The 56,626-nt window shown below is 71.0% G+C and carries 45 protein-coding genes, 1 tRNA gene and 2 rRNA genes (2 of these 48 only partly in view); 28 read left to right on the plus strand and 20 right to left on the minus strand.

The window, feature by feature from the left end; all coding sequences use genetic code 11:
- From ACQPXS_RS33015 to ACQPXS_RS33030, 4 genes are all read left to right on the plus strand, one after another.
- Positions 1 to 1,822 (plus strand): 23S ribosomal RNA (locus ACQPXS_RS33015) (it extends 1,294 nt beyond the left edge of the window).
- 85 nt (positions 1,823 to 1,907) lie between these two features.
- Positions 1,908 to 2,024 (plus strand): 5S ribosomal RNA (gene rrf / locus ACQPXS_RS33020).
- A 116-nt stretch (positions 2,025 to 2,140) separates the two neighbouring features.
- The gene (locus ACQPXS_RS33025) at positions 2,141 to 2,803 is read left to right on the plus strand and encodes a DegT/DnrJ/EryC1/StrS family aminotransferase (protein ID WP_356305285.1); all 663 of its coding nucleotides are present in this window, start codon (positions 2,141 to 2,143) and stop codon (positions 2,801 to 2,803) included.
- Between the two features lie 84 nt (positions 2,804 to 2,887).
- Positions 2,888 to 2,963: transfer RNA gene (locus ACQPXS_RS33030), tRNA-Thr, on the plus strand.
- A 53-nt stretch (positions 2,964 to 3,016) separates the two neighbouring features.
- Here ACQPXS_RS33030 and ACQPXS_RS33035 read toward each other — a convergent pair.
- A complete protein-coding gene (locus ACQPXS_RS33035) occupies positions 3,017 to 5,776 on the minus strand; it encodes a SpoIIE family protein phosphatase (protein ID WP_433453002.1) in 2,760 nt (919 codons plus the stop codon).
- 409 nt (positions 5,777 to 6,185) lie between these two features.
- On the opposite strand from ACQPXS_RS33035, the gene ACQPXS_RS33040 reads away from it, so the two are divergent.
- From ACQPXS_RS33040 to ACQPXS_RS33080, 9 genes are all read left to right on the plus strand, one after another.
- Positions 6,186 to 11,645, plus strand: coding sequence for a HAMP domain-containing protein (locus tag ACQPXS_RS33040; RefSeq protein WP_433453004.1), 5,460 nt, complete (start codon positions 6,186 to 6,188; stop codon positions 11,643 to 11,645).
- Between the two features lie 299 nt (positions 11,646 to 11,944).
- On the plus strand, positions 11,945 to 12,625 hold the full coding sequence (locus ACQPXS_RS33045) for a response regulator (protein ID WP_069778400.1): 681 nt from the start codon (positions 11,945 to 11,947) through the stop codon (positions 12,623 to 12,625).
- Positions 12,626 to 12,749: 124 nt separating this feature from the next.
- Positions 12,750 to 15,494, plus strand: a complete 2,745-nt coding sequence (locus ACQPXS_RS33050; RefSeq protein ID WP_433453005.1) for a DNA translocase FtsK — start codon at positions 12,750 to 12,752, stop codon at positions 15,492 to 15,494.
- Between the two features lie 279 nt (positions 15,495 to 15,773).
- Positions 15,774 to 16,616: a helix-turn-helix domain-containing protein gene (locus ACQPXS_RS33055; protein WP_433453007.1), complete on the plus strand. Its 843-nt coding sequence runs from the start codon at positions 15,774 to 15,776 to the stop codon at positions 16,614 to 16,616.
- 95 nt (positions 16,617 to 16,711) lie between these two features.
- The gene (rimO, locus tag ACQPXS_RS33060; protein WP_351805791.1) at positions 16,712 to 18,184 is read left to right on the plus strand and encodes a 30S ribosomal protein S12 methylthiotransferase RimO; all 1,473 of its coding nucleotides are present in this window, start codon (positions 16,712 to 16,714) and stop codon (positions 18,182 to 18,184) included.
- Positions 18,181 to 18,939: a CDP-diacylglycerol--glycerol-3-phosphate 3-phosphatidyltransferase gene (gene pgsA / locus ACQPXS_RS33065; RefSeq protein WP_351805793.1), complete on the plus strand. Its 759-nt coding sequence runs from the start codon at positions 18,181 to 18,183 to the stop codon at positions 18,937 to 18,939. The genes rimO and pgsA overlap by 4 nt, the downstream gene beginning before the upstream one ends.
- A complete protein-coding gene (locus ACQPXS_RS33070; RefSeq protein WP_433453008.1) occupies positions 18,936 to 19,481 on the plus strand; it encodes a CinA family protein in 546 nt (181 codons plus the stop codon). The genes pgsA and ACQPXS_RS33070 overlap by 4 nt, the downstream gene beginning before the upstream one ends.
- 103 nt (positions 19,482 to 19,584) lie before the next feature.
- Positions 19,585 to 19,959: a helix-turn-helix domain-containing protein gene (locus ACQPXS_RS33075; protein ID WP_053666341.1), complete on the plus strand. Its 375-nt coding sequence runs from the start codon at positions 19,585 to 19,587 to the stop codon at positions 19,957 to 19,959.
- A gap of 193 nt (positions 19,960 to 20,152) precedes the next feature.
- On the plus strand, positions 20,153 to 20,623 hold the full coding sequence (locus ACQPXS_RS33080; RefSeq protein WP_356304912.1) for a Dps family protein: 471 nt from the start codon (positions 20,153 to 20,155) through the stop codon (positions 20,621 to 20,623).
- Positions 20,624 to 21,009: 386 nt separating this feature from the next.
- On the opposite strand, the gene ACQPXS_RS33085 is transcribed toward ACQPXS_RS33080, so the two are convergent.
- From ACQPXS_RS33085 to ACQPXS_RS33095, 3 genes are all read right to left on the minus strand, one after another.
- A complete protein-coding gene (locus ACQPXS_RS33085; RefSeq protein WP_433453009.1) occupies positions 21,010 to 21,774 on the minus strand; it encodes an SDR family NAD(P)-dependent oxidoreductase in 765 nt (254 codons plus the stop codon).
- A 93-nt stretch (positions 21,775 to 21,867) separates the two neighbouring features.
- Positions 21,868 to 22,713: an Fpg/Nei family DNA glycosylase gene (locus tag ACQPXS_RS33090; RefSeq protein ID WP_433453011.1), complete on the minus strand. Its 846-nt coding sequence runs from the start codon at positions 22,711 to 22,713 to the stop codon at positions 21,868 to 21,870.
- 81 nt (positions 22,714 to 22,794) lie between these two features.
- Complete coding sequence (locus ACQPXS_RS33095) at positions 22,795 to 27,786, minus strand: ATP-dependent helicase (protein WP_433453013.1); 4,992 nt, start codon at positions 27,784 to 27,786, stop codon at positions 22,795 to 22,797.
- A 203-nt stretch (positions 27,787 to 27,989) separates the two neighbouring features.
- Between ACQPXS_RS33095 and ACQPXS_RS33100 the strand changes: the two genes are divergently transcribed.
- The 3 genes from ACQPXS_RS33100 to ACQPXS_RS33110 are packed head-to-tail and all read left to right on the plus strand — an operon-like array spanning position 27,990 to position 30,108.
- Entirely contained in the window at positions 27,990 to 28,916 is a 927-nt protein-coding gene (locus ACQPXS_RS33100; RefSeq protein WP_433453015.1) for an AraC family transcriptional regulator, read from the plus strand.
- A gap of 23 nt (positions 28,917 to 28,939) precedes the next feature.
- The gene (locus tag ACQPXS_RS33105) at positions 28,940 to 29,803 is read left to right on the plus strand and encodes an AzlC family ABC transporter permease (protein ID WP_433453017.1); all 864 of its coding nucleotides are present in this window, start codon (positions 28,940 to 28,942) and stop codon (positions 29,801 to 29,803) included.
- A complete protein-coding gene (locus tag ACQPXS_RS33110; protein WP_390680827.1) occupies positions 29,800 to 30,108 on the plus strand; it encodes an AzlD domain-containing protein in 309 nt (102 codons plus the stop codon). The genes ACQPXS_RS33105 and ACQPXS_RS33110 overlap by 4 nt, the downstream gene beginning before the upstream one ends.
- Before the next feature lie 93 nt (positions 30,109 to 30,201).
- Here ACQPXS_RS33110 and ACQPXS_RS33115 read toward each other — a convergent pair whose 3' ends face one another.
- A complete protein-coding gene (locus ACQPXS_RS33115) occupies positions 30,202 to 31,146 on the minus strand; it encodes a hypothetical protein (RefSeq protein WP_433453019.1) in 945 nt (314 codons plus the stop codon).
- A gap of 80 nt (positions 31,147 to 31,226) precedes the next feature.
- On the opposite strand from ACQPXS_RS33115, the gene ACQPXS_RS33120 reads away from it, so the two are divergent.
- Both ACQPXS_RS33120 and ACQPXS_RS33125 read left to right on the plus strand, forming a co-directional pair.
- Positions 31,227 to 31,421 carry a DUF3046 domain-containing protein gene (locus ACQPXS_RS33120; RefSeq protein WP_351805807.1) on the plus strand — a complete coding sequence of 65 codons (195 nt, stop codon included), beginning with the start codon at positions 31,227 to 31,229 and terminating at the stop codon, positions 31,419 to 31,421.
- Between the two features lie 116 nt (positions 31,422 to 31,537).
- Positions 31,538 to 32,785, plus strand: coding sequence for an AI-2E family transporter (locus tag ACQPXS_RS33125; RefSeq protein WP_433453021.1), 1,248 nt, complete (start codon positions 31,538 to 31,540; stop codon positions 32,783 to 32,785).
- Between the two features lie 143 nt (positions 32,786 to 32,928).
- Here the strand turns inward: ACQPXS_RS33125 and ACQPXS_RS33130 are convergent, their stop codons facing one another.
- On the minus strand, positions 32,929 to 33,675 hold the full coding sequence (locus tag ACQPXS_RS33130) for a hypothetical protein (protein WP_433453023.1): 747 nt from the start codon (positions 33,673 to 33,675) through the stop codon (positions 32,929 to 32,931).
- Positions 33,676 to 33,987: 312 nt separating this feature from the next.
- Between ACQPXS_RS33130 and recA the strand changes: the two genes are divergently transcribed.
- The 3 genes from recA to ACQPXS_RS33145 all read left to right on the plus strand — a co-directional run bounded on the left by recA (position 33,988) and on the right by ACQPXS_RS33145 (position 38,709).
- Positions 33,988 to 35,112: a recombinase RecA gene (gene recA, locus ACQPXS_RS33135; RefSeq protein ID WP_351805813.1), complete on the plus strand. Its 1,125-nt coding sequence runs from the start codon at positions 33,988 to 33,990 to the stop codon at positions 35,110 to 35,112.
- A gap of 3 nt (positions 35,113 to 35,115) precedes the next feature.
- The gene (recX, locus tag ACQPXS_RS33140; protein ID WP_433453024.1) at positions 35,116 to 35,967 is read left to right on the plus strand and encodes a recombination regulator RecX; all 852 of its coding nucleotides are present in this window, start codon (positions 35,116 to 35,118) and stop codon (positions 35,965 to 35,967) included.
- Positions 35,968 to 36,180: 213 nt separating this feature from the next.
- Entirely contained in the window at positions 36,181 to 38,709 is a 2,529-nt protein-coding gene (locus tag ACQPXS_RS33145) for an ABC transporter permease (protein ID WP_433453026.1), read from the plus strand.
- Positions 38,710 to 38,721: 12 nt separating this feature from the next.
- Here the strand turns inward: ACQPXS_RS33145 and ACQPXS_RS33150 are convergent, their stop codons facing one another.
- The 8 genes from ACQPXS_RS33150 to ACQPXS_RS33185 form a co-directional block, all read right to left on the minus strand.
- Positions 38,722 to 39,153 carry a rhodanese-like domain-containing protein gene (locus tag ACQPXS_RS33150; RefSeq protein ID WP_433456050.1) on the minus strand — a complete coding sequence of 144 codons (432 nt, stop codon included), beginning with the start codon at positions 39,151 to 39,153 and terminating at the stop codon, positions 38,722 to 38,724.
- 86 nt (positions 39,154 to 39,239) lie between these two features.
- Positions 39,240 to 39,773: a cysteine dioxygenase gene (locus tag ACQPXS_RS33155; protein ID WP_433453028.1), complete on the minus strand. Its 534-nt coding sequence runs from the start codon at positions 39,771 to 39,773 to the stop codon at positions 39,240 to 39,242.
- A gap of 77 nt (positions 39,774 to 39,850) precedes the next feature.
- The gene (locus tag ACQPXS_RS33160) at positions 39,851 to 39,937 is read right to left on the minus strand and encodes a putative leader peptide (RefSeq protein WP_313960178.1); all 87 of its coding nucleotides are present in this window, start codon (positions 39,935 to 39,937) and stop codon (positions 39,851 to 39,853) included.
- Positions 39,938 to 40,013: 76 nt separating this feature from the next.
- The gene (locus tag ACQPXS_RS33165) at positions 40,014 to 41,630 is read right to left on the minus strand and encodes an FAD-dependent monooxygenase (protein ID WP_433453029.1); all 1,617 of its coding nucleotides are present in this window, start codon (positions 41,628 to 41,630) and stop codon (positions 40,014 to 40,016) included.
- A gap of 177 nt (positions 41,631 to 41,807) precedes the next feature.
- Positions 41,808 to 42,698, minus strand: coding sequence for an amino acid ABC transporter permease (locus ACQPXS_RS33170; protein WP_365333680.1), 891 nt, complete (start codon positions 42,696 to 42,698; stop codon positions 41,808 to 41,810).
- A complete protein-coding gene (locus ACQPXS_RS33175; RefSeq protein WP_351805825.1) occupies positions 42,695 to 43,360 on the minus strand; it encodes an amino acid ABC transporter permease in 666 nt (221 codons plus the stop codon). The genes ACQPXS_RS33170 and ACQPXS_RS33175 overlap by 4 nt, the downstream gene beginning before the upstream one ends.
- A 75-nt stretch (positions 43,361 to 43,435) precedes the next feature.
- Positions 43,436 to 44,272 (minus strand): glutamate ABC transporter substrate-binding protein, encoded by an 837-nt coding sequence (locus ACQPXS_RS33180; RefSeq protein ID WP_365333682.1) that lies wholly within the window; start codon positions 44,270 to 44,272, stop codon positions 43,436 to 43,438.
- A 75-nt stretch (positions 44,273 to 44,347) separates the two neighbouring features.
- Positions 44,348 to 45,124, minus strand: coding sequence for an amino acid ABC transporter ATP-binding protein (locus tag ACQPXS_RS33185; RefSeq protein WP_433453032.1), 777 nt, complete (start codon positions 45,122 to 45,124; stop codon positions 44,348 to 44,350).
- Between the two features lie 289 nt (positions 45,125 to 45,413).
- Here ACQPXS_RS33185 and ACQPXS_RS33190 point away from each other — a divergent pair, with 289 nt between their 5' ends.
- Both ACQPXS_RS33190 and ACQPXS_RS33195 read left to right on the plus strand, forming a co-directional pair.
- Complete coding sequence (locus tag ACQPXS_RS33190; RefSeq protein ID WP_351805831.1) at positions 45,414 to 46,100, plus strand: response regulator transcription factor; 687 nt, start codon at positions 45,414 to 45,416, stop codon at positions 46,098 to 46,100.
- Positions 46,101 to 46,109: 9 nt separating this feature from the next.
- Positions 46,110 to 47,513 carry a sensor histidine kinase gene (locus ACQPXS_RS33195; RefSeq protein ID WP_390680831.1) on the plus strand — a complete coding sequence of 468 codons (1,404 nt, stop codon included), beginning with the start codon at positions 46,110 to 46,112 and terminating at the stop codon, positions 47,511 to 47,513.
- Between the two features lie 87 nt (positions 47,514 to 47,600).
- On the opposite strand, the gene ACQPXS_RS33200 is transcribed toward ACQPXS_RS33195, so the two are convergent.
- Positions 47,601 to 48,599 carry a TAXI family TRAP transporter solute-binding subunit gene (locus tag ACQPXS_RS33200; protein ID WP_356304946.1) on the minus strand — a complete coding sequence of 333 codons (999 nt, stop codon included), beginning with the start codon at positions 48,597 to 48,599 and terminating at the stop codon, positions 47,601 to 47,603.
- A gap of 152 nt (positions 48,600 to 48,751) precedes the next feature.
- On the opposite strand from ACQPXS_RS33200, the gene ACQPXS_RS33205 reads away from it, so the two are divergent.
- Positions 48,752 to 49,180 carry a MazG nucleotide pyrophosphohydrolase domain-containing protein gene (locus tag ACQPXS_RS33205; protein WP_351805836.1) on the plus strand — a complete coding sequence of 143 codons (429 nt, stop codon included), beginning with the start codon at positions 48,752 to 48,754 and terminating at the stop codon, positions 49,178 to 49,180.
- Here the strand turns inward: ACQPXS_RS33205 and ACQPXS_RS33210 are convergent.
- The 3 genes from ACQPXS_RS33210 to ACQPXS_RS33220 form a co-directional block, all read right to left on the minus strand.
- Positions 49,177 to 50,631, minus strand: a complete 1,455-nt coding sequence (locus ACQPXS_RS33210) for a hypothetical protein (protein ID WP_433453034.1) — start codon at positions 50,629 to 50,631, stop codon at positions 49,177 to 49,179. The genes ACQPXS_RS33205 and ACQPXS_RS33210 overlap by 4 nt on opposite strands.
- A gap of 210 nt (positions 50,632 to 50,841) precedes the next feature.
- Entirely contained in the window at positions 50,842 to 51,285 is a 444-nt protein-coding gene (locus tag ACQPXS_RS33215) for a MarR family winged helix-turn-helix transcriptional regulator (RefSeq protein WP_356304950.1), read from the minus strand.
- A 68-nt stretch (positions 51,286 to 51,353) separates the two neighbouring features.
- Positions 51,354 to 51,713, minus strand: coding sequence for a DUF6204 family protein (locus ACQPXS_RS33220; protein WP_433453035.1), 360 nt, complete (start codon positions 51,711 to 51,713; stop codon positions 51,354 to 51,356).
- A gap of 241 nt (positions 51,714 to 51,954) precedes the next feature.
- On the opposite strand from ACQPXS_RS33220, the gene ACQPXS_RS33225 reads away from it, so the two are divergent.
- Positions 51,955 to 52,704 carry a PP2C family protein-serine/threonine phosphatase gene (locus ACQPXS_RS33225; RefSeq protein WP_433453036.1) on the plus strand — a complete coding sequence of 250 codons (750 nt, stop codon included), beginning with the start codon at positions 51,955 to 51,957 and terminating at the stop codon, positions 52,702 to 52,704.
- Positions 52,705 to 52,722: 18 nt separating this feature from the next.
- Here the strand turns inward: ACQPXS_RS33225 and ACQPXS_RS33230 are convergent, their stop codons facing one another.
- The gene (locus tag ACQPXS_RS33230) at positions 52,723 to 53,382 is read right to left on the minus strand and encodes a protein-L-isoaspartate O-methyltransferase family protein (protein WP_433453038.1); all 660 of its coding nucleotides are present in this window, start codon (positions 53,380 to 53,382) and stop codon (positions 52,723 to 52,725) included.
- A gap of 46 nt (positions 53,383 to 53,428) precedes the next feature.
- On the opposite strand from ACQPXS_RS33230, the gene ACQPXS_RS33235 reads away from it, so the two are divergent.
- A complete protein-coding gene (locus ACQPXS_RS33235) occupies positions 53,429 to 53,707 on the plus strand; it encodes a hypothetical protein (RefSeq protein ID WP_433453040.1) in 279 nt (92 codons plus the stop codon).
- Positions 53,708 to 53,753: 46 nt separating this feature from the next.
- On the opposite strand, the gene ACQPXS_RS33240 is transcribed toward ACQPXS_RS33235, so the two are convergent.
- A complete protein-coding gene (locus ACQPXS_RS33240; RefSeq protein WP_433453042.1) occupies positions 53,754 to 54,179 on the minus strand; it encodes an SRPBCC family protein in 426 nt (141 codons plus the stop codon).
- 113 nt (positions 54,180 to 54,292) lie between these two features.
- On the opposite strand from ACQPXS_RS33240, the gene miaB reads away from it, so the two are divergent.
- Together miaB and ACQPXS_RS33250 are read left to right on the plus strand one after the other, a co-directional pair.
- Complete coding sequence (gene miaB / locus ACQPXS_RS33245; RefSeq protein WP_433453043.1) at positions 54,293 to 55,822, plus strand: tRNA (N6-isopentenyl adenosine(37)-C2)-methylthiotransferase MiaB; 1,530 nt, start codon at positions 54,293 to 54,295, stop codon at positions 55,820 to 55,822.
- Positions 55,823 to 55,961: 139 nt separating this feature from the next.
- Positions 55,962 to 56,626, plus strand: partial view of a class III extradiol dioxygenase subunit B-like domain-containing protein gene (locus ACQPXS_RS33250; RefSeq protein WP_433453045.1) — the 5' portion only. 49 nt of this gene lie beyond the right edge of the window; the window shows 665 of its 714 coding nt (coding positions 1-665); the start codon lies at positions 55,962 to 55,964; its stop codon lies off the right edge, out of view.

The raw sequence follows: 56,626 nt of genomic DNA on the forward strand, positions 1-56,626 counted from the left end.
GGGTAGGGGAGCGTCGTCTGCCGGGTGAAGCGGCACTGGAAGGTAGTCGTGGACGGTTGACGAGTGAGAATGCAGGCATGAGTAGCGATTCACACGTGAGAAACGTGTGCGCCGATTGACTAAGGGTTCCTGGGTCAAGCTGATCTGCCCAGGGTAAGTCGGGACCTAAGGCGAGGCCGACAGGCGTAGTCGATGGATAACCGGTTGATATTCCGGTACCCGCTGTGAAGCGTCAAACATCGAATCCAGTGATGCTAAGGCCGTGAAGCCGCCCCGGAGCCTTCGGGCAAAGGGGAGTGGTGGAGCCGCCGGACCAAGCTGGTAGTAGGTGAGTGATGGGGTGACGCAGGAAGGTAGTCCATCCCGGGCGGTGGTTGTCCCGGGGTAAGGGTGTAGGACGCAGGGTAGGCAAATCCGCCCTGCATTAAGTCTGAGACCTGATGCCGAGCCGATTGTGGTGAAGTGGATGATCCTATGCTGTCGAGAAAAGCCTCTAGCGAGTTTCATGGCGGCCCGTACCCTAAACCGACTCAGGTGGTCAGGTAGAGAATACCGAGGCGTTCGGGTGAACTATGGTTAAGGAACTCGGCAAAATGCCCCCGTAACTTCGGGAGAAGGGGGGCCACACCTGGTGATCCAATTTACTTGGTGAGCTGGGGGTGGCCGCAGAGACCAGCGAGAAGCGACTGTTTACTAAAAACACAGGTCCGTGCGAAGCCGTAAGGCGATGTATACGGACTGACGCCTGCCCGGTGCTGGAACGTTAAGGGGACCGGTTAGCTCCATTTCGGTGGGGCGAAGCTGAGAACTTAAGCGCCAGTAAACGGCGGTGGTAACTATAACCATCCTAAGGTAGCGAAATTCCTTGTCGGGTAAGTTCCGACCTGCACGAATGGCGTAACGACTTCTCGACTGTCTCAACCATAGGCCCGGTGAAATTGCACTACGAGTAAAGATGCTCGTTTCGCGCAGCAGGACGGAAAGACCCCGGGACCTTTACTACAGTTTGATATTGGTGTTCGGTTCGGCTTGTGTAGGATAGCTGGGAGACTGTGAAGCACGCACGCCAGTGTGTGTGGAGTCGTCGTTGAAATACCAGTCTGGTCGTGCTGGATGTCTAACCTGGGTCCGTGATCCGGATCAGGGACAGTGTCTGATGGGTAGTTTAACTGGGGCGGTTGCCTCCTAAAGGGTAACGGAGGCGCCCAAAGGTTCCCTCAGCCTGGTTGGCAATCAGGTGTTGAGTGTAAGTGCACAAGGGAGCTTGACTGTGAGACCGACGGGTCGAGCAGGGACGAAAGTCGGGACTAGTGATCCGGCGGTGGCTTGTGGAAGCGCCGTCGCTCAACGGATAAAAGGTACCCCGGGGATAACAGGCTGATCTTCCCCAAGAGTCCATATCGACGGGATGGTTTGGCACCTCGATGTCGGCTCGTCGCATCCTGGGGCTGGAGTCGGTCCCAAGGGTTGGGCTGTTCGCCCATTAAAGCGGTACGCGAGCTGGGTTTAGAACGTCGTGAGACAGTTCGGTCCCTATCCGCTGTGCGCGTAGGAGTCTTGAGAAGGGCTGTCCCTAGTACGAGAGGACCGGGACGGACGAACCTCTGGTGTGCCAGTTGTTCTGCCAAGGGCATGGCTGGTTGGCTACGTTCGGGAGGGATAACCGCTGAAAGCATCTAAGCGGGAAGCCTGCTTCGAGATGAGGACTCCCACCCACTTGATGGGGTAAGGCTCCCAGTAGACGACTGGGTTGATAGGCCGGATCTGGAAGCCAGGTAACTGGTGGAGGTGACCGGTACTAATAGGCCGAGGGCTTGTCCTCAGTTGCTCGCGTCCACTGTGTTGGTTCTGAAACCACGAACAGCCCCGCTGGAAGATGCGGTGCGGCGTTCACAGTTTCATAGTGTTTCGGTGGTCATAGCGTGAGGGAAACGCCCGGTTACATTCCGAACCCGGAAGCTAAGCCTCACAGCGCCGATGGTACTGCAGGGGGGACCCTGTGGGAGAGTAGGACGCCGCCGAACAATTCTTATAAAGAGGTCGGATCCTGAACTTCGGTTCGGGGTCCGACCTTTTTACGTTTCGCTTAACGTGTCGTTCACCCAGCGCGCCCAGCATCCAGCACATGGGAACTGCTGCAATGCTCAGGGCCGCCGGCGTCGGAGTCGGTGACGAGGTCGTCGTACCTGCCTTCGGGAACGTCGAGGTCGCCGAGGCCGTGACCCTGGCCGGTGCGCTGCCGGTGTTCGCCGACATAGACCCGGTCACCTACTGCCTCGACCCCGGCGCTGTCGAGGCAGCCGTAACCCCGCGCACGGCCGCGGTCGTTGTCGTACACCGCTTCGGACGGCGGGCCGATGTGCGGCGGTTGCACGCGCTCGGGCAGCGGCACGAGGTGCTGGTGCTGGAGCAGGGCGAGTCCGAGGCGCCGTACGACGAGATAGCGCAGCGCAGGGAGCGCGCCGCCTACCTCGACGCCAAGCTCAGGGGCGTACGGACGCCGGACGGCGGGGACGGGCACACCTACCAGCAGTACGTCGTGCGGGTGCCGGGGAACGGCCGGCCGGACCGGGACGCCTTCGCGATGGCCTTGCGGGCCAAGGGGGTTGAGTGCCGGGTGCCGGTCAAGACGCCCGTGCACCGGCTGCCGGAGTTCCGTCGGTGCGTGTCCCTGCCGGAGACCGAGCTGGCCGCCGACGAGACGCTGACGCTGCCCGTGGACGCCGCGCTCACCAAGCGGGAGATGCAGCGGATCGTGTCGGCGTGCAACGCGCTCGGGGGACTGCTGCAGCCCGCCTACTGAGTGGGTTCCGAACGAATTTGGGAACTCGGGCCTGCTCGGGGTACAGTTTCTTCGTCGCCGCGAGGGAAACCTCGAAAACGACAAGCCCCTATAGCTCAGTCGGCAGAGCGTCTCCATGGTAAGGAGAAGGTCAACGGTTCGATTCCGTTTGGGGGCTCCAGCAGAAAAGGCCTCACCCTTTCGGGTGGGGCCTTTTTCGTGCCTGATGCCGGCTCAGGCCTCCTTGTGGATTCCCGGGACACGCATCGCCAGGATCGCCATGTCGTCCGAGGGCGCGTCCGACGCGAAGCGTTCCACCGCGCGCATGATGCGTGCGGCGACCGCGCCCGCCGTCAGACCCGTGCACGTGGTGAGGACGTCGGCCAGGCCGTCGTCGCCCAGCATGCGCGCGCCCTCACGGCGTTCCGTGACACCGTCCGTGACGCACAGGAGCACATCGCCGGGGTCGAGGGTGACGGTCTCCTCGTGCAGCTCCAGGTCCTCGATCACGCCCAGCAGCGGCTGCGGTTCGGCGGCCGGCGTCACCGTGCCGTCCTGGCGCAGGCGCAGCGGGAGCGGATGGCCGGCGCAGACCACCTTCAGCTCGGCGCTGCCGTCCTCCTGCGGGCGCATCTCGCCGTAGAGCAGGGTCAGGAAGCGGCTGCGGTCGCCCTCGTCGAGGATCGCGGAGTTCAGGCGCTGCAGGACCGCCGGTCCGGACAGGCCCTCACGGGCCAGCAGCCGCAGGGCGTGCCGGGCCAGGCCGGTGACCGCCGCCGCGTTCGGGCCCGTACCGCACACGTCTCCGATGGCGAAGCCGTAGGCGCCGTCACCGATCGGGAAGAGGTCGTAGAAGTCGCCGCCGACCTCGTTGCCCTCGCCCGCCGCGCGGTAGATGACCTCCACCTCGACGCCGTCGATCTGCGGCAGGCCCGGAGGCAGCAGACTGCGCTGGAGTGACTGGCTGATGGCCGTGCGCTCCGAGTACAGGCGGGCGTTGTCCAGGGCGAGCGCGGCCCGGCGGGAGAGGTCCTCGGCCAGTTCCAGGATTTCCTGGCGGAAGTGTTCGTCGGTGGGCTTGCCGAGGGTCAGCATGCCGATGACGCGGTTGCGGGCCACGAGCGGCAGGACGACCGTCTCCCCGCCGACCGCGGCGGCCGTGGCGAGGGTCGGGCCGATGCCCGAGGAGATCTGGCGCGTGGGGCCGCCGGACAGGCCGAGGCTGCGCATGGAGGTGCGCAGGGCTGCCTGGTGGGCCACCTCGCCGGGGGTGGTCCAGACGCGGGCGCCGGGGGTCGGTACCGGGTCCGGCGGCGGGACCTTCGACAGCAACGACTTGATGCCGTCGATGAGTTCCTCGTCCTCGTGCAGGACGTACGACAGATACGGCTCGGAGGCCTGGTCGGCGATCGTGTAGACGGCGCACCAGGTGGCCAGCGTCGGGACCGTCATCTGGGCCATCAGGGCCAGTGTCTGGTCGCGGTCCAGGGTGCCGGCCAGCAGGTCGGAGGCTTCGACCAGGAAGCTCAGGGAGCCCCGGCGCAGCCGCTCCAGCTCGCCCAGGCGGGCCGACTCGACGGCCAGGGCGATGCGGTCGGCGGCGAACTGCAGGCGCAGTGCCTCCTCGTTGGAGTACCGGCCCGGGGCCTCGGCCGCGACGCCGAGGGAGCCGGTGAGGCGGCCTTCGACCTTCAGCGGGACGGTGACGACCGAGCGCATGCCGGTGCCGGACAGCAGCGGTACGGCGCCGGGTACGGCGGTGAGGTCGTCGTGGACGGCCGGCATGCGCGCGGAGCCGTAGCGGCCGGGGCCGGCCTCGACGGGCACGCGCGCGAAGCGCTGGCGGGCGGAGGGCAGGCCCGTGGAGGCGCGGACCTCCAGTTCGGTCTCGTCGTCGGTGGCCAGCAGCAGGAACGCGGAGTCGCCGTCGAGCATGTCGCGGGCGCGCTCCACCGTGCGCTGCAGGAGGCCGTCGAGGTCGTCCGGGGCGGGGGAGCCGATGAAGACCTCGAAGGGGTCGGTGCTCTGGCCGTCGGAGGACGGGGCCTGGTCGCCGGCCGGGACGCGCGGCGGGCTCTGCAGCACGGCACGCTCGTCGTCGCGGACCAGGAGGCAGACGGTGGAGGGTTCGCCGCCGGTGTCGCGGACCCTGAGGTGGGAGGCGTAGACCGAGGCCACCCGGCCGTCGGCGCCGCGGATGCCGTAGCTGCCCTCCCAGCGGGAGAGCTGCAGGGCCTCGGCCACGCCGGTGCTGGTGCCCGGGGTGTGCGGCCAGGCCGCCAGTTCGGTGAGGGGCCTGCCGATCACCTCGTCGGACGAATAGCCGAACAGGTCTTCGGCGTCCTCGTTCCAGGAGGTGATCGAGCCCTTGCGGTCCACCTGGAGGACCGCGACACGGACCCGGCCGTCGGCCAGCGGCAGCAGTTCGGCGGGCAGGGACGGGCCGGCGGTGCGGGTGCCGACCGGGCGTTCGGGGAGGTTGAGCTGGAACCAGACGTTCTTGTGGGTGGGCGAGTAGTCCACGCCCCAGCGGGTGGCCAGGGCCGCGCACAGCTGCAGGCCGCGGCCGCCCTCGCGGTCGGGGCTGCCCATGGAGGCGGGGGAGTTCTGGAGGGGAACCTCGCGCTCGGGGTAGCGGTCCGAGACCTCGATGCGCACACCGTCCTCGGCGCGCAGGCACAGGACGTCCGCGTGCGTGCCCGCGTGGACGACCGCGTTGGTCACCAGCTCGCTGGTGAGGACCACGGCGTCGTCGACGATGTCGGCGAAGCCCCAGCCCTGGAGGGTGTCGCGGACGAAGGACCGGGCAGTCGCTACCGATCGCCCCACGGGCTCGAAGGTGGCGGCCGCGCGCGCGGTGATCACAGAACTCCTCGACCGGTTGTCTACGTGCAGGGCTGCGTGGCCGGCGGGCTCGCGCCGCTGCTGCGGCATCAGGTCGCCCGTCGGCTGTGGCTCCGGGGGCTGTTCCCCGGGGATGACTCCGGTGGTCATGGTCTGCGGCCGCCCCTCCGATGCCCGCTCGTTCTCGTGCCACCGCCCAAGCCGGTCGGACCGGTGCGGCTGGACAGCCGCATGCAAGGTTACTTACCTTCGCCGTCCGAGCGGATGCCGGTCGCCGGTGTTTACCCCCCATGGTGTGCGGACGATGTGCGAAGCTGCCGAACTGTTATGGCCTGGTTCGGCCGGGGTGAAACACTGGGCAAGCTTCTGATGAAGGTCGGGTCAGCCTGCGTGTGTTCCGTGTACGGCGGGCAGCAGCCTCTGGTGTGGCCGGATCTCGTCTGGCAGAAATACGCAGCAGTAACCGGTACGCGGAAGTAACCGGTATGCCGATGACCGGCACGCCGGGCCGAAGCGGCCGAGCACAGCAGTAACGGTCTACCCCTCCGGGAGGGACACAGTGGAGTCTGGCGCGGCGACGCGTGGCACGAAGACGCGCGCGAAAGGCGGACCGTCCCTGGGCAAGCGCGGCGAGACCACCGCCGTTGACACGGCTGCCCTGAACCGGCTGCTGGCGGCTCTCGTCTCGATGCGTGACGGGAACTTCCGCAAGCGGCTCACCGTCTCCGGGGACGGGGTGATGTCGGAGATCGCGGCCGTCTTCAACGAGGTGGCCGACCGGAACCTGCATCTGACCGGTGAGCTGTCCCGGGTACGGCGCATGGTGGGCCGTGAGGGCAAACTCACGGAGCGGCTGGAGACGGGGGCATGCGAGGGCTCCTGGGCGTCCGCGATCGACGCCTCCAACGCGCTGGTCGACGATCTCGTGTGGCCGGTGTCGGAGGTCGGCCGGGTCCTCACGGCGGTCGCCGAGGGTGATCTGTCGCCGCGGATGGAGCTGCGGACGCAGGCACTGGACGGCGGCACCGGGCACCCGCTGCGGGGTGAGTTCCTGAAGGTCGGCCGTACCGTCAACAACCTGGTCGACCAGCTGTCCACGTTCACGGACGAGGTCACGCGCGTGGCCAGCGAGGTCGGCACCGAGGGCAAGCTCGGCGGTCAGGCCAGGGTGCGCGGTATGTCCGGTTCGTGGAAGGACCTGACCGAGTCCGTCAACACCATGGCGCGGCAGCTGACCGCGCAGGTGCGGGACATCGCCCTGGTGACGACGGCGGTGGCGCGGGGTGATCTGTCACGCAAGGTGACCGTGCAGGTCGCCGGCGAGATGCTGGAGCTGAAGAACACCGTCAACACGATGGTGGAGCAGCTGTCCTCCTTCTCCGTCGAGGTGACCCGGGTCGCCCGTGAGGTGGGCACCGAGGGCATCCTGGGCGGTCAGGCGCAGGTGCCGGGTGTGGCCGGCGTGTGGAAGGAGCTGACCGACTCCGTCAACACGATGGCGGGTAACCTGACCGCGCAGGTGCGAGGCATCTCGCAGGTCACGACCGCCGTCGCCAATGGTGATCTGTCGCAGAAGGTGACGGTTCCGGCGCGCGGCGAGGTCGCGCAGCTCGCCGAGACGATCAACCAGATGACCGAGACGCTGCGGATCTTCGCGGACGAGGTCACGCGCGTGGCGAACGAGGTCGGCGCGGAGGGCCGGCTCGGCGGACAGGCGAACGTGCCGGGCGCCGCCGGTACGTGGAAGGACCTGACGGACTCCGTCAACACGGTCTTCCGGAACCTGACCACGCAGGTGCGGGACATCGCCACGGTGACGACGGCCGTGGCCAACGGCGACCTGTCGCAGAAGGTCACGGTCGACGTGGCCGGCGAGATGCTGGAGCTGAAGAACACCGTCAACGGGATGGTGGACCAGCTGTCGGCCTTCGGTGCCGAGGTGACGCGGGTCGCGCGGGAGATCGGTGTCGAGGGCGAGCTGGGCGGCCAGGCGCAGGTGCCGGGCGCGGCCGGTGCCTGGAAGGACCTGACCGACTCCGTCAACACCGCGTTCCGCAACCTCACCGGTCAGGTGCGCAACATCGCCCAGGTGACCACGGCGGTGGCCAACGGCGACCTCTCCCAGAAGGTCACCGTGGACGTCTCCGGCGAGATGCTGAAGCTGAAGAACACCGTGAACACGATGGTGGACCAGCTGTCGAGCTTCGCCGACCAGGTCACGCGGATGGCCCGGGACGTGGGTACGGAGGGCCGGCTGGGCGGCCAGGCCCGGGTGGACGGCGTGTCGGGCACGTGGAAGGAGTTGACGGACTCCGTCAACTTCATGGCCGGCAACCTGACCTCGCAGGTGCGGCAGATCGCCCAGGTGACGACGGCCGTGGCGCGCGGTGACCTGTCGCAGAAGATCGACGTTGACGCGCGCGGCGAGATCCTCGAGCTGAAGAACACGATCAACACGATGGTCGATCAGCTGTCCGCCTTCGCCGACCAGGTGACCCGGGTGGCCCGTGACGTGGGTACCGAGGGCCGCCTCGGCGGTCAGGCGCAGGTGCCCGGAGTGGCCGGTGTCTGGCGGGACCTGACCGACTCCGTGAACGGCATGGCCGGCAACCTGACGGCCCAGGTGCGCAACATCGCGCAGGTCGCGACGGCCGTGGCGCGGGGTGACCTCTCCCAGAAGATCACCGTGGACGCGCGCGGGGAGATCCTGGAGCTGAAGAACACCCTGAACACGATGGTGGACCAGCTGTCGTCGTTCGCCCAGGAGGTCACGCGTGTGGCCCGTGAGGTGGGTACGGAGGGCATCCTCGGCGGTCAGGCCGAGGTGCAGGGTGTCTCCGGCACCTGGAAGGACCTCACGCAGTCCGTGAACTTCATGGCGAACAACCTGACGATCCAGGTGCGCAACATCGCCGAGGTCACGACCGCGGTCGCCAAGGGTGACCTGTCGAAGAAGATCACTGTTGACGCGAAGGGCGAGATCCTCGAGCTCGTCACGACGGTCAACACCATGGTTGATCAGCTGTCCAGTTTCGCCGAGCAGGTGACCCGGGTGGCCCGTGAGGTGGGCACCGAGGGCATCCTGGGCGGCCAGGCGCACGTTCCGGGTGTCACGGGTATCTGGAAGGACCTGAGCAACAACGTCAACCTGATGGCCAACAACCTGACCATGCAGGTGCGGAACATCTCCCAGGTCGCCTCGGCCGTCGCCAACGGCGACCTGACGCGTCAGGTGACCATCGAGGCGCGCGGCGAGGTCGCGCAGCTCGCCGACACCATCAACATCATGGTGAAGACGCTGAGTTCGTTCGCCGACCAGGTCACCAAGGTGGCCCGTGAGGTGGGCACGGACGGCATCCTGGGCGGCCAGGCGCACGTGCCGGGTGTGGCCGGCACCTGGAAGGACCTCACCGAGTCCGTGAACCAGATGGCGTCCAACCTGACCGGTCAGGTGCGCAACATCGCCATGGTCACCACGGCGATCGCCAAGGGTGACCTGACCAAGAAGATCGACATTGACGCGCGCGGCGAGATCCTCGAGCTGAAGACGACGATCAACACCATGGTCGATCAGCTGTCCAGCTTCGCCGAGGAGGTCACGCGCGTGGCCCGCGAGGTGGGCACCGAAGGACAGCTCGGCGGCCAGGCACGCGTGCGTGACGTCGACGGCACCTGGCGGGACCTGACCGAGTCGGTGAACGAGATGGCCGGGAACCTGACCCGGCAGGTGCGTGCCATCGCGCGCGTGGCGACCGCGGTGACCCGCGGCGACCTGAACCTGAAGATCGACGTCGACGCGTCCGGCGAGATCCAGGAACTGCAGGACTACATCAACAAGATGATCGCCAACCTGCGCGACACCACGATCGCCAACAAGGAGCAGGACTGGCTCAAGGGCAACCTGGCCCGTATCTCCGGCCTCATGCAGGGCCGCCGGGACCTGGAGGACGTGGCCTCGCTGATCATGAGCGAGCTGACGCCGGTCGTATCCGCGCAGCACGGCGCCTTCTTCCTGACGATGCCGCTGATGGAGGGCAAGGACGTCGGCGACGGCGAGGACAACTACGAGCTGCGGATGCTGGGTTCGTACGGCTACTCGATGGGTTCCATGCCGACGTCGTTCCGGCCCGGTGAGGCGCTCGTCGGCACGGCCGCCCAGGAGAAGCGCGCGATCCTGGTGGAGAACGCGCCCAGCGGGTATCTGAAGATCTCCTCCGGCCTCGGCGAGGCCCCGCCGGCGCAGGTGATCGTGCTGCCGGTGCTGTTCGAGGGGAATGTGCTCGGTGTGATCGAGCTCGCCTCCTTCACGCCGTTCACGCAGATCCAGAAGGACTTCCTCAACCAGATCGCCGAGATGATCGCGACGAGCGTCAACACCATCTCGGTCAACACCAAGACCGAGCAGCTGCTGAAGCAGTCGCAGGAACTGACCGAGCAACTGAGGGAGCGCTCGGCCGAGTTGGAGAACCGGCAGAAGGCGCTGCAGGCCTCCAACGCCGAACTGGAGGAGAAGGCCGAGCTGCTGGCCCGGCAGAACCGCGACATCGAGGTGAAGAACACCGAGATCGAGGAGGCCCGGCAGGTCCTGGAGGAGCGCGCCGAGCAGCTCGCGGTGTCGATGCGCTACAAGAGCGAGTTCCTCGCCAACATGTCGCACGAGCTGCGTACGCCGCTCAACTCGTTGCTGATTCTGGCCAAGTTGCTCGCCGACAACGCCGAGGGCAACCTCTCGCCCAAGCAGGTGGAGTTCGCCGAGACCATCCACGGCGCCGGCTCCGACCTGCTTCAGCTGATCAACGACATCCTCGACCTGTCGAAGGTCGAGGCGGGCAAGATGGACGTCTCGCCGACGCGTATCGCGCTCGTGCAGCTCGTGGACTACGTGGAGGCCACCTTCCGTCCGCTGACCGCGGAGAAGGGCCTGGATCTGTCCGTACGGGTCTCCCCGGAGCTGCCCGCGACCCTGCACACCGACGAACAGCGGCTGCTGCAGGTGCTGCGCAACCTGCTGTCGAACGCGGTGAAGTTCACCGACTCCGGATCGGTGGAGCTGGTGATCAGGCCGGCCGGCGCCGATGTGCCGGTGGGCATCCGGGAGCAGCTGCTGGAGACCGGCTCGCTGGCCGATCCGGACGGGCCGCTGATCGCGTTCTCGGTGACGGACACCGGCATCGGCATCGCGGCCAGCAAGATGCGGGTGATCTTCGAGGCGTTCAAGCAGGCGGACGGCACGACCAGCCGCAAGTACGGCGGCACCGGCCTCGGTCTGTCGATCTCCCGGGAGATCGCGCAGCTGCTCGGCGGTGAGATCCACGCGCAGAGCGAACCGGGCCGCGGCTCGACGTTCACGCTGTACCTGCCGCTGCACCCGAGCGAGCTGCCGCCGCAGGGCTACCAGCAGTCCGTGCCCCCGCTGGGGGCGGGCGAGCTGCTGGCCTCGGAGGCCGAGCGGTCCTCGGAGCTGTCCGCCGTGGAGATCGAGACCCCGGCCGAGGTGAAGTCCTACCGCGAGACGCAGAACGGTCCCGCGGCGCTCTTCCGGCGCCGGCGCCGGAGTCTGCCGCAGGGCGAGCAGCGGCCCGAGCCGTGGACGGCGGTGCCGGAGCAGGAGGGCGTGCCGCAGTCCGCGCGCGGGGTGCGGTTCGGCGGCGAGAAGGTGCTGATCGTCGACGACGACATCCGCAACGTGTTCGCCCTGACCAGCGTCCTGGAGCAGCACGGTCTGTCGGTGCTGTACGCCGAGAACGGCCGCGAGGGCATCGAGGTGCTGGAGCAGCACGACGACGTGGCGGTCGTGCTGATGGACATCATGATGCCGGAGATGGACGGGTACGCGACGACCACGGCGATCCGCAGGATGCCGCAGTTCGCCGGGCTGCCGATCATCGCGCTGACCGCGAAGGCGATGAAGGGCGACCGGGAGAAGGCGATCGAGTCCGGTGCCTCCGACTACGTGACCAAGCCGGTCGACCCGGATCATCTGCTGGCCGTGATGCAGCAGTGGATGGGTGGAAAGTGACGAGATCGGCGCTCCGGGATGTGAACACCCGGGGAACCCTTGGCGTGGGTCGGGAGTTGTCCCCTTGAGGTGGGGGCGAAGGTACGGCTTAAGGTGGCCTGCGAACGTATGGGAATGCCGGATTCCGGGAACCATCCCGGCCCCCGCCGCGTTTCCGGTACGTGCACAGTGACATCGCGGTGACAGGGTGTGGCGACAGGCGGGGTGCGGCTACGATGACCGGCACAAGGACGGGCGGCGAAAGGGAGTCGTCCCCTGGGGCGGCGCCCGGTGTACCGCCGGGGCGAGGAGGGCGGGCCATGGTGCAGAAGGCCAAGATCCTCCTGGTCGATGACCGGCCGGAGAATCTGCTGGCGCTGGAGGCGATCCTCTCTGCGCTCGATCAGACGCTGGTGCGGGCATCGTCCGGGGAGGAAGCGCTCAAGGCACTGCTCACGGACGATTTCGCGGTCATTCTGCTGGATGTCCAGATGCCGGGCATGGACGGATTCGAGACCGCCGCGCACATCAAGCGGCGCGAGCGGACCCGGGACATCCCGATCATCTTCCTCACGGCGATCAACCACGGCCCGCACCACACCTTCCGGGGCTACGCGGCGGGCGCGGTCGACTACATCTCCAAGCCCTTCGACCCGTGGGTGCTGCGCGCGAAGGTCTCGGTGTTCGTCGAGCTGTACATGAAGAACTGCCAGCTGCGGGAGCAGGCGGCGCTGCTGCGGCTGCAGTTGGAGGGCGGCGGCAAGGGCGCGGTCGGCGGCAAGGAGTCCGCCGGGCTGCTCGCCGAGCTGTCCGCGCGGCTCGCGGCCGTCGAGGAGCAGGCCGAGGCCCTGTCCAAGCAGCTGGACGACGATTCGGCGGACGCGGCCGCGGTGGCCACGGCGGCCCATCTGGAGCGCAAACTCACCGGGTTGCGGCGCGCGCTCGACGCCCTGGAGCCGGGTGCCGGCCCGGGCGGCTCTTCGGTGCCGGCGCAGAACTGACGTCCGCCCGGGCGCTGGTTGCCGATGAGCGTGCGTCAGTTCCGGTCACCCGCAAGGGCGACACGAACGGGTGAAGCTGTGGGCACACGTGTCCGCTGTCGTCTCCCCCGGTAACCTCACACCCATGGCCTCACGTCCCTCCGCAGCCAAGAAGCAGCCCGCCAGGAAGGCGGCCGCTCCGGCGAAGGCTCCGGCGAAGAAGGCCGCAGCGAAGAAGGCCCCGGCCAAGAAGGCGCCCGCCAAGAAGGCCCCGGCCAGAAAGGCCGCGCCGCCGAAGCCGGCGCCCAGCCCCACCGGGGGCGTGTACCGGCTCGTGCGCGCCCTCTGGCTGGGCCTCGCGCACGCCGTCGGCGCCGTCTTCCGCGGCATAGGGAAGGGCGCGAGGAACCTCGATCCGGCCCACCGCAAGGATGGCATCGCGCTGCTGCTGTTCGGCATCGCGCTGATCGTCGCCGCCGGCACCTGGGCCGACCTGAAGGGCCCCGTCGGCGATCTGGTGGAAATCCTCGTCACCGGCGCCTTCGGCCGGCTCGACCTGCTGGTGCCGATACTGCTCGCGGTGATCGCCGTACGGTTCATCCGGCACCCGGAGCAGCCCGAGGCCAACGGGCGGATCGTGATCGGCCTGTCCGCACTCGTCATCGGCGTGCTCGGGCAGGTCCACATCGCCTGCGGTTCGCCCGCCCGCAGCGACGGCATGCAGGCCATAAGGGACGCCGGCGGACTCATCGGCTGGGCGACGGCCACCCCGCTGACGTACTCCATGAGCGACGCGCTCGCCGTACCGCTGCTGGTGCTGCTGACGATCTTCGGGCTGCTCGTGGTGACCGCCACCCCGGTCAACGCCGTACCGCAGCGGCTGCGCGCGCTCGGCGTACGCCTGGGCGTGCTGCACGACCACGAGGCGGAGGACTTCACCGAGGACGACGAGCGCTACGACGACCAATGGCGCGAGGCGCTGCCCGGGCGCTCCCGTAAGCGCTCGTCCGCCCCCCAGGCGTACGACCCCGACAGCGCCGAGGAGGAGGCCCTCTCGCAGCGCCGTGGCCGCCCCCGGCGCTCCGCGGTGCCCCAGCCGGACCCACAGCGCCGGATGGACGCCGTGGACGTCGCCGCGGCCGCCGCCGCGGCGCTCGACGGCGCGGTGCTGCACGGCATGCCGCCCTCCCCGCTGGTCGCGGACCTCACCCAGGGCGTCAGCGTGGGCGACCGCGAGGAGACCACGCCGGTGCCCACTCCGGCCCCGGCCCCCGCGCCCGCCCCGACGCCGGTCCCGGCCGCGCGCCCCAAGCAGGAGAAGCTCGAGCTCGGGACCGTCCCCGACCTCACCAAGAAGGCCCCCGAGGAGCCGCGCGACCTGCCGCCGCGCGCGGAGCAGCTCCAGCTCTCCGGGGACGTCACCTACGCGCTGCCGGCGCTGGACCTGCTCACGCGCGGCGGCCCCGGCAAGGCGCGCAGCGCAGCGAACGACGCGGTCGTCGCCTCGCTCACCCAGGTCTTCACCGAGTTCAAGGTCGACGCGGCCGTCACCGGCTTCACCCGCGGCCCGACGGTCACCCGCTACGAGGTCGAGCTCGGTCCCGCCGTGAAGGTCGAGCGGATCACCGCGCTGACCAAGAACATCGCGTACGCCGTCGCCAGCCCGGACGTGCGGATCATCAGCCCGATCCCCGGCAAGTCCGCGGTCGGCATCGAGATCCCGAACACCGACCGGGAGATGGTCAACCTCGGCGACGTGCTGCGCCTCGCGGAGTCCGCCGAGGACGACGATCCGATGCTCGTCGCCTTCGGCAAGGACGTCGAGGGCGGCTACGTGATGCACTCGCTGGCGAAGATGCCGCACATGCTGGTCGCCGGTGCGACCGGTTCGGGCAAGTCGTCCTGCATCAACTGCCTGATCACCTCGGTCATGATGCGGGCGACCCCCGAGGACGTCCGGATGATCCTGGTCGACCCCAAGCGCGTCGAGCTGACCGCCTACGAGGGCATCCCACACCTGATCACGCCGATCATCACCAACCCCAAGCGGGCCGCCGAGGCGCTGCAGTGGGTCGTGCGCGAGATGGACCTGCGCTACGACGACCTGGCGGCGTACGGCTACCGGCACATCGACGACTTCAACCAGGCCGTCCGCGACGGCAAGGTCAAGCCGCCCGAGGGCAGCGAGCGCGAGCTGCAGCCGTACCCGTACCTGCTGGTGATCGTGGACGAGCTGGCCGACCTGATGATGGTCGCCCCGCGCGACGTCGAGGACGCGATCGTGCGCATCACCCAGCTCGCGCGCGCGGCCGGCATCCATCTGGTGCTCGCCACCCAGCGCCCGTCGGTCGACGTGGTCACCGGTCTCATCAAGGCCAACGTGCCCTCCCGGCTCGCCTTCGCCACCTCCTCGCTCGCCGACTCCCGGGTCATCCTCGACCAGCCCGGCGCCGAGAAGCTGATCGGCAAGGGCGACGGCCTGTTCCTGCCGATGGGCGCGAACAAGCCGACCCGTATGCAGGGCGCGTTCGTCACCGAGGCCGAGGTCGCGGCCGTCGTACAGCACTGCAAGGACCAGATGGCGCCCGTCTTCCGGGAGGACGTCACGGTCGGCACCAAGCAGAAGAAGGAGATCGACGAGGACATCGGCGACGACCTGGACCTGCTGTGCCAGGCGGCCGAGCTGGTCGTCTCGACCCAGTTCGGGTCGACCTCCATGCTCCAGCGCAAGCTGCGCGTCGGCTTCGCCAAGGCCGGGCGGCTCATGGACCTCATGGAGTCCCGCAACATCGTGGGGCCGAGCGAGGGATCCAAGGCGCGTGACGTTCTTGTGAAGCCTGAGGAGCTGGACGGCGTGCTCGCCATGATTCGCGGGGAGTCTGAGGAGTAGGGCGAAAGGCCGTCCGGCGGACGCCGGTCACGCCGGGTGGCGGGCGCCGTCGTGATCCACCCGTTAGAGAGCGGCGAGCAACCGTTTCCCTTCGTCGTACGTCCAGTTGAGCGAAAGGACAGATGGGCGTCCCACCATGGGGTACCCACCTGTCGAATCATAGGAATGTCCGGCCATTCCTATGGTGGACAAGTAAGACCGCCCGGTTGCCCCACCCTTTCGTACCCCCCCTAGACTGAGCTTCCAGCACAGGTGGCTACACGCTCGAAAGGCGCCCCCGTGTCCATCGGCAACTCCCCTGAAGACGAGCGTCCGTTCCAAGACGAGTCCCAGGAAGCCCGTGTCTCCGTGGGCCGCGCCCTGCAGCAGGCGCGGATTGCGGCCGGGCTCACCGTGGGCGACGTCAGCACCGCCACTCGTGTCCGTATCGCCATCATCCACGCCATCGAGGCGGACGACTTCGGCCCCTGTGGCGGCGATGTGTACGCCCGCGGACACCTCCGTACGCTGGCGAAGGCCGTCCACCTCGATCCCGCACACCTGATCGCCCAGTACGACGCCGAGCACGGCGGCCGTCCCGCGCCCACCCCGGCAGCACCCCTGTTCGAGGCCGAACGGATCCGGCCGGAGCGGCGCGGGCCGAACTGGACCGCCGCCATGGTCGCCGCGATCGTCGTGGTGATCGGCTTCGTCGGCTTCACCGCGGTCAAGGGCGGCGACTCGGGCAACGACGCGAAGTCCCAGGTCGCCGGCGGCGGCACGCCAGCGCCGAGCAAGTCCGCCTCGCCGAGGCCGAAGAAGGACAAGCCCGCCACGCCGACCCCCGAGCCCTCCGACAGCGCCATCGCCGCCGCGCCCCAGGACAAGGTGACCGTCCAGGTCAGCGCGCCCAACGGACGCAGCTGGATCTCGGCCAAGGACCACAACGGCCGGATGCTCTTCGACGGGCTGCTGAAGAAGGGCGAGTCCAAGACCTTCCAGGACAGCTCCAAGATCAACCTGATCCTCGGCGACGCCGGCGCCATCGAGCTGTACGTCAACGGCAAGAAGATCGACGACAACTTCCAGCCCGGCCAGGTGGAGCGCCTCACCTACACGAAGGGCGACCCGGTGGCGGGCTGAGCGGCCCTTGGGGGAGAGCGTGTGTGACGGGGTTGGCCAGGATCGGCCAACCCCGTCGACGTGGGCTGTCAGTGAGACGAAGTACTCTTGAGCCCATGCCTGAACGCCGTACCGTCGCACTCGTCACTCTCGGCTGCGCCCGTAACGAGGTGGACTCGGAGGAGCTCGCAGGCCGTTTGGAGGCGGACGGCTGGCAGCTCGTCGAGGACGCCGCGGACGCCGACGTCGCCGTGGTCAACACGTGCGGCTTCGTCGAGGCCGCGAAGAAGGACTCCGTCGACGCCCTCCTGGAGGCCAACGACCTCAAGGACCATGGGAGAACCCAGGCCGTCGTGGCGGTGGGCTGCATGGCCGAGCGGTACGGCAAGGAACTCGCCGAAGCGCTGCCCGAGGCCGACGGCGTGCTCGGCTTCGACGACTACGTGAACATCTCCGACCGCCTGCAGACCATCCTGTCCGGCGGCGTCCACGCCTCCCACACCCCGCGCGACCGCCGCAAGCTGCTCCCGATCAGCCCGGCCGAGCGGCAGGAATCGGCCTCGTCCGTCGCCCTGCCCGGGCACGGCCCCGCCGACCTGCCGGAGGGCGTGGCGCCCGCCTCCGGCCCCCGCGCGCCCCTGCGCCGCCGCCTCGACGGCTCCCCGGTCGCCTCGGTGAAGCTGGCCTCCGGCTGCGACCGGCGCTGCTCCTTCTGCGCCATCCCGTCCTTCCGCGGCTCCTTCATCTCCCGCCGCCCCAGCGACGTGCTGAACGAGACCCGGTGGCTGGCCGAACAGGGCGTGAAGGAGATCATGCTGGTCTCCGAGAACAACACCTCCTACGGCAAGGACCTGGGCGACATCCGCCTGCTGGAGTCCCTGCTGCCGGAGCTGGCCGAGGTCGACGGCATCGAGCGGGTGCGGGTGAGCTATCTGCAGCCGGCCGAGATGCGACCCGGCCTGATCGACGTGCTGACCTCTACCCCGAAGGTCGCCCCGTACTTCGACCTGTCCTTCCAGCACTCCGCGCCCGGCGTGCTGCGCGCCATGCGCCGCTTCGGTGACACCGACCGCTTCCTGGAACTGCTCGACACGATCCGCTCCAAGGCGCCCGAGGCCGGTGTGCGCTCCAACTTCATCGTCGGCTTCCCCGGCGAGAGCGAGGCGGACCTGGCCGAGCTGGAGCGCTTCCTGAACGGCGCCCGCCTGGACGCGATCGGCGTCTTCGGCTACTCCGACGAGGAGGGCACGGAGGCGGCGACGTACGACGACAAGCTCGACGCGGACGTCGTGGCCGAGCGCCTGGCCCGGGTGTCCCGGCTGGCCGAGGAACTCGTCTCGCAGCGCGCCGAGGAGCGCGTCGGCGCGACCGTGCACGTCCTGGTCGAGTCCGTCGACGAGGAAGAGGGTGTGTACGGCCGTGCCGCGCACCAGGCGCCCGAGACCGACGGGCAGGTTCTGCTCACGAGCGGCGCCGGCCTCGGCGTCGGACGTATGGTCGAGGCGAAGGTGGTCGGTACGGAAGGTGTCGACCTGGTGGCCGAGCCGCTGACCGGCTCGCTCGCGTGCAGTGAGGAGGCGGGCAGATGACCGGAGTCCCGGCATCCGCCGCGGGCGGCTCCTCCGGCGCGCACGGCGCCCGGGGTTCCGCCGCCGCTGCCGACGGCGCTCGGTCCGAGGTCTCCGGTTCTGCTCCAGGTCCCGACAACGGCGGCCGGCCCGCGCGCGGCGGGAAGATCGCGGCCGCGGCCGTCAACCAGGCGAGCGTCTGGAACGTGGCCAATCTCCTGACCATGCTCCGGCTGCTCCTGGTGCCCGGCTTCGTGGCACTGATGCTGGCGAACGGCGGCTACGACCCGGCCTGGCGCTCGCTGGCCTGGGCGGCCTTCGCGATCGCCATGATCACCGACCTGTTCGACGGGCATCTGGCGCGCACCTACAACCTGGTCACCGACTTCGGGAAGATCGCCGACCCCATCGCCGACAAGGCGATCATGGGGGCGGCGCTGATCTGTCTGTCGGCCCTGGGCGATCTGCCGTGGTGGGTGACGGCCGTCATCCTCGGCCGGGAACTCGGCATCACGCTGCTGCGTTTTCTGGTCATTCGCTACGGCGTGATCCCGGCCAGCCGCGGCGGCAAGCTCAAGACCCTCACCCAGGGGGTGGCGGTCGGGATGTATGTGCTGGCGCTGACGGGATGGCTGGCCACGCTGAGGTTCTGGGTGATGGCCGCGGCGGTCGTCCTCACCGTCGTCACCGGACTCGACTATGTGAGACAAGCCATCGTGCTGCGCAGGCAGGGAATCGCCGAGCGCGCGGCGGCGTTGGAGGAGAAGGAAGCGTGAGCTCGTCGGCCACCGAACTGGTGCGACTACTGACCGTGAGGGGCGAGACCCTCGCCGTCGCCGAGTCGCTCACCGGTGGCCTGGTGGCGGCGGAGATCACCTCGGTCCCCGGAGCGTCCAAGGTGTTCCGGGGTTCGGTCACCGCCTACGCCACCGAGCTGAAGCATGAGCTGCTGGGTGTCGACGCCACCCTGCTGGCGCAGCGGGGAGCGGTGGATCCGCAGGTGGCGAGCCAGATGGCAGCCGGAGTACGGAAGGTTTTGGGCGCCGACTGGGGCATCGCGACCACCGGAGTCGCAGGCCCAGAACCGCAGGACGGCCGACCCGTCGGGACGGTCTTCGTGGCCGTCGACGGGCCGCTCACGGACCGCCCCGGTTCCGCCGGTGGCGGAAAAGTGGAAGCCCTGCGGTTGAACGGCAGCCGTGCGGAAATTCGTATGGAGAGTGTACGGAGCGTACTCGCAGTGCTCCTCGAGCAGCTTGCGGGCGAACAGATCGGTAATGAGCGGGCACAGGATACGGAACGGAACGGGGGGTTTTGATGTTTGCAGCCCTGAGTGAACACGACATCGCTCCCCGCACGGCCGCAGCGCGAGGCGGTACGGTGGGGCGAGAAGGCTACGCGGTCCGAGGAGGGAGCCACCGATGATTCTGCTCCGTCGCCTGCTGGGTGACGTGCTGCGTCGGCAGCGCCAACGCCAGGGCCGTACTCTGCGCGAAGTCTCCTCGTCCGCCCGAGTCTCACTCGGCTATCTCTCCGAGGTGGAGCGGGGGCAGAAGGAGGCTTCCTCCGAGCTGCTCGCCGCCATCTGCGACGCGCTGGACGTACGGATGTCGGAACTCATGCGAGAAGTGAGCGACGAGCTGGCGCTGGCCGAACTGGCCCAGTCCGCCGCGGCCACCGAGCCCGTGCCCACGCCGGTCCGTCCGATGCTGGGTTCCGTCTCGGTGACCGGTGTGCCACCGGAACGGGTGACCATCAAGGCGCCCGCGGAGGCGGTGGACGTGGTCGCCGCGTGACGTACGCCCGCGCGGCTTAGCGAACGTGTGAAGCCCCGGCCGGGCTTCCCGGGACGAACCCGGGAAGCGTGGCCGGGGCTTTCTTTTTGTCGGCCACAGGTGCGATGTGCGTCACTTTGTGCCCGTTTGCCGGGCTCGGTCGGTGCGGTCATGGTGGAGGGACGTGACGGCGCCGAAGCACCGGAGGAAGCGGATGTACGTCGTGAAGAGCCCGCTGGCCGAGGGGGACCTGAAGACCGTGGCCGAGGCGCTGCAGGGTGCCCTCGTGGACCTGGTGGACCTCTCCCTTGTTGCCAAGCAGATCCACTGGAACGTCGTCGGGCCCCGCTTCCGCTCCATCCACCTCCAGCTCGACGAGGTCGTGGCCTCCGCGCGCACCCACTCCGACACGGTCGCCGAGCGGGCCTCGGCCCTGGGCGTACCGCCGGACGGGCGTGCCGCCACGGTGGCCTCCGGCAGCGGCATCGGCACCACTCCGGCGGGCTGGATCAAGGACGGGGACGCCGTCGGGGCGATGGTGGACGCGCTCGGCGCGGTGATCGCCGCGATGCGGGTGCGGGTGGCGGCGACGGGGGAGCCGGATCCGGTGTCCCAGGACATCTTCATCGGCATCACGGCGGATCTGGAGAAGCATCACTGGATGTTCCAGGCGGAGCACGCGTAGGTGCGGTGGCCGGGGCGGGTGCCTGTGCCCGGTGGTTGCCCTGTGCTGGGCGCACCGTCCGGCGCCGGACGGGCTGGTCCTTGTGCACCGATGAGCCCGATGTGCGCCTCCCGCGTCGCGCGGGCCGCGCACTAGCGTCCCGCAGGAGGTGGTGACGGCCATGGTGGGGCGGATAGCGCGCTGGACGGTCGGGCTGGGGCTCACAGCCGTGTGGTGGTGGGCCGTGCTGCGGATCACCCTGGGGCAGGGCGCGGGCGTGCTGGAAGCCGCCGTCGCGGCCGGCGGCTGGGGGCTGAGCGTGCTGCCCGTGCACTGCGTCCCCAAGGGGCAGGCCGCGGGTGCGGTGCCGAAGGGGCGCTGGGTGGCCGCCTGGCGGGTGGGGGACGTTACCAGGGCATCGCCACGCCCCCGTTCGGGCGAAGTATCTGACCCGTCGTGAACGCCGAGGCGTCCGAGGCCAGGTACAGCACCGCGTGGGCGACGTCGTCCGGCTCACCGACCCGGCCCAGCGGCGCCATCCGGGTCATCACGCCCTCGGTGTGCGCCTGCGCCTCGCGGTCGTGGCGGGCGGTCATGGGGGTGCGGATCCAGCCCGGCGCGATCGCGTTGACCCGGATGCCGTGCCGGCCGACCTCGGTGGCCAGCGTCCTGGTCAGCTGGACCACGGCCGCCTTCGCCGCGCCGTAGCAGAGCAGCCCGGGCCCGCCGGTGTCGACCGCGCCGGAGGCCATGGTGACGATGCTGCCCCGTGTGTCACGGGCCAGCATCGAGCGGGCCGCCTCCTGGCAGGCGTACAGCACGCCTTTGAAGTTGACGTTCAGCACCCGGTCGAGATCCTCGTCGCGGGTCTCCAGCACGGCGCTGCTGTGCATGATCCCGGCGATCGCCGCCATCACGTCCAGACGCCCGCAGGACTGGACGGCCTCGGCGACCCGGGCCCGGTCGGTGACGTCCAGGACATGGGTGCGGGCCGTGCCGCCGCGCTTCTCGATCAGCTCCGCCGTGCCCCGCAGGCCGTCCGCGTCCCGGTCGGCGCAGTGCACCATGGCACCCGCCTCGGCGAGCAGCACGGCGGAGGCCCGGCCGATACCGCCGGCGGCTCCGGTGACGAAGGCGGTGCGTCCGGTGAGGTCGTACGCCGTGAGGGGCATGCACCGACGGTACGAGCGTTTCTGACGGTCCGTCAATTACCGTGCGGAATCGGCCCGTGTGCGTGCAACGGACCAGGGGTGCGGGGTGGAGCGTCAGGTGGTGCGGCGGGGCCGGAGGTCTTGTCGGTGCCGGGGTGAGCCGGGGGCCGGGGCGGGGCCCGCCTGGCAGGTGGGGCACCAGTAGGTGGGGCGTTCCCGGGAGCCGTCGCCCTGGTCGGCCACGCGGACCTGGGTGTGGCAGCGCAGGCAGGGGCGGGATGCGCGGCCGTAGACGAACAGGTCGTGCCGGTGCAGGCCCGTGGTCTGGCGGACCGGGCGGTCGCGGTTCGCCTCCAGGAGTCTCTTGGCGAGCGTGGGCAGCTTCTCTGCGCGGTCCGCGGGCAGCGCGCCGATCGGCAGCCACGGCGTGACGCCCAGCAGGAAGCACAGCTCGCTCTTGTAGATGTTGCCGATGCCGGCGAGGTTGCGCTGGTCGAGCAGGGCCTCGCCGAGCGGGCGGGCGGGGTCGGCGAGGAGGTTGGCGAGGGCGCGCTCGGGGTCCCAGTCCGGGCCGAGCAGGTCGGGGCCCAGGTGGCCGACGACCCGCTCCTCCTCGCCCGTGCGCAGCAGCTCCAGGACCTGGAGCCGGTAGCCCACGGCCGTACGGTCGGCGGTGCCGAGGATCGCCCGGATCTGGTGTGCCGGACCGCCCCGCCAGCGCTCGCCGGTGCCGAACACCTTCCAGGCGCCCTCCATCCGCAGGTGCGTGTGGAGAGTCAGGCCGCCCTCGAACCGGGTGAGCAGGTGTTTGCCGCGCGGGACCGTGCCGAGCACCGTACGACCCGTGAGGTCGACCGTCGCGTACTTCGGCACCCGGAAGTCGCTGCGGGTCAGCGCCTTGCCCGCGAGGGCCTCGTGCAGCCGCCTCGCGGCCTGCCAGACCGTGTCACCTTCGGGCATGCGTCAAGGGTGCCACGGCCGGGTGAGGCCGGCGTTCGCTGGCGGGGCGTTCGCCGGCGCCGGCAGGGTGCTCGTGGGCGGTCATGCTCTCAGGCGCAGGCCGCGCGGTGTGGCCACGAAGCCCGCTGCCTCGAGCAGGGTGCCTATCGGCGAGGTCAGTGCCTGGGCGCCGTTGATCCGCTCGACCGTGACCGTGCCGAGGGAGCCCGCGCGGGCCGCCGCGGCCAGGGCCTCGGCGGCCGTACGGAGCCGGGGGTCGTCCGGGGCCGGAGTGTCCGGGCCGGCGGGCCAGGCCAGCAGGGTCTTGCCGCCGCGCTCCATGTACAGCGTGAGCTCGCCCTCCACCAGGACGACCAGCGAGCCCGCCTTGCGGCCCGGCTTGTGCCCGGCACCGGTCGGCGGCTCGGGCCAGGACAGGGCCGCGCCGTACGCATTGGCGGGATCGGCCGCGGCGAGGACCGCGGCACGCGCGTCGGGTGCGGCCGTGCCCGTACGGCCGCTGCCGTACCCCCGGTACGCCGGTGAGCCGTGGGAGCCGGCTCCGCCTCCTCGGGGGCCGCCGTAGCCGGGGGAGGTGAAGGGGTCGGCGAGGTCGCGGGGCGAGACGTAGTCGCCGGGGGCGGGCGGGGGGTCCGCCGGAGGCCAGCTGAAGTCGCCGTCGAGGCCGGGGTGGGCGAAACCGGCGTCCGACCCGTCGAAGGCGCCGGTGAAGGGCTGTTCGTGCGGTGCGCCGTCGCTTCCGCCGAAGTCGTTCGGGAACGCCGGTGCGGCAAAGCCGTTCGAGGGAGTCGGGAAGCCGTTGCCGGGGGCGGCGGCGGTCAGGCCGTCGCCGCGTTCGCGGGCGTTGGACACCGCGCGGAGCCGGTCCACCGCGCCGTCCATGGCGAACTGGGCCGCGCCCAGTCCCTCGACCACATAGCCGCGCCGCGCCTGGCCGCTGTCCTCGAACGCGGACAGCACCCGGTACACCGCCGAGAAACCGCCCTCGACCCCCTCCGCGGCGACCGCCCCGCGGGTGACCACGCCGTGCCGGTCCAGCAGGGTGCGGGCCAGCGCGTGCGCGCGCACGGTGGGGTCCGGCTCGGCCGCAGGCAGCAGCGACCAGCGGCCGGCGACCGTCGGCGGGCCGGTACGGGACGCGGTGCGTGCGGCGGCCGTCAGGGAGCCGTAGCGCCCGCGCGGCACGGCGCGCTTGGCGCGGTGGGCGGTCGAGCCCGCCGTACGGCCCGAGCCCAGAAGAGAGCGCATCGGCGCGAGCGTGTCGTTGGTGAGCCGGCCCGACCAGGCCAGATCCCACAGCGCGTCGGCCAGCTGGGGGTCGGTGACGTCGGGGTGGGTGGTGGCACGGACCTGGTCGGCGATCTGGCGGAAGAACAGGCCGTAGCCACCGGAGAGGGCATCCAGGACGGACTGGTGGAGCGCGGTCAGCTCCAGGGGGTGGGGCGGCGGGAGCAGCAGGGGAGCCGCGTCCGCCAGATAGAGGGAGACCCAGCCGTCCTTGCCGGGCAGGGCGCCCGCGCCCGACCACACCACTTCGCCCGCGGCGGTCAGCTCGTCGAGCATCGAGGGCGTGTAGTTCACCACGCGGGAGGGCAGGACCAGCTTCTCCAGGGCGGAGGCGGGCACGGAGGCGCCCTGCAACTGCTCGATGGCGCGCACGAGTCCGTCGATGCCGCGCAGACCGTGCCCCTTGCCGATGTGCTGCCACTGGGGCAGGAACTCGGCGAGCGCGGCCGGTGGCACGGGCTCCAGTTCATGGCGCAGGGCAGCCAGGGAGCGGCGGCGCAGGCGGCGCAGTACGGCCGCGTCGCACCACTCCTGGCCGATGCCCGCCGGGTGGAACTCGCCCTGCACCACCCGGCCGTTCGCGGCGAGCCGTTGCAGGGCGCCCTCGGTGACCGCGACGCCCAGGCCGAAGCGGGCCGCCGCCGTGGCCGACGTGAACGGGCCGTGGGTGCGGGCGTATCGGGCGAGGAGGTCGCCCAGCGGGTCCTTGACCGGCTCGGTGAAGGCCTCGGGCACGCCGACCGGCAGTGCCGTGCCGAGCGCGTCGCGCAGCCGGCCCGCGTCCTCGACCGCCGCCCAGTGGTCGGCGCCGGCGATGCGGACCTTGATGGCCCGGCGGGCGGCGGCCAGCTCGCGCGCCCACTGCTGATCCGCGCCCCGCGCCACCAGCTCGGCGTCGGTCAGCGGACCGAGCAGCCGCAGCACGTCGGCCACGCCCTCCACGTCCTTGATCCGACGGTCCTCGGTGAGCCACTGCAGCTCGCGTTCCAGCTCGGTCAGCACCTCGGCGTCGAGCAGTTCGCGCAGCTCCGCCTGGCCCAGCAGCTCGGCCAGCAGCCGGGAGTCCAGGGACAGCGCGGCGGCGCGGCGCTCGGCGAGCGGGGAGTCGCCCTCGTACAGGAACTGGGCGACGTACCCGAACAGCAGGGAGCGGGCGAACGGGGACGGCTCCGGGGTGGTTACCTCGACCAGGCGCACCTTGCGCGACTCGATGTCACCCATCAGCTCCGCGAGCCCGGGGACGTCGAAGACGTCCTGAAGGCACTCGCGGACGGCCTCCAGGACGATCGGGAACGAGCCGAACTCGCTCGCCACCTGCAGCAGTTGGGCGGCGCGCTGGCGCTGCTGCCACAGCGGGGTGCGCTTGCCGGGGTTGCGGCGCGGCAGCAGCAGCGCGCGGGCGGCGCACTCCCGGAACCGGGAGGCGAACAGGGCGGAACCGCCGACCTGGTCGGTGACGATCTGATCGACCTCGCCCTTGTCGAAGGCGACGTCCGCCGCGCCGACGGGTGCCTGGTCGCTGTCGTACTCCGTGCCGGCCTTCATGGGCTCCTGGTCGAGCAGGTCCAGGCCCATCAGGTCGGCGTCGGGCAGGCGCAGCACGATGCCGTCGTCGGCGTGCATGACCTGCGCGTCCATGCCGTAACGCTCGGACAGTCGGGCGCCGAGCGCGAGGGCCCACGGGGCGTGCACCTGGGCGCCGAAGGGGGAGTGGACCACGACCCGCCAGTCGCCGAGCTCGTCGCGGAACCGCTCCACGACGATCGTGCGGTCGTCGGGGACGTGGCCGCAGGCCTCGCGCTGCTCGTCCAGATACGACAGCACGTTGTCCGCCGCCCAGGCGTCCAGCCCCGCCGCCAGCAGCCGCAGCCGGGCGTCGTCCTTGGGCAGCGAGCCGACCTCGCGCAGGAACGCGCCCACAGCGCGGCCCAGTTCGAGCGGGCGGCCCAGCTGGTCGCCCTTCCAGAAGGGCAGCCGGCCCGGCACGCCGGGCGCGGGGGAGACCAGGACCCGGTCGCGGGTGATGTCCTCGATGCGCCAGGAACTCGTGCCCAGCGTGAAGACGTCGCCCACCCGGGACTCGTACACCATCTCCTCGTCGAGTTCGCCGACCCGGCCGCCGCCCTTCTTGGGGTCGGAGCCGGCGAGGAAGACCCCGAAGAGGCCGCGGTCGGGGATCGTGCCGCCGGAGGTGACGGCGAGGCGCTGGGCGCCCGGGCGGCCGGTGATCTCACCGGCCACGCGGTCCCACACCACGCGCGGGCGCAGCTCCGCGAACGCGTCGGACGGATAGCGGCCCGCGAGCATGTCGAGGACCGCCGTGAACGCCGACTCGGGCAGTGACGCGAAGGGTGCGGCACGGCGGACCACGGCGAGCAGGTCGTCGAACTGCCAGGTGTCCAGCGCCGTCATGGCGACCAGTTGCTGCGCGAGCACGTCGAGCGGGTTCGCGGGCACCTTCAGGGACTCGATCGAGCCCGAGCGCATCCGCTCGGTGACCACGGCCGCCTGCACGAGGTCGCCGCGGTACTTGGGGAAGACGACGCCGGTGGACACGGCGCCCACCTGGTGCCCCGCACGGCCGACACGCTGCAGGCCGGAGGCGACCGAGGGCGGGGACTCGACCTGCACGACCAGGTCGACGGCGCCCATGTCGATACCCAGCTCCAGGCTGGACGTGGCGACCACGGCGGGCAGCCGGCCCGCCTTCAGGTCCTCCTCGACCAGGGCGCGCTGCTCCTTGGAGACCGAGCCGTGGTGGGCGCGGGCGATCACCGGGGGCGCGCCCTGCGCCGCGCCCGAGCCGCCCATCAGCTGGGCCGGGGAGTGGTGCTCGTCCAGCGTCTCGCCGGTCGCACGCTCGTAGGCGATCTCGTTGAGCCGGTTGCACAGCCGCTCGGCGAGGCGCCGGGAGTTGGCGAACACGATGGTGGAGCGGTGGGACTGGACCAGGTCGGCGATCCGCTCCTCCACATGCGGCCAGATCGACGGCTTCTCGCCGCCCTCGGCGGCGTCGGCCGCGGGGGACCCGCCCAGCTCGCCCATGTCCTCGACCGGGACGACCACGGACAGGTCGAACTCCTTGCCGGACTCCGGCTGGACGATCTCCACCTTGCGGCGCGGCGAGAGATACCGGGCCACCTCGTCCACCGGGCGGACGGTCGCCGACAGGCCGATCCGGCGGGCCGGCTTCGGCAGCAGCTCGTCCAGCCGCTCCAGGGAGAGCGCGAGATGGGCACCGCGTTTGGTGCCCGCGACCGCGTGCACCTCGTCCAGGATCACCGTCTCCACGCCCGTCAGCGCGTCGCGCGTGGCCGAGGTCAGCATCAGGAACAGCGACTCTGGGGTGGTGATCAGGATGTCCGGCGGGCGGGTGGACAGGGCGCGCCGCTCGGCCGCCGGGGTGTCGCCGGAGCGGATGCCGACCCTGACCTCGGGCTCGGGCAGGCCCAGGCGCACGGACTCCTGGCGGATACCGGTCAGCGGGCTGCGGAGGTTGCGCTCGACGTCGACCGCGAGGGCCTTCAGCGGGGACACGTAGAGCACCCGGCAGCGCTTCTTCGGATCGGCCGGGTGCGGGGTCGAGGCCAGCTGGTCCAGGGCGGCGAGGAACGCGGCCAGCGTCTTGCCCGAGCCGGTCGGGGCCACCACCAGCACGTCCGAGCCCGCACCGATGGCCTGCCACGCACCGGCCTGGGCCGCGGTGGGCGCGGAGAACGCCCCCGTGAACCAGCCGCGGGTCGCGGGTGAGAAGCCGTCGAGGGCCCGGTGTGCGGAGCTGACCATGCGTCCATCCTGCACCCGGCCACTGACAATCGCGCTGACCTGGTCAAACGCTGTGCGGTGGGGAGCGGGCTGGAGCCGGGCGGGGGCAGCGGGCTGGAGCCGGGTGGGGGCAGGTTCGGGGAGTGCGGTGGTGGCGGCTGCGGGGCGTGGGGTGGGGAGCGGGCCGGAGCCGGGCGCGGGCAGCGGGGGCGGAGAATGGGCGTATGGCGGGTGCGGCTGGGCGGGGCGAGGAACGGGCGGGCGGGGAGACCGGTGGGCGTCGGCCGGTGGAGCGTGCGCGGCACTGGCGGTACGACGACCTGCCGGGCGTGGACCTGCTGCGGGCCCGGTACATCCACAAGACCTTCGTCCGGCACACCCACGAGCACTTCGTGATCGCGGCCATAGCCGACGGCGTCGAGGTCTTCCACCACCGTGGCTCCGACGTGTCCGCCGGCGCGGGAGCCCTCGCGCTGGTCAACCCGGACACTCCGCACACCGGCCGCGCCGGCGTCCCCGAGGGCTGGCGGTACGGAGCGGTCTACCCCTCACCCGACGTGGTCGCCGCGATCGCGGCCGAGACCACCACCATCCGGGGCACACCGGGTTTCGTCAGCCCCGTCCTCGACGACCCCTACACCGTCCGCCTGGTCCACCAGGTGCTCCGCGCCGCCGACGAGGGCAACGCGCTGGCCGCCGACACCCTGCTGCAGATCGCCGTGACCAGGCTGCTGCGGCTGAACGGCGGACCGCTGCCGCAGCGGCCTGTCCGCACGGCCGGAGCCGGCATCGCGGCACGCGCGCGTACGGTGCTGGATGAGCGGATGGTCGACCCGCCGACCCTGGAACGGCTGGCGGCCGACCTCGGCACCAGCCCGTTCGCACTGCTGCGGGCGTTCCGTGACGCCTACGGCATGCCGCCGCACACCTGGCTGACCGACGCCCGCGTGCGCCGCGCGCGACTCCTGCTCGACGCGGGCTCGCCCCCTGCCGAGGCGGCGGTGGCCGTCGGCTTCGCCGACCAGCCGCACCTCAACCGGCACTTCACCCGCATCGTCGGCGTGCCACCGGGGGCCTACCAGCGCGAGCGCAGGAACGCGGGCGAAACGAGGAACGCGCGCGGGCGCAAGAACGTACAAGACCCCGGGTGAGGGACCTCCGTACCGTCCCGGGCGTGGCACAGCAGACAGCACTCGCGGACCTGACCGCCGACGGCGCGGACAAGCCCGACCAGGCCGTAGTACGGGACGCCCTCGGGGTCGGCGTCGCCGTCGGTCTGTCCGGATTCGCCTTCGGAGTGACCTCGGCCGGCAGCGGGCTCGGACTGCTCCAGACCTGCGCGCTCAGTCTCCTCGTCTTCACCGGCGCTTCCCAGTTCGCCCTGGTCGGAGCGCTCGCCGCCGGAGGCAATCCGTTCACGGCGGCCGCCGGCGCCTTCTTCCTCGGCGTGCGCAACGCCTTCTACGGGCTGCGGCTGTCGCAGCTGCTCGCCCTTCCACGCGCGGTGCGGCCGTTCGCCGCCCAGTGGGTGATCGACGAGACCACGGCGGTCACCCTGGCGCAGCCGACCCGGCGCGCCCGGCGGATCGGCTTCACCGTCACCGGGCTCACGCTGTACGCGCTCTGGAACCTCACCACGCTGCTCGGTGCGCTCGGCGCCAAGGCCATCGGCGACACGCGCGCGTGGGGGCTGGACGCGGCCGGGCCGGCCGTGTTCCTGGCGCTGCTCGCGCCGATGCTGAGGACGACCACCGAGCGCGCCGTCGCGGGCCTGGCGGTCCTGCTGGGCCTCGGCCTGCTGCCCGTCCTGCCGGCCGGCGTTCCGGTCCTGGTGGCTGCCCTGGCGGCACCGATCGCCCTGGTCGCCGAGGGGCGGCGCGAGGGGCGTGGCCGACAGGGCGTACGAGGCCGGCCGGGCGGGACGGGTGGACCGGCCGGATCGGATGGAGTGGCCCAGGTGGACCGAATTGACCAGGTTGACCGGATCAATGGAGTGGACGAACCGAACGGCGGCGCGGCAGCGGAGGAGGACCGGTGAACACCTGGATCGCGATCGGCTTGACCGCCCTCGGCTGCTACGCCGTCAAGCTCGCCGGGCTGCTGGTGCCCGCGGGCGCCATGGAACGGCCGTTCGTACGGCGGCTCGCCGCCCTGCTGCCCGTCGCCCTCCTCGCCGCGCTCACGGCTCAGCAGACGTTCGCCGCCGGGCACGGGCTCGTGCTGGACGCACGGCTTGCGGGGCTCGGCGCGGCCGCCCTGGCACTCGTGCTGCGCGCGCCGTTCCTGCTGGTCGTCGCGGCGGCCGTGGTGGTGACGGCGGGCGTACGGGCGCTCGGCGGATGACGCGGGACCAACCCGGGCCGGCGCGGCTCGCACGGCCGGTTCCGCGCCGTACAGCCGTCCGGACCTGCCGCCGGGCGGCCGTACGGCGCCGGTTCAGCCCACGAAACGGCCGTACGCCCGCAGGGTCCGCAGTGCCTCGATCGTCACCAAGGGGCGTGCCTCCAGCGCGGGGGCCGGTGCCCACCGTTGCCACCGGATCGGCCAGCCGCCGTCGTTCTGCTGCTCGGCGGCCAGGTGGTCCAGGGAGCGTGCCATCTCGTCGTCCGTGAACCACGCGCGCGCCAGTGACTCCGGAGTCCTGGCGAAGTCGTGCGGGAAGTGGTGCTCTCCGGGGGCGTAGCCGGACGCGACCGGGTACATGCCGAGCCGGTCCGGGTCCAGGGCCGCGAGCCGCTGCTCCCGCACCAGGCGGCCGAGCCGGTCCGCGGCGGCCTCCGCGCGCGAGCGGTCGGGAGCGGAGTCGAGGAAGGCCACGGCGGCCTCCACCTCGTACGGGTGGGACTTCTCCAGGGACTCCACGGCCTGCCAGCAGAAGTCGGTGGCCCGGAACAGCCAGGCGTGCCACACCTCGTTGCGGTGCAGCAGCCCGACCACCGGTCCCGTGGCGAGCAGCTCGCTGGGCGGGTCGTCGACGACCGGGACGAACGGTGCCACCGGATATCCGCGCTGGCTGGGATGGATCGCCGGCAGGGCGCCGTCCGCGGCGGAGATCGAGGTCAGATAGCGGCACACGCGCTCGACCCGCTGCCCGCCGCAACGCCCGATGGCGTCCAGAACGCGCAGCGCGTGCGCGGTGTGCAGCGGCTGGCTCACGGGGCCGCGAAGGTCGGGCTCCAGCGCGTGCCCGTACCCGCCGTCCTCGTTGCGGTAGGCGTCCAGCGCCGCTTCCACCGCGTCCGGGGTGCCGTGCAGGAAGTGGTACGCGAAAAGGCGCTGCTCCAGCACGCGCGCGGTGAGCCACACGAACTGCTCGGCGCGGAAGAGCGGGGAGCGCGCCGGGGGCGTGGAAGGGAGTGGGGAAGCTCCTGTTTCGGCCATGCGTCAGACCGTAGGACGGAAAGCGGTCTCGGCAAGGGCTCCCGGCCGGGGCCCACCCCCAGGGGCGGGATACTGGTGTCATGCGGTTGACGGTCTTCTGGCAGCGAATGGCGGAACACTTCGGTCCGGGGTACGCCGAAACCTTCGCGCGCGATCACGTCATGTCCGAGCTGGGCGGGCGCACGGTGCACGAGGCGCTGGACGCGGGCTGGGACGCGAAGGACGTGTGGCGCGTGGTCTGCACGGTCATGGAGGTGCCGGGCGAGCGACGCTGACGCGGCTGCCTGGAACATCCCGGTTCGTCCGTGAGGAGATCGGCCGTACGGCACCGATCGGTCACGAAGATCGCAGGTGGGCGCCGGTTGTCGGTGGCGTGGGCGAGACTTGGCCCGTGGCACCCATTGACGAGGACAACGAGCCGCTGACCCGGGACGCGGCACCGACCGGCACGACACCGCACGAGCGGCCCCCGGCGCCCGGCGCCGTCGCCGCGGGCGGCCGCATGCCGCGCTGGCTGCCGCGCGCCATGGTGCTCGCGCTCGCGCTGATCGCCGCGTTCCAGCTCGGCAGCTGGGCCTTCCACCAGCTGACCGGGCTGTTGATCAATGTATTGATCGCGTTCTTCCTGGCCCTCGCGATCGAGCCCGCGGTGAGCCGGATGGCCGCCCGAGGCATGCGCAGAGGGCTCGCCACCTTCCTGGTCTTCCTCGGATTGACGATCGCCGTCGCCGGGTTCGTCACCCTGCTCGGCTCCATGCTGGCCGGGCAGATCATCAAGATGGTCGAGGGCTTCCCGGCCTACCTTGACTCGCTCATCAACTGGATCAACGAGACCTTCCACACCGAGCTCCGGAGGGTGGACGTCCAGGAGGGCCTGCTCCATTCCGACTGGCTGCGCAAATACGCGCAGAACAGCGCCGCCGGTGTCCTCGACGTCTCCGCGCAAGTGCTCGGCGGGCTGTTCCAACTGCTGACGGTGGGGCTGTTCTCGTTCTACTTCGCGGCCGACGGCCCCCGGCTGCGCCGCGCCCTGTGCTCCGTGCTGCCGCCGGCACGCCAGGCGGAGGTGCTGCGCGCCTGGGAGATCGCCGTCGACAAGACGGGCGGCTATCTCTACTCGCGCGGCCTGATGGCGCTCATCTCCGGCATCGCCCACTACATCCTGCTCCAGTCCCTCGGCGTGCCGTACGCGCCCGTGCTCGGCGTCTGGGTGGGCCTGGTCTCACAGTTCATCCCGACCATCGGCACCTACCTCGCCGGTGCGCTGCCGATGCTGATCGCGTTCACCGTCGACCCCTGGTACGCGGTGTGGGTGCTGGTCTTCGTCGTGGTCTACCAGCAGTTCGAGAACTACATGCTCCAGCCCAAGCTGACCGCCAGGACGGTCGACATCCACCCCGCGGTCGCCTTCGGCTCGGTCATCGCCGGCACCGCACTGCTGGGCGCCGTCGGCGCACTGATCGCCATCCCTGCGGTGGCCACCCTCCAGGCCTTCCTCGGGGCGTATGTGAAGCGCTACGCCGTCACGGACGACCCCAGGGTGCACGGGCACCGCGGCCGGAGCCCGGGCGGTCCCGGGGTGCTCGCGCGCATACGCCGGCCCCGGGCCGGACAGCCCGAGCCGGAGCAGTCGTCGTAGATCGGCGCGCCCCGGAGGCGGACGTCGCGGGCCGGTGAGAGGAGGGGAGCGTGGCGGGTCAGTGCCGCCACGGTCCCGTCACCGGTACGCCCCACCAAGCCTGGACGGTACGCCAATGCCTGCCACCGGTACGTCAGCGTCCGTCATCGGCAGGTCAGCACCGCCCCCACTCCCGCTCCCGCGACGGCCGCCGCGTAGCAGCCGACCGCCGTGGCCACGATCCGCCGCCGTGTCCGTTCGCTCCAGGGCGAGCGGGACAGCAGCCAGGCCAGCGCGGGAAGGACGAGCACGGCGTGCAGGCTCACGCCGTGCAGGGGCTTGAGCGGGGCCGTCGAGTGGTAGGCGGCCTCCTGGTGTCCGGTGCGGGTCAGTACGACCCCGCGTGCGATCATCGCCGCCCCGGAGGCCAGCGCCACCAGCAGGATCGCGAACCCGGAGCGGACCGCGAGCGGCATGCCGGCCGGGCCTGTCGGCCGGTGCCGGAAGGACGCGACGGCGAACACCGTGAGCAGGGCGACCAGGACACCGCCGCCCACCGCGAGCGTCATGGACACCGCCGTGTCGAAGGGGGTCTCCATGTTCAGGTGCGAGGGCACCCGGCGCCAGGCCTGCAGGGTGATGCCGCCGACCTCCACCACGCAGTCGGCGGCGAAGACGAGCAGCAGGGCCGAGCGCAGCCGTGGGCCGACGCGCAGATACGACGTGACCCACGTGACCGCGATCAGCGTCAGCCCGAAGGACAGGCCGAAGGTGACGGGCTTGCGCCAGGAGACGGGACCCTTCCACGGGCCACCGTCGACCGCGAACACCCCCAGGTGCACGAGACCGGACAGGACGAGGAGCAGCCCCGTCGCATGACAGAGGCGGTCGACGGCGCGCGGATTCTTCATGGGCCAAGGCTCCCGGGAGCGGCCCGCCCGGTCGTCGTCCGGCCGATGACACCCGCCGTACGCCGTCGGGAGTAGCGGCGCCGGGTGCCGAGGCACGGGTTCCGGGCACCGCGTGGCGCGCTTGACACCAAAATCGAACATCCATTCTCATGGAGGCTCAGGCGAGGCTTTGGGCGGTGGATTTCGCCCCGTTTTGCGGGAAGAAGTCCCGTGGTTATCCACAGGCTGGGCCTGCGTCGGGGCGCATTGTCAGTGGCAGGCGTTAGCGTCTTTGACGTGAAGCGATCGACTCAAGCAAACCGGGTGGAACCCATGGCAGGAACCGACCGCGAGAAGGCGCTCGACGCCGCGCTCGCACAGATTGAACGGCAATTCGGCAAGGGCGCGGTCATGCGCATGGGCGAGCGGTCGAAGGAGCCCATCGAGGTCATCCCGACCGGGTCGACCGCACTCGACGTCGCCCTCGGCGTCGGCGGCCTGCCGCGCGGCCGTGTCGTGGAGATCTACGGACCGGAGTCCTCCGGTAAGACGACCCTGACACTGCACGCCGTGGCCAATGCCCAGAAGGCCGGCGGCCAGGTGGCCTTCGTGGACGCCGAGCACGCCCTCGACCCCGAGTACGCGCGCAAGCTCGGCGTCGACATCGACAACCTGATCCTGTCCCAGCCGGACAACGGCGAGCAGGCCCTGGAGATCGTGGACATGCTGGTCCGCTCCGGCGCCCTCGACCTCATCGTCATCGACTCCGTCGCCGCGCTCGTCCCGCGCGCGGAGATCGAGGGCGAGATGGGCGACAGCCACGTCGGTCTGCAGGCCCGCCTGATGAGCCAGGCCCTGCGGAAGATCACCAGCGCGCTCAACCAGTCCAAGACCACCGCGATCTTCATCAACCAGCTCCGCGAGAAGATCGGCGTGATGTTCGGCTCCCCGGAGACCACGACCGGTGGCCGCGCGCTGAAGTTCTACGCTTCGGTGCGCATCGACATCCGGCGCATCGAGACCCTGAAGGACGGCACCGAGGCGGTCGGCAACCGCACCCGCTGCAAGGTCGTCAAGAACAAGGTCGCCCCGCCCTTCAAGCAGGCCGAGTTCGACATCCTCTACGGCCAGGGCATCAGCCGCGAGGGTGGCCTGATCGACATGGGTGTGGAGCACGGCTTCGTCCGCAAGGCCGGCGCCTGGTACACGTACGAGGGCGACCAGCTCGGCCAGGGCAAGGAGAACGCGCGCAACTTCCTCAAGGACAACCCCGACCTGGCCAACGAGATCGAGAAGAAGATCAAGGAGAAGCTGGGCGTCGGTGTCCGCCCGGAGGAGCCCGCCGCCGAGCCGGGCGGGGACGCGGCGGTCACCGCTGCCGCCGACGACGCCAAGACGGTGCCCGCCCCGGCAGCCGCCAAGGCCACCAAGCCCAAGGCCGCCGCAGCCAAGAGCTGACCCGTGACACGACGAACCGACTGGGCCGAGTACGAGTACGCCACCCCCGGTGCCCCACGGGGGAGGGGCACCGGGGGCCGCCCGGGCGGCGGCGGATACCCGGACGACGGTTACGGGGGTCACGGCGGGCACGACGAGCACCGCGGCACCGGTGGCTACGGGGACACCGGCGGCGCCCACCCGGGAGCCACGGGCGACGAGCCGTACGGGGGTGGCTCGCCCGGCCGCGGTTCGCGCGGCGGCGTCGGCCCGCGGGGCGGCCGGGGGCGCGGCCGACGGCGCGGCGTCGGGGACGCGCCCGGTGAGGACGAAGGCGCCCCTTCCTCGTCGAGGGCCGAGCGGGGGGAGTCTTCAGGGGACCCGGCTGAGCGGGCACGGGCGATCTGCCTGCGCCTACTCACCGGGACCCCGCGCACCCGCAAGCAGCTCGCGGACGCCCTGCGCAAGCGGGAGATCCCCGAGGAGGTGGCCGAGGAGGTGCTGTCGCGGTTCGAGGAGGTCGGGCTGATCGACGACAGCGCCTTCGCGGACGCCTGGGTCGAGTCCCGGCACCACGGCCGGGGGCTCGCCCGCCGGGCGCTCGCCCAGGAACTGCGCACCAAGGGGGTCGACTCGACGCTGATCGACGAGGCCGTCTCCCAGCTCGACTCCGAGCAGGAGGAGGCGACGGCCCGCGAGCTCGTGGCCCGCAAACTGCGTGCCACCCGTGGCCTCGACCGTGACAAGCGGCTCCGCCGCCTCGCCGGCATGCTCGCCCGCAAGGGCTACCCCGAGGGCATGGCCCTCCGCGTCGTCCGCCAGGCCCTGGAGGAAGAGGGCGAGGACACGGAGTTCCTCGGCGAAGGAGACTTCTGAGCCTTCGACGCACAGGGCGGGGAGGCCGCCGGATTCTCGGACCCCCGCGCCCGCACGGGGGTTAACCCCCGCCGAAGACGCCGGGCCACCGCAGTGCTCTCTCCGCCGTGCGCGGGCGAGTCTGTACGCACGCTCCGGACCACGACACGCACAGCCGCCGTGGCCGACCGCGTACGACCCAGCCGACGCGTACAACAGAAGAGAGCCCGCCCGATGATGCTGCGATACGCCCTCCAGACGGTCCGTGCCCGGAAGGCGGGCTTTCTCGGCGCCTTCCTCGCGCTGATGTGTGCGGCCGCCCTGATCACCGCCTGCGGCACCCTTCTCGACACCGGCCTGCGCGGCACCATCCGCACCGAGCGCTACGCCGCCGCTCCCGTCGTGGTCTCCGGCGACCAGTACGTCCACCAGACCACCGTGAAACACAAGAAGGGCAAGACCAAGGTCAAGCACAAGGCGAAACCCATCGCCGAACGCGCCTGGCTCTCCGAGCGGCTGCGCGCCAGACTCGCCCACGTCCCCGGCGTGGCCCGGGTGGTACCCGAACTCACCTTCCCCGCCCAGCCGTTGACCGCGGCCGGCGCCAGCGGCCGTACCGCATACGGGCACGCCTGGGACTCCGCCGTGCTGACGCCGTACCGGCTGATCACGGGCGGCGCGCCCAGGGTCGACGGCGACCTGGTCATTGACAACGACCTCGCCGCACGGGCCCGGCTGCGGCCCGGCGACCGGCTCACCGTGCAGTCCACGCGGGCCCCGCGCAGTTACCGCATCACCGGTATCGCCGCCCCCGCCACCGCCGTACACCACCAGACGTCCCTGTTCTTCTCCGCCGCCGAGGCCCGCCGGCTGGCCGCGCGCCCGGGGCAGATCAGTGCGTACGGTGTGCTTCCGGCCGAGGGAACCGACCCCGAGCAGGTGCGCAACGCCGTGGCGCGGGCGCTGCGCGGCACCACCGCCCAGGTCAGCACGGGAGACGCCCGCGGTGCCGTGGAGTTCCTGGACGCGGCTGCGGCCCGCACCCGGCTGGTCAGCATGGGCGGCGCCATGGGCGGGACCTCGCTGCTCGTCGCGGTGCTCGTGGTCGTCGGCACCTTCGCGCTCACCGTGCAGCAGCGCCACCGCGAACTCGCCCTGCTCCGCGCCATCGCCGCCACCCGCGGACAGATCCGCAAGCTGCTCGGCCGGGAGGCGCTGATCGTCGGCGCGGCGGCGGGCGCCGTGGGTGCGCTGCTCGGGCTGCCGTTGGGTGGCTGGCTGTACTCCAGGTTCGTCGCCCTGGGTGCCGTACCCGCGACGCTGGAGCACACCGTCGGCGTCTTCCCTCCGCTCGCTGCCCTGGCCGCCACCCTGCTCGGTGCCTGGGCCGCTGCCCGGATCGCCTCCCGCAGGATCGTCGGGATCCGTCCCGCCGAGGCTCTGGCCGAGGCCAGGACCGAGCGGACTCGTCCCGCCTGGGGCAGGATCGTCGCCGGACTGCTGCTTCTGGCCGGCGGAGTCGTCCTCGTCGTCCTCCTCACCTCCCTGCGCACCGAGCCCGCCTCGACTCCCGTGACGTTCCTCGCCATCATCGTGCTGTCCAGCTCCATCGCCCTGCTCGGTCCCCTGCTCGTCAGGGCGGCCGCGCTGCTGCTCGCCGGCCCGCTCCGGCTCACCGGGCATGGCGGCCGCCTCGCCACCGCGAACCTGCGGGGCAACGCCGCCCGGATGGCCTCCGTCGTCACCCCCCTCACCCTGCTCGTCGGCATGACCTGCACCGTCCTGTTCGTCCAGTCCACCCTCGGCGACGCCGCCCGCCGACAGGCCCATGACGGCGTACGGGCCGACTGGGTCGTCGCCGCGCAGGGGCCCGGCGTCCCTGCGGAGGCGGCACAGCGCTTGCGCGCGCGGCACGACACCGTCACCGAAGTCGTCCGCACGACCGTCCGTGTCGGCCTCGACAAGTACCCCGCGCAGGGCGTCACCCCGGCAGGCCTGACCCGCACCTGGGACCCGCAGGTCACCGCCGGCTCCCTCGACCGACTTGCTCCCGGCACGGTCGCCGTCAGTCAACTGGCCGCAGACCAGCAACACTTGACGCCCGGCAGCACTCTGAAGCTCACCCTCGGCGACGGGACGCCCGCCACGCTCACCGTCGCCGCCGTCTATGCCCGGGGTCTCGGCTTCGGCGACCTCACCTTCGCCCACGACCTCGTCGCCCGCCACGTCGACAACCCGCTCGCCTCCTCCGTCCTCGTCGGCACAACCCGTACACAGACACAACTCGCGGCTACTCTCCGTGAGTTCCCGGGGCTGCGGATTCTTTCACCGGCCGATGCCGACACCCTGCCGGCCGAGCGGCAGCAGACGAACGCAGAGGTCAACTACCTCGCCATGGGACTGGTGCTGGCCTTCACCGCCATCGCCGTCGTCAACACGCTGGCCATGTCGGTCGCGGAACGTGTCCGTGAGTTCGCCCTGCTCCGTCTCGCCGGCGCGACCCGCCGGCAGGTGCTGCGCATGCTGCGCACCGAAGCGCTGTCCGTCCTGTTCCTCGCCACCTCGCTCGGCAGCGGTATCGCGCTCGCCGTGCTCACCGCGTTCAGCGTCGGGATGACGGGCCGGGCGGCGCCCTCGGTCACGCCCCTGCTCTACGTCAGCGTCGTCGGGATCGCCGGTCTCCTCGCGCTCGTGGCCACTGCGGTTCCCGGACGCGCGGCACTGCGGGTCCGGGCGGTGACGGTGGCCACGGCGAAGGAGTAGCAGCGAGGAGGATCAAGTGGGTGAAGCCCCGAGTCGGCGCGTCGCCGGCTCCACCGGGAGGCCCTCCGCCCGCCATGCCTGGAAGCCGCCCACGAGGTCCGTGGCCCGGTGCAGGCCCAGTTGCCGGAGGGAGGCGACCGCGAGGCTGGAGGCGTAGCCCTCGTTGCAGATCACCACGACGCGCAGGTCGTGGCCGGTGGCCTCGGGGACGCGGTGGCTGCCCTGGGGATCGAGGCGCCACTCCAGTTCGTTGCGCTCGATGACCAGAGCGCCGGGGATCAGCCCGTCCCGCTCGCGCAGGGCCGCGTACCGGATGTCGACCAGCAGCGCCTCGCCGGTCCGCGCCGCCTCGTGCGCCTCCCGCGCCTCGATGCGCCGGTAGCCCGCGCGCACCCGCTCCAGCACCTCGTCGATGCCGGCCGGTCGCTGACCCACTCCGGCCACCGCTCCCGCGCCACCCGCCGGCCGCTCGTCCGCGCCGCCGCTCGCGCTCACCCCGAAACCACCCACCGCCGTCTCCTCCGCGCCGCTCACTGCCAGTCCTCCGGGCGCTCGACCTGCTCGAGGCGGAGCACTTGACCCGTGCGGCTGTAGCGGCGGATGCGCGGCAGGGGCGGGTAGTAGGCGTGCACGGAGATCGCGTGGTCGTCGGGGGACTCGTTGAGGACCTCGTGGACATGGTGGTGACCGAAGGCACGGCCCTCGCCCGCGGGCAGCCGGCGTGCGCGGTCCACGCCCTCGGCGAGTTCCAGGGTCTTCCAGCCGTCGGTCGGCAGCCGGGCGGCGAGCGAGTTCTCCTTGAGGACACCCGAGGCGGTGAGGAAGGCGCCGACCGAGTCCGCGTGGTCGTGCCAGCCGGTGCCGGTGCCGGGCGGCCAGCCGATGAGCCAGGCCTCGCTGCCGCCCGGACCCTGCAGCCGCACCCAGGTGCGGCCCTCCGGGTCGAGTGGAAGGGAGGCGATCAGCTCGGCGTCGGCGGCCGTACGCCGGACGAAGTCGAGGAGGTCCGCCTGAGTGGGCGCCGAGCCGACGGCAGGGGACACGGGAGCGGGGGAGACAGACACGTACACCGTCCTGAAGCCTGAAGAAGGTTCGCGGAACGGGCGCACCGCGGCGCCCGGAAGGGAAGAGGGAGGCGAATTCAGCAGGACGGGCGACACACGCAGCCCGCGTAGCGGACGAGGTCCATGTGGACCCTCCGCCACAGGCGCACGCAGGTGTCGGTCATGGTCCGGAGTACAGCATGCCGGTGTACTCCGGTCAACTCACCGTCACGATGTGGACGGAGCGTGACGGGCCCACGGTCAGCGGGCGCCGGAGGCCGCCCGGGCCGGCTCCTCCTCGGCCGCGCCGCCCACTGTCGCCTCCGCCGCCGCGTAGAGGTCGGCCGGCCGGACCCCGCTCAGCGCGGTGACCAGATGGCCGTCGGGGCGCACGAGCAGCACGCTGTGCGCCGGCGCACCCGGGTAGCTCTCGGCGACCAGCAGTTCGGCACGGTACGGCAGCGCGGTCACGGCCGCCGCGAGCCGGGGCATCACTCCGGCGGAGACCCAGTGCTTGCGGTCCCACACTCCCGTGCCGGGCGCGATCAGCACGACCAGGAGGGCGCCGCGGCCGAGCCGGTCGCGCAGGTGGACGAAGGAACCATCCTCCGCGGTCACCCGGACGTCGGTGACGGGTGCGCCGGGCGGGGTTTCGACCGGGATCTCGCCCTCCAGCCGCCGGGGCGCAAGGGGCGAGTCGGCGTACGCCCCCGGCGCACCGAGCGGCCCGCGCCCCAGGTGACCGTCCGTGAGCAGCGTGTCATGGCCGCGCGCCGCACGCGGGACGATCTGGCGCAGACCGCCGGTGCCGCGCAGCACCGGCAGCACCTGGTCGGCGGCGCGCAGCCGGGCGGCGACCACCGCGCGCCGCTCGGCCTGATAGCTGTCCAGCAACGCCTCGTGCGGGCCGTGGGGGCCGTGGTGCCAGGCCGGGGCCAGCTTCCAGGCGAGGTTGTCGGCGTCCCTGAGGCCCTCGTCGAGCCCCTGGGTGCCGAGCGCGCCGAGCAGATGGGCCGCGTCCCCGGCGAGGAAGACCCGGCCGACGCGCCACCGGCGGGCCAGGCGGTGGTGCACCGTGTGGACACCGGTGTCTAGCAGGTCGTACGCCGGTGTGGAGCCGTCCGTCCAGCCCGCGAGGGTCTCGCGGATCCGGGCCACCAGGATCTCGGGTGTGACCAGGTCCTTGCCCGGTGGCAGAAGCCAGTCCAGGCGCCACACGCCGTCCGGGAGGGGGCGGGCGGTCACCTCCCCGGCCGAGGGCCCGGACTGCCGCCACGGCGGCGTCCGATGGAGCAACGCGCGACCCCCCCATGGAAGTTCCGTGCGCAGCGCGGCGACCGCGTGCCGCTCCACCGCCGTACGGCCGGGGAAGCGGATGTCCTGGAGTTTGCGCACCGTCGAGCGCGGTCCGTCGCAGCCGACCAGGTAACTACCGCGCCACCAGGTGCCGTTCGGGCCCCGGGTGTGTGCGGTGACGCCGGAACGCTCCTGCTCGATCGAGTCCAGCCGGCTGTCCACGGCCACCTTCACCAGCGGCTCGTCGGCGATGGCCGCGCGCAGGGCGCCGCTGACGACGTGCTGGGCGATGTGCAGCGGGGCGGCGGGGTCCGCCTCCTCGAAGGTGATCTCGCTCATCACCTGCCTGCGCCTGACGGACCGCCATCCGGCCCAGCGCACCCCGTGTTCACCGAGCGCCACCCCGGTCAGCCGCTCCAGCAGGGCGGCCGTGTCCTCGCGCAGGACGACGGTGCGCGCCGGACGGGGTTCGTCCTTGCCGGGGCCCTCGTCCAGGACGACGCACGGCACCTCCTGGCGGGCCAGCGCCAGGGCGAGCGTCAGTCCGACCGGCCCCGCTCCGACGATGATCACCGGGTCCATGACGCGGCGCCCCCTGCCCGTGACGATGCCCTGACGGTGACAAGTGAACAGGAAGGGGGAGCGGGGTGCACGATCACAGAACGTATGCAACCCATTGGCAGAGTTTGCGTCAAGCGAACGGAGGCAGTGGCGATCACGCCACTGCCTCCGGGTGATGCTTTCGGCTCTGACCGATCGTCAGGCAGCGGTTCCCGTTCCCGCGTGGCCCGCGACGCCCACGGTGTCCTCCACGCCGAGCACCGCCCCGGTCGACTTCTTCCCACGCCGCAGCCGGCCCTCCAGCCAGCTTGCGAACGAGGTCAGCGAGTAGTTGATGATCACGAAGATCACGGCCACCACTGTGAAGGAGGCGATGGTGTTGGCGCCGTAGTAGCCGCTCATCGTGTTCGCCGACGCGAGCAGTTCGGGGAAGGTGAGGACGGCGCCGCCGAGCGCGGTGTCCTTCACGATGACCACCAGCTGGCTGACGATCGCCGGGAGCATGGCGGTGACCGCCTGCGGCAGCAGGATGAGCCGCATCACCTGGCCCTTGCGCAGGCCGATCGCCATGGCCGCCTCGGACTGGCCCTTCGGCAGGGCGAGGATGCCCGCGCGGACGATCTCCGCGAGCACCGACGCGTTGTACAGCACCAGGCCGGTGACGACCGCGTACAGCGGACGGTCGTCGGAACTCACGTTGGTGTACTGGCTGTACAGCTCGTTGCCGAAGATCATCAGGACGAGCACCGGAATCGCGCGGAAGAACTCGACCACGACCGTCGCCGGTATCCGCACCCAGACATGGTCCGAGAGCCGGGCGATGCCGAAGAAGGCGCCCAGCGGAAGCGCGATGACCATCGCCAGGGCCGCCGCCTTCAAAGTGTTCTGCAGACCCGGCCAGATGTACGTCGAGTACGCCTCGCCGCTGAAGAACGGCTTCCACAGCACCCAGTCCAGCTGGCCCTTGTCGTCCAGGGCCTTGTACACCCACCACAGGACGGCCGCGAGGACGACGAGGAAGCCCGCCGTGTACAGGACGTTGCGCCGCTTGGCGCGGGGGCCCTGGGCGTCGTACAGGATCGAAGTCATCGCTTCACCGCCACCTTCTTGCCCACCCATCCGAGGATCAGACCCGTCGGCAGGGTCAGACAGCAGAACCCGAAGGCGATGACCGCGGAGATCGGCAGCAGCTGCGCCTCGTTCTCCACCATCTTCTTCATCAGGAGCGCCGCTTCCGCCACGCCGATCGCCGCTGCCACGGTCGTGTTCTTCGTCAACGCGATCAGGACGTTGGTCAGCGGGAGGACGGTCGCGCGGAAGGCCTGCGGCAGCACGATCAGGACCAGCACCTGGGTAAAGCTCAGGCCGATGGCCCGGGCGGCCTCCGCCTGGCCGACCGGCACCGTGTTGATGCCGGCACGGATCGCCTCGCACACGAAGGCCGACGTGTAGACGACCAGTCCGAGGACGGCCAGCCGGAAGTTGGTCGTGTCGACCTGCTTCGAGCCCATGTCGATGAGCAGCGTCTGGTTGAGCCCGAGCGAGGCGAACAGGATGATCACCGTGAGCGGGATGTTCCGCACGATGTTCACGTAGGCGGTGCCGAAACCGCGCATCAGCGGCACCGGGCCCACCCGCATGGCGGCCAGCAGGGTGCCCCAGACCAGGGAGCCCACGGCCGAGAGCAGCGTGAGCTGCACCGTCGTCCAGAAGGCGCCCAGCACGTCGTACTTGTCAAGAAAGTCGAACACGATCTCCCGCGCTTCCGCGTGTAGGGATGCCCGGGTGCGCCGCCGTCAGGGACGGCGCACCCGCCGGGCGTTTCCTCAGCTCTTGATGTCGCCGATCTTCGGGGCCGGCTCGTTCTTGTAGTCGGCCGGGCCGAAGTTCTTCTTCACGGCCGCCTCCCAGGAGCCGTCGGAGACCATCTCCTCAAGGGCCTTGTTGATCTTGTCCTTGAGGGCGCTGCCCTTCTTGACGCCGATGCCGTAGTTCTCGTTGGTCATCTTGAAGCCGCCGAGCTTGAACTTGCCCTTGAACTGGGACTGGGCGGCGTAGCCGGCGAGGATCGAGTCGTCCGTGGTCAGGGCGTCGATCGCCTTGCTCTGCAGACCGGTGAGGCACGCCGAGTACGTCGGGTACTGCTGAAGTTGCGCCTTGGGGGCCAGCTTGTCGTGCACGTTCTGCGCCGAGGTCGAGCCGGTCACCGAACACAGCTTCTTCTTGTTCAGGTCCGACGGCGACTTGATGGAGTTGTCGTCCGCGCGGATCAGCACGTCCTGGTGGGCCAGCAGGTACGGGCCGGCGAAGTCGACCTTCTGCTGCCGCTCCGGCGTGATCGAGTACGTGGCGGCGATGAAGTCGACGTCCCCGCGCTGCAGCATGGTCTCGCGGTCGGCGCTCTTCGACTCCTTCCACTCGATCTGGTCGGCGCTGTAGCCGAGCTTCTTGGCGACATAGGTGGCCACGTCGACGTCGAAGCCCGCGTAGCCCTGCGGGGTCTTCTGGCCGAGGCCCGGCTGGTCGAACTTGATGCCGATGGTGATCTTCTTGCCGCCGCCGGAGGAGCCGTTGTCGTCCTTCTTGCCGCCGCCGCACGCGGTGGCGCCCACGGCGAGCGCGAGTACAGCGGCCGAGGCGGCGGTGACCTTGCGGAGCTTCATGGTGAACATCCTTTGATGGGGTGCGGAACGAGGTCCGTTTGAAAAGGCAACCCAGGGGGCGCGGGGCGGCCTGCGTCAGTGGTGCAGGATCTTGGACAGGAAGTCCTTGGCCCGGTCGCTGCGCGGGTTGCTGAAGAACTGGTCGGGCGCAGCCTCTTCGACGATCCGGCCGTCGGCCATGAAGACCACACGGTTTGCAGCCGATCGTGCGAAGCCCATCTCGTGGGTGACGACGACCATCGTCATGCCCTCACGGGCGAGCTGCTGCATGACCTCGAGGACCTCGTTGATCATCTCGGGGTCGAGGGCGGAGGTCGGCTCGTCGAAGAGCATGACCTTCGGGTCCATCGCCAGCGCCCGCGCGATCGCGACGCGCTGCTGCTGGCCGCCGGACAGCTGGGCGGGGTACTTGTCGGCCTGGGTGCCCACACCGACCCGGTCGAGCAGGGACCGGGCCTTCTCCTCGGCCTGCTTCTTGTCCGCCTTGCGGACCTTGAGCTGCCCCAGCATCACGTTCTCGAGCACGGTCTTGTGCGCGAAGAGGTTGAAGGACTGGAAGACCATCCCGACGTCCGCCCGCAGCCGGGCCAGCTCCCGGCCCTCCTGGGGCAGGGGCTTGCCGTCGATGGCGATGGTGCCCGAGTCGATCGTCTCCAGACGGTTGATGGTGCGGCAGAGGGTCGACTTTCCGGACCCGGAGGGCCCGATGACCACGACGACCTCGCCGCGGGCGATCGTCAGGTCGATGTCCTGGAGCACGTGCAACGCGCCGAAGTGCTTGTTGACGCTCTTCAGGACGACCAGTTCGTCGGACGTGACCACGTCTTCCTTGGCCACCGATACATTGGTCATCGCTCTCGGGCTCCGTCCTCCTCGGTTTCGGTGGACAGTAGTGAGCGGCTGTGACCTGCGTCATCACATCTGAGGGAGATCTGAGCATCACGATCCGATAGCAATCGGACACGCGTCGTAGCACTTGCCGCGCCGGTGCGTATCGGCCGGATAACGGAAGCCACGGGCAACCGGAACCCCCTTGACGCCGTCCTTGTCCATCGGCGTCACTGCCATGGTGCACGCGCGCGTGAGCTATACGGCGCACGCGAACCGAGACCGTACGACCGCTGAACCGGAGGGGGCCGGGATGAGACTGCTGCTCGTCGAGGACGACAACCACGTCGCCGCCGCCCTGTCCGCCGTACTCGCACGGCACGGTTTCGACGTCACCCACGCGCGCAGCGGCGAGGAGGCCCTGCAGGCGCTCGTCCCCGAGGGCAACGGTTTCGGCGTGGTCCTGCTCGACCTGGGCCTGCCCGACCAGGACGGCTACGAGGTCTGCGGCAAGATCCGCAAACGCACCAGCACCCCGGTGATCATGGTGACGGCCCGCTCCGACGTCCGCTCCCGCATCCACGGGCTCAACCTGGGCGCCGACGACTACGTGGTGAAGCCCTACGACACCGGGGAACTGCTCGCCCGTATCCACGCCGTCAGCCGGCGCACCGTCCAGGAGGACCCGGCGACCGGCGGCGAGACGGCCCTGATCCTCGGTCCCGTACGCATCGAACTGCCCACCCGGCAGGTCACCGTCGACGGTTCGGTCGTCCAACTGACCCGCAAGGAGTTCGACCTGCTCGCCCTGCTCGCGCAGCGCCCCGGAGTGGTCTTCCGGCGCGAGCAGATCATCAGCGAGGTCTGGCGCACCAGTTGGGAGGGCACCGGCCGCACCCTGGAGGTGCACGTCGCCTCCCTGCGCGCCAAACTGCGCATGCCCGCGCTGATCGAGACCGTACGCGGCGTCGGCTACCGGCTCGTCGCCCCGGCCGCCTAGCGGGGACGGGTGCGCACACGGCTCCTGCCGCTGCTCATCATCCTGATGGCGGCCGTCCTCCTCGCCCTCGGGCTCCCGCTGGCCATCAGCGTGGCCGCCGCACAGCAGCAGAAGGTCGTCGTCGACCGCATCGACGACACGGCACGCTTCGCGGCGCTCGCCCAGTTCGTGACCGACGGGCCCAGCGGATCGCGCCGCACCAGCACCGACGAGCGCCTGGAGGCGCTGCGCAGCGAGCTGGGCAGCTACTACGGCGTCTACGGCATCCGCGCGGGCGTCTTCTACCGCAACGGCTCGGCGATGGCCAACGCCCCCGACGACTGGTTCGTACCGCGGACGGGGGAGGTGCGGGACGCCTTCGAGGAGTCGCTGCTCAGCCGGCGCAGCCATGATCCACGGCAGGTGTGGCCCTGGCAGCGCAGCCGGCTGATCGTGGCGTCACCGGTGATCCGGGACGGGGACGTCGTGGCGGTGGTGGTCACCGACTCGCCCACCGGGCAGATGCGTTCGCGGACCCTGCGCGGCTGGCTGATCATCGGGGCCGGTGAGATCGCGGCGATGCTGCTGGCCGTCGGCGCGGCCCTGCGGCTGACCGGCTGGGTGCTCAGACCGGTACGGGTCCTGGACGCCACCACCCACGACATCGCCACCGGACGGCTGAAGTCGCGGGTCGCGGTCGGTGGCGGGCCGCCGGAACTCAGACGGCTCGCGCGTTCGTTCAACGAGATGGCGGACAACGTCGAGGATGTGCTGGAGCAGCAGCGCGCCTTCGTCGCGGACGCCTCGCACCAGCTGCGCAACCCGCTCGCGGCGCTGCTCCTGCGCATCGAACTGCTCGCCCTGGAACTCCCCGAGGACAACGAGGAGATCGCCTCGGTCCGCACCGAGGGCAAGCGCCTCGCGCAGGTCCTGGACGACCTGCTGGACCTGGCGCTGGCCGAGCACGCCGAGGCGGACCTGAGGCTGACCGACATCGGCGCCCTGGCCGAGGAGCGGGTCGCCGCCTGGTCGCCGGCCGCCGAGGCCAAGGGGGTCCGGCTGGCCGGGGACTGCCCGCCCACGACCGCCTGGGCGGACCCGATCGCTCTGTCCAGCGCCCTGGACGCGGTGATCGACAACGCCGTGAAGTTCTCCCCCGAGGGCGGCACGGTGGAGGTCACCGTCGCCGCCGACGGCGACAGATCCACGGTCGTCGTCACCGACACCGGGCCCGGCCTCACCGACGAGGAACTCGCGCGCGTGGGCGACCGCTTCTGGCGCAGCGGCCGCCACCAGAACATCAAGGGCTCGGGCCTCGGCCTGTCCATCGTGCGCGCGTTGCTCACGGCGGGCGGAGGCTCGATCGACTACGCCCATCATGAGCCGCGGGGGCTGCGGGTGACGGTGACCGTGCCGAGGCAGAGGGAGACCTGATCGGGGCGGCGGGCTCGTGCCAGGTGCCAGGTGCCTGGGGCCCGCGGCTGTGGGCGTGGGGCTGGGGACTCGGGGCCGCCCGCCGGGTTAGGGCTTCACCGAGCGGTAGTAGCGACGGGCGCCCTCCTGGAGGGGCAGCGGGTCCGTGTAGACGGCGGTGCGCAGATCGACCAGTTGGGCGGAGTGGACATGGGCGCCGATGTCGTCGCGGCTGTTGATGACCGTACGGGTCACCCATTCGGTGAGACGGGGGTCCACGTCCGTACGGGTCATCAGGAGGTTGGACACGGCGATCGTCGGGACCTCGTTGCCCTGCTGTACGGCCGGGTAGGCCGACTCCGGGATGTTGGTGGCCCGGTAGTAGCGCGCCTCCTCGCCCTGGTTGTGCAGCTTGGTGACCAGGTCGCCCTCGATCGGCACGAACTTGAAGGCGGACCTCTGGGCCAGCGCGACGAGTCCCTTGGTGGGCAGGCCGCCCGACCAGAAGAAGGCGTCGATCTTGTGCCGCTCCAGCCGGTCGGGCCCGGTGTCGATACCGTCCGCGACCGGCGTGATGTCCTGACGGGGGTCGATGCCGGCGGCCTTGAGCACCCGGTCGGCGATCAGCCGCACCCCGGAGTCGGGCAGCCCGGTCGCCACCCGCTTGTGCCGCAGGTCCGCGACGTTCTTGATGTCCGAGTCACTGCGCACGACGAGATGGACGTAGTCGTCGTAGAGCCGGGCGACCCCGCGCAGCCGCCCGGCACCGCTGCCGTGCCGCAGCTCGTACGCCTCCACCGCGTCGGCCGCGGCGATGGTGAAGTCGGCCTGGCCGGTCGCCACCCGCTGCACGTTCTCCTGCGAGCCGGCGCTGTTCAGCAGCTTCACCTTCAGATTGGGCATGTCCTTGGCGAACTCGGCGCGCAGCCGCTCGCCGTACTCCTGGTAGACCCCCCGGGAGGTGCCCGTGCTGAACACGATCGTCCCGCTCGGCGGCTCGTCGCCGAGCGGCAGCAGCCACCACAGCAGCAGCCCGAGCACCACGGCACCGACGGCCGTGGCCGGCAGCGCCCGGCGCCTGCTGATACGGGGGAACACCTGGGACATGCGGCGATCCTGCCAGGCCGGGCGCGACGCTGACCAGGGCAGGGTGCACTCCGGAACGGGTAAAGGAGCTCAAAACGGGGCAGGACAGGGGGCGCTCCGGGGCGGGCAAAAGGGCCGCAGGCTGTGTCAGTGGGGGCCGTTAGAGTCGTCGCATGAGCACTTCGCCCGCCGACCTCGTCCGTGAGTTCCACCGAGCCTTCGGCCTCGACGCCCGCACCACGCCGACGGAGGTGGATCCCGAACTGGCCGCACACCGTGGGGAACTGCTCGCCGAGGAAGCCGCGGAGGTCGCCGAGGTCGCGGTCGACGGCCCGCTCGACAAGCTCGCGCACGAACTGGCGGACGTGGTCTACGTGGCGTACGGCACGGCGCTGGTCCACGGCATCGACCTCGACCAGGTGATCGCCGAGATCCACCGCGCCAACATGAGCAAGCTCGGCCCGGACGGACAGGTCGCCCGCCGGGCCGACGGCAAGGTCCTCAAGGGCGAGCACTACCGGGCGCCGGACGTGTCGTCCGTCCTGCGCGGCCAGGGCTGGATACCGGCGGCGCAGGACGGTTCCTCGCAGGCGAGCGCCTAGAAGGTGCCGCCCGCCAGCTTCCACTCGCGGTTCAGGGCGCCCAGCGGAATGCTGCGCTGGATGACCGGTGTGCCGAAGACGGACAACTGGAGCCGCAGGGTCCCGGACAGATCGACCCCGCCGTACACGCCCCACGCGCCCGCGGTCCTCGCCCCGCCACCGGTGGAGGCGGTGACCGTGCCGGAGGCCTCGCCCCGCAGATACGGGGCCAGGTCGGCGGTGACGCCGACGGTGCCGTAGAGGCCCACCGAGGCCTCGGCGCCGAGCGCCGTCTTCACGTTCCCGGCGGTGGTGACGGAGGCGCGCACGGGCGTGCTCGTCATGTCCGAGGAGCTGACCGGCGTCCAGCCCCTGGCCGGGCCGAAGGTGCCGCCCGCCTTGAAGCCGCCCTTGAGGTTCTGCTCGACGTCGACGGTGACCCGCCCGTCGCCGCTGATCTGGACGTACGCGGTCAGGTCCAGGTTGACGACGACGGGGACCGGGCCGACCTGGAGGACGGGGTCCGCGTGCAGCTTGGCGAACGGGATCCGCAGCGGGGTGCCGCTGGCCGCGGCGGCCTGGCCCTCGACCGCCCAGCCGGAGGTCCAGTCTCCGGAGACGCCGAGGTAGGCGGATCCGGGCGGGGCGTCGCTGCCGGCGCCGCCGTAGGCGAAGTCGACCTGCGGGGCGACCTGGACGAAGCCGTGCACCGAGGCGGTGGCGGAGGCCGGGGCGTCCTGGGCCGTCGGTATGCCGGCGCTCACGTCGAGCCGGAGGCTGCCGAGCGGCACCGTGGCGCCCTTCGGGCCGGCGTGCGCGTGACCGGTCGTCGCCCAGGACACCTTCACACCGGGCAGCAGCTTGTCGACGGCGAAGGACGACGGGTCGACCGGTACGGCGCCCTTGGCCGTCTCGTCGCCGAGCAGCGCGTTGAGGGTGGCCGGTTCCGTCTGTACCTCGGTGCCGCCGTCCCTCTCGCCGATCACCTGGGTGACCTTGGCGAGCAGCCCGTCCGGTGCCCCCGGCGCGGGCGCACTGGCGATCACATCGCCGACGGCGGCCTTGTGCGGGGCGCCCGAAGGAGTGGGGGAGGCCGTCGGAGAAGAGGGGGAGGAACTCCCGTGCGGAACCGGCTTGTCGGGCTTGTCCGGCCTGTTGGTGAGGATGGCCCGCCGGGTGCGGCTGTCGTACGAGCCGATGGCGAGCGCCGTCCTGTGGGCCCGCTGCCCGGATCCGGCCGGTCCCGCCGTGGCGGACGCGGCGGTCGCGGTGGTGGCGGGCGCCGCGGCGACGGCGAGCGAGTGGTCCGTGCCGTCGGCGGGCCGGTCGGCGGCCTCGACCCGTCGGTCGTGCCCCTCGGTGGCCGACGGTTCGGCGTGCGAGACGGGCGAGGAACAGGCCGCGACGAGGAAGAGGGTGGTCACGGTGAGGGCGGGCAGCAGGGCACGTCTGTGCCGCATGCGTCTGCGCATGGTCGGTCCTGTGTGGAGTGGGGGGTGGCAGAGATATACCGAACGGGTGGGCTACCGGCTGGTAGAACCGGTCGGTAACTCGTGATGAGCCATGAGCATGCCATGTCCTGGAGCAGGGGCCCCTCACAATTCGGCCACATCTCAAGTTGGCCCGTACAGCGGCGAGTTCACGTCATCGCAAGGCCGCAAAGGAGGACGTGGAGGTGGGGCTCAGAGGCCGGCCAGACCGGTGCCGCCGAGGCGGGTCAGCAGGGACGACAGCTGTGTGATGTCCTCGGCGTTCAACGCCGGGACGGCGAAGAACTCCATGGCGGTCTCCTCGGCCGTCGCCAGCATCTCCTTCAGCCGCCGTCGGCCCGTCCCGGTCAGCGACGCGTAGGCCACGCGCGCGTCCCGGGCATCCGCCTCACGGGTCACCAGCCCGATCCGCTCCAGTGGCACCAGCCCGCGGGTGACCCCGGAGGCCGTCAGGCCCAGTGCCTCGGCGAGGTCGACCCGCCGCATGCGGCCGCCGGGCGCCTGGCTGAGCCGGAGCAGCAAGGTGAAGTCGGCGAGGCTCACGCCGTGCAGCCCGCCCAGCCGGGAGTCGAAGCGCCGCACGAGCGCCGCCTGGGCACGTACCAGTCGCAGTGCCGCGTCCAGGGCGTCACTCATGGCCGCTCACTGCCCGCCCCGGTGTCCTCGCCGTAGCAATTCATTGCCTACTCCTTGAGTACTCAAGTTCATGCGCCGTTGGCACGCGCCGCGCGTCGCTGCCGCTTGCCCATCGGTGCCTGGGAGAGGTCCTCGGCGCTGGAGCGGAGGTTCTTGAAGCCGTAGCCGCGCTCGGTCAGCCAGGCCTTCGCCGCCTCCTCGGCTCGCTCGGTCGCCTCCAGGACGTCCTCCTCTTCCTCCCCGGTGTCGGAGAAACGGAAGACGAAAGCCGGCCGGGCGGCGATGTCATAGGTGAGGTTGCCTTCGGGGGTGAACGCGGCGCGCAGTACGTCGTGTTCGGCGGCGTCGGCCAGCAGTGCCGCCCGCTGCGTGTCGGTGAGGCCGTCGAAGACGCCGCGGACGGTGATCCGGAAAGTACGAGTGCTCATCCGGCGACCTTAGGCACAGCGGGCCCCGGTCTCCACCGGGTTTCCGAAGCGCCGGGACCTCCCTGGCACCGCCGCCCACCTGAGCCGTCCACCCGACCCGAACCGGACGGCCGGCGTTCGGCTGCCCAGGGAGGGCAAGCGTCGCGGCGCGGCTCGGCTCCTCCGGCGAGCGCCTACCCTGGAGCCGCAGGCAGCGAGCCGACCGACTGCCGTGGCCCGTCCGGGAAGGCGGTGGCGTTCCATGCGATACGTGGCGGTGAGCGCGCTGAGCCATCCCGGGCTGCTCCGCGAACGGAACGAGGACAGCCTCGTGATCGGGCCGTGGACCCTGTGCGCCACCGTGACGGAGAGTCCGCAGACCCTGGTCTTCCCACTCGGCACGCCCCTCGTCGTCGCCGTCGCCGACGGGCTCGGCGGGCATCCCGGCGGCGACGTGGCCAGCGCCCTGGTCGCCCGCCGGATCGCGTCCGTCGGCCCCGGCCTGAGCAGCGAGGACGCCGTCCGCGACGCCTTGAACGCGTGCAATCGCGCCGTGTACGCGGCCACCGGCGGCGAGGAGGAGACCGAGTTCACCGCCATGGGCACGACGGTCGCCGGCATCGTCGTGCAGCCCGACTCGCTGCTGGCCTTCAACGTCGGCGACAGCCGCGTCTACGCGGCGCCCCGCGACGGGCTGCGCCAGGTGAGCGTCGACGACAACCCCCCGCTCGAACCCGGGCAGCACACCACGTCCATCGTCACCCAGTGCCTGGGCGGCAGCCCCTCGTACCGCGCCGTCCGACCCCATGTGACGGCCCAGGCCCTGTCTCCCGGCGACCGCTACCTCATCTGCACCGACGGTCTGACCGATCCCCTGCCGGCGGATGTGCTCGACGAGGTGATGCGGGACCACGACGACGGCCGCGCTGCCTTCGAGCTGTGGAAGGCCGCCATCGCCGCGGGCGGCCCCGACAACATCACGCTGGCGGTCGTACGCGTCTCCGACGAATAGCCCACGGCCGAGGAACACTCACGACGGGAACTCCCCCGGCGGAAAGCCATATCGCCCCTGCAACCGCACGAAGCACGCCGAGGCCACGACCCGCAGCCGCGACAGCCCCGACGCGGTGCGCTCGAAGCAGACCACCAGCTCGTGGCCGCCCGGCCCGATCGGCTGCACCAGGCGGCCACCCGGGCGCACCTGTGCGACCAGCGGCGCGGGCACCTCCGGGAACGCCGCCGACACGAGGACGGCGTCGTACGGAGCCCGGTCCGGCACACCGCCGCTGCCGTCGCCGACCCGCAGCTCCACGTTCCGCACGCCATGACGCGCGAGATTCACGCGCGCCCGGCGGGCTATGTCCGGCCGCATCTCGATGCTGACCACGTCCGCGGCCAGCCGGGCGAGCAGCGCGGTCTGGAAGCCCAGACCCGTACCGACCTCCAGGACGTGCTCCGACCCGTCCAGACCAAGACCCTCGATCATCATGGCGGAGAGCGAGGGCTGCGTGGTGACCTGTCCCTGACCGATGGCGACGGGTACGTCCCGGTAGGCGGCAGCCTGCTGATCGGCCGGGACGAAGCGCGCCCGGGGCGTCGTCCGCACGGCCTCGAGCAGTCGCTCGTCCCCGATCCCGGCGGCCACGAGGGCCCGCACGAGGTCGTCCGGCTCTCCGGATACGGAGTTCACGGCCTGGTTCACCACACCACCAGGTGGCGACGCCTACGGTGGAGACATGACCGAGATCGTCGTCTACGAACTCGACAGGCCTGTGGCGACGCGCTCCGCCACAGGAACGGCGAGTGGCGCGGAACGGCACGTCCGCAAGGTGCACGCGGCACCGGCGGCACCCGGGTCGCACACGGCAGCGGGACCGCGGACCCTCTGCGGCAAGGACACCTTCGCCATGGAGACGACCGGCTGGAAGCCCTCCGAGCACCCGGGTGCGCCCTGGTACCCCGAGGAACACGCCTCGGTGGTCTGCCCGGACTGCGATGCCGTGATGGAGACCTGACCGGCGCACCGGCCGCCCGCCGCCGCGCCCACCGGGTTCCGGCCGCTCACCCGCGTTCCACGTACTCCTTGAAGTGCTCCAGATCGCTGCGGACGAGCCGTTCGATCGCGTTGGTCTGGGCGAACCCCTTCGGCCCGCCGAAGGTGTCCCGGAGCGTGCCGGGGTCGTACTCCAGCCGTGCCTGGATCCGGGTGTGGTTCTGGTCGATCGGCTGGACCGAGAAGGAACCCGTCAGCTCGGGAGCGCTCGTGGTGAGCCACTCCATCACGCGCTCGCCGCGGTCGGTCACCTCGGCCTCGACCTCCCGGGCCCCGCCGACTGCCTCGACCTCCAGATGCGCTCGGCCCCCCGCCTCCGTACGCGCGCCCCGCAGGCCGTCCACGAAGCGCGGATAGTTCTCCACCCGGTGAAGGGTCTCCCAGGCCCTGTCGACCGGAACGTCGACGTCGACGTGCAGCTCAAGGGTGCTCATGGCTCACCTCCACGTGCAGCTCATGACGCATGGCCTTCCGCTTACAGTGTGCGCCCGGCGAGGCCGGACAGGAGCGGGGACAGGGCCCTTCCGACAGCGCCTACCCTTGACGCATGACCAGCAGCAGCGACCGGAGCCCCGCAGTGGACGTTCAAGCACCCAAGACCTACGAAGTGCGCACCTACGGGTGCCAGATGAACGTCCACGATTCCGAGCGGTTGGCCGGCCTGCTCGAAGACGCCGGGTACGTGCGGGCCCCCGAGGGCTCGGACGGGGACGCGGACGTGGTCGTGTTCAACACCTGCGCCGTGCGGGAGAACGCCGACAACCGGCTGTACGGCAACCTCGGCCGGCTCGCGCCGAAGAAGGCCTCGCGGCCCGGCATGCAGATCGCGGTCGGCGGCTGCCTCGCCCAGAAGGACCGCGACACCATCGTGAAGAAGGCGCCCTGGGTGGACGTCGTCTTCGGTACGCACAACATCGGCAAGCTGCCGGTCCTGCTGGAGCGCGCCCGCGTGCAGGAGGAGGCGCAGGTCGAGATCGCCGAGTCGCTGGAGGCCTTCCCGTCCACCCTGCCCACCCGGCGCGAGAGCGCCTACGCGGCCTGGGTGTCGATCTCCGTCGGCTGCAACAACACCTGCACCTTCTGTATCGTCCCGGCCCTGCGCGGCAAGGAGAAGGACCGCCGGCCCGGCGACATCCTCGCCGAGGTGGAGGCGCTGGTCGCCGAGGGCGTCTCCGAGATCACGCTGCTCGGCCAGAACGTCAACGCCTACGGCTCCGACATCGGCGACCGCGAGGCCTTCAGCAAGCTGCTGCGCGCCTGCGGGAAGATCGAGGGCCTGGAGCGGGTCCGCTTCACCTCCCCGCACCCCCGTGACTTCACCGACGACGTCATCGCCGCCATGGCCGAGACCCCGAACGTGATGCCGCAGCTGCACATGCCGCTGCAGTCCGGCTCGGACACCGTCCTGAAGGCGATGCGCCGCTCCTACCGGCAGGAGCGCTACCTCGGGATCATCGAGAAGGTACGGGCCGCCATCCCGCACGCCGCGATCACCACCGACATCATCGTGGGCTTCCCCGGCGAGACCGAGGAGGACTTCGAGCAGACCCTGCACGTGGTCCGCGAGGCGCGGTTCGCGCAGGCCTTCACCTTCCAGTACTCCAAGCGCCCCGGCACCCCGGCCGCCACCATGGCGAACCAGATCCCGAAGGAGGTCGTCCAGGCGCGCTACGAGCGGCTCGTCGCCCTCCAGGAGGAGATCTCCTGGGAGGAGAACAAGAAGCAGGTCGGCCGCACCCTGGAGCTGATGGTCGCCGAGGGCGAGGGCCGCAAGGACGGCGCCACGCACCGGCTCTCCGGCCGCGCCCCCGACAACCGGCTCGTCCACTTCACCAAGCCGGAGCAGGAGGTCCGCCCCGGTGACGTGGTCACCGTCGAGGTGACCTACGCCGCCCCGCACCACCTCCTCGCCGAGGGCCCCGCCCTCTCCGTGCGCCGCACGCGCGCGGGGGACGCCTGGGAGAAGCGCAACGCCGCCGAGGCCGCCAAGCCGGCCGGCGTCATGCTGGGCCTGCCGAAGATCGGGATGCCGGAGCCGCTGCCGGTCGCCACGGGAAGCGGCTGCGGCTGCGACTGACGGCCGGGCAAGGAGCACCCTGTGCCGGCATGCCGAGTCGCGTTCCGTTGACGGACCCGCGGCACGGGCTCATCCGTCCCGGCGTGCTCGTCGAGGACTGACTCGGCCGGCGGCGGTCGTACGGCGTACCCTGCCGATCATGCTTGTCGCCGCCGCAGTCTGTCCCTGCCCTCCGCTGCTCGTGCCCGAGGTGGCCGCGGGCGCCGCTCCCGAGATGGACGCCGCGCGCTCGGCCTGTGCGGACGCGCTCGGTGTGCTCGCCGCCGCCCGCCCGGACCTCCTGGTGGTCGTCGGTCCCGCCGAGCAGAGCGGACGCGGATCGTTTCCGCAGGGCACTTCGGGGTCCTTCCGCGGCTTCGGGGTCGACGTGGAGGTACGCCTCGGCCCCGCCGAGGACACCGTCTCCGGGCGCGAGCTGCCGCCGTCGCTGGCCGTCGGCGCCTGGCTGCTGGAGCGGACCGGCTGGGCGGACGCCCCGATCGAGGGACTCGGTGTCGGCGAACCGCTCGCGCCCGAGCGGTGTATCGGAGTCGGAAGGGAGATCGGCGCCCGGGCCGGGCGGGTGGCGCTGCTGGTGATGGGAGACGCCAGCGCGTGCCGCACGGTCAAGGCGCCGGGTTACCTGGACGAGCGGGCGGCACCCTTCGACGCGGAGGTCGCGCGGGCGCTGGGCGCGGCGGACGTGGCGGCCGTCCAGGCGCTGGACGCCGAGCTGGCATACGAACTGAAGGCCTCCGGCCGGGCCCCCTGGCAGGTCCTGGCCGGCGCCGCCGAGGGCGCGAACCTCGGTGGCGCTCTGCTGTA

The sequence above is a fragment of the Streptomyces sp. CA-142005 genome (assembly GCF_050942335.1).
In the GTDB taxonomy this organism is placed as follows: Bacteria; Actinomycetota; Actinomycetes; order Streptomycetales; family Streptomycetaceae; genus Streptomyces.

What these genes read in the sequence shown, in the direction of transcription:
- ACQPXS_RS33025 (WP_356305285.1), top strand. Translation starts at nt 2,141, where the DNA reads ATGCTCAGGGCCGCCGGCGTCGGAGTCGGTGACGAGGTCGTCGTACCT.
- ACQPXS_RS33035 (WP_433453002.1), bottom strand. Translation starts at nt 5,776, where the DNA reads ATGACCACCGGAGTCATCCCCGGGGAACAGCCCCCGGAGCCACAGCCG.
- ACQPXS_RS33045 (WP_069778400.1), top strand. Translation starts at nt 11,945, where the DNA reads ATGGTGCAGAAGGCCAAGATCCTCCTGGTCGATGACCGGCCGGAGAAT.
- ACQPXS_RS33050 (WP_433453005.1), top strand. Translation starts at nt 12,750, where the DNA reads ATGGCCTCACGTCCCTCCGCAGCCAAGAAGCAGCCCGCCAGGAAGGCG.
- rimO (WP_351805791.1), top strand. Translation starts at nt 16,712, where the DNA reads ATGCCTGAACGCCGTACCGTCGCACTCGTCACTCTCGGCTGCGCCCGT.
- pgsA (WP_351805793.1), top strand. Translation starts at nt 18,181, where the DNA reads ATGACCGGAGTCCCGGCATCCGCCGCGGGCGGCTCCTCCGGCGCGCAC.
- ACQPXS_RS33075 (WP_053666341.1), top strand. Translation starts at nt 19,585, where the DNA reads ATGATTCTGCTCCGTCGCCTGCTGGGTGACGTGCTGCGTCGGCAGCGC.
- ACQPXS_RS33080 (WP_356304912.1), top strand. Translation starts at nt 20,153, where the DNA reads ATGTACGTCGTGAAGAGCCCGCTGGCCGAGGGGGACCTGAAGACCGTG.
- ACQPXS_RS33085 (WP_433453009.1), bottom strand. Translation starts at nt 21,774, where the DNA reads ATGCCCCTCACGGCGTACGACCTCACCGGACGCACCGCCTTCGTCACC.
- ACQPXS_RS33090 (WP_433453011.1), bottom strand. Translation starts at nt 22,713, where the DNA reads ATGCCCGAAGGTGACACGGTCTGGCAGGCCGCGAGGCGGCTGCACGAG.
- ACQPXS_RS33095 (WP_433453013.1), bottom strand. Translation starts at nt 27,786, where the DNA reads ATGGTCAGCTCCGCACACCGGGCCCTCGACGGCTTCTCACCCGCGACC.
- ACQPXS_RS33100 (WP_433453015.1), top strand. Translation starts at nt 27,990, where the DNA reads ATGGCGGGTGCGGCTGGGCGGGGCGAGGAACGGGCGGGCGGGGAGACC.
- ACQPXS_RS33115 (WP_433453019.1), bottom strand. Translation starts at nt 31,146, where the DNA reads ATGGCCGAAACAGGAGCTTCCCCACTCCCTTCCACGCCCCCGGCGCGC.
- ACQPXS_RS33120 (WP_351805807.1), top strand. Translation starts at nt 31,227, where the DNA reads ATGCGGTTGACGGTCTTCTGGCAGCGAATGGCGGAACACTTCGGTCCG.
- ACQPXS_RS33130 (WP_433453023.1), bottom strand. Translation starts at nt 33,675, where the DNA reads ATGAAGAATCCGCGCGCCGTCGACCGCCTCTGTCATGCGACGGGGCTG.
- recA (WP_351805813.1), top strand. Translation starts at nt 33,988, where the DNA reads ATGGCAGGAACCGACCGCGAGAAGGCGCTCGACGCCGCGCTCGCACAG.
- ACQPXS_RS33145 (WP_433453026.1), top strand. Translation starts at nt 36,181, where the DNA reads ATGATGCTGCGATACGCCCTCCAGACGGTCCGTGCCCGGAAGGCGGGC.
- ACQPXS_RS33160 (WP_313960178.1), bottom strand. Translation starts at nt 39,937, where the DNA reads ATGACCGACACCTGCGTGCGCCTGTGGCGGAGGGTCCACATGGACCTC.
- ACQPXS_RS33165 (WP_433453029.1), bottom strand. Translation starts at nt 41,630, where the DNA reads ATGGACCCGGTGATCATCGTCGGAGCGGGGCCGGTCGGACTGACGCTC.
- ACQPXS_RS33170 (WP_365333680.1), bottom strand. Translation starts at nt 42,698, where the DNA reads ATGACTTCGATCCTGTACGACGCCCAGGGCCCCCGCGCCAAGCGGCGC.
- ACQPXS_RS33180 (WP_365333682.1), bottom strand. Translation starts at nt 44,272, where the DNA reads ATGAAGCTCCGCAAGGTCACCGCCGCCTCGGCCGCTGTACTCGCGCTC.
- ACQPXS_RS33185 (WP_433453032.1), bottom strand. Translation starts at nt 45,124, where the DNA reads ATGACCAATGTATCGGTGGCCAAGGAAGACGTGGTCACGTCCGACGAA.
- ACQPXS_RS33190 (WP_351805831.1), top strand. Translation starts at nt 45,414, where the DNA reads ATGAGACTGCTGCTCGTCGAGGACGACAACCACGTCGCCGCCGCCCTG.
- ACQPXS_RS33200 (WP_356304946.1), bottom strand. Translation starts at nt 48,599, where the DNA reads ATGTCCCAGGTGTTCCCCCGTATCAGCAGGCGCCGGGCGCTGCCGGCC.
- ACQPXS_RS33205 (WP_351805836.1), top strand. Translation starts at nt 48,752, where the DNA reads ATGAGCACTTCGCCCGCCGACCTCGTCCGTGAGTTCCACCGAGCCTTC.
- ACQPXS_RS33210 (WP_433453034.1), bottom strand. Translation starts at nt 50,631, where the DNA reads ATGCGCAGACGCATGCGGCACAGACGTGCCCTGCTGCCCGCCCTCACC.
- ACQPXS_RS33215 (WP_356304950.1), bottom strand. Translation starts at nt 51,285, where the DNA reads ATGAGTGACGCCCTGGACGCGGCACTGCGACTGGTACGTGCCCAGGCG.
- ACQPXS_RS33220 (WP_433453035.1), bottom strand. Translation starts at nt 51,713, where the DNA reads ATGAGCACTCGTACTTTCCGGATCACCGTCCGCGGCGTCTTCGACGGC.
- ACQPXS_RS33225 (WP_433453036.1), top strand. Translation starts at nt 51,955, where the DNA reads ATGCGATACGTGGCGGTGAGCGCGCTGAGCCATCCCGGGCTGCTCCGC.
- ACQPXS_RS33235 (WP_433453040.1), top strand. Translation starts at nt 53,429, where the DNA reads ATGACCGAGATCGTCGTCTACGAACTCGACAGGCCTGTGGCGACGCGC.
- ACQPXS_RS33240 (WP_433453042.1), bottom strand. Translation starts at nt 54,179, where the DNA reads ATGAGCACCCTTGAGCTGCACGTCGACGTCGACGTTCCGGTCGACAGG.
- miaB (WP_433453043.1), top strand. Translation starts at nt 54,293, where the DNA reads ATGACCAGCAGCAGCGACCGGAGCCCCGCAGTGGACGTTCAAGCACCC.